A 57,671-nucleotide genomic window follows, 5' to 3' on the forward strand; every position below is an offset into this window, starting at 1 on the left:
TTTACAACATTCTTTACCGGGCAACCCATGTTAATGTCCAAGCCATCAAAACCATATTCTTCTGTAATTTCTTTGGCTACTTTATGAAACACCTCCGGCTTGTTACCCCAAATTTGAGCAACCAGTTTAATTCCTTTTTCCTGCAACAGTTTTCGTTCCGATTCGCTCACAATCAAACGCTCCGAAACACGTTCCTTCCCCACCGGATGGTTCATGCCATCCACTGCTGTAAATTCTGTAAACAGAATGTGCAGGCAGGCGGGATCGGAAATCCGCGTTACCAACTCACGAAAAGAGGTGTCGGTAACATCTTCCATGGGAGCAAGCGCCATGATCGGCGCTTTTATTTCGTTCCAAAAACTACTCATATCTTAAATCAAAGTGTTCTATCTTCTGGCTAAATCCTTTTCGAAAGGCTTTTCGGTTGCCAAACTTACGCTGAAATGCTTTAACATACAAATCGCGCTCTTCTTCAGGTGCGTGCAGAGCCGTTTTACATTCATCACCGCAACAACCATCGTACTGGGCGGCGCACTCCGGACACTGTATAAATAAAATGTGACAAAGGTTATTCGCACAGTTTGTATGCGTATCGCACTTGCGACCACACTGGTGGCAGTGAGAAATAACGTCGCCACTGATCGACTCTCCCAAACGATCATCGAAAACAAAGTTTTTACCGATGAACTTCGATTCCAAATTCAACTGTTTTATCTGGCGGGCATATTCAATAATACCACCGTGCAACTGATTAACATCCTGAAAACCGTGGTGCTTTAAATAAGCGCTCGCTTTCTCGCAACGAACACCGCCGGTACAGTAAAGCAAAATCTTGCGATCCTTTTCCTCCTGTAACTGATCCACCACCATTTCAATTTCTTCACGGAAAGTGTCAGCCTCCGGGCAAATAGCACCCTCAAAATGGCCAATCTCGCTCTCGTAGTGGTTACGCATATCGACGACTAAAACTTCGGGGTCTCCAATATGGGAATGAAACTCTTCAGCCGTCAAATGCTTACCAACATTGGTCACATCGAACGCCTGATCGTCCAAACCATCGGCTACAATTTTCGGGCGCACCTTAATTGTCAATTTATAAAACGATTTGCCATCATCCTCAACAGCATATTTGATCGGCATATTCACCAATTCCGGTCTGCCATCAAGCTTCTGCAGGAAATTATCCAGATAATGGCTGGGCACGCTCATTTGCGCATTAATTCCCTCACGAGCAACATAAATACGACCAAAACAGCTTAACTCAAACCACTCCTTATAAAGTTCGTCCCGAAAGGCCTGAGGATCATCGATCCGTACATAACGGTAGAATGAAATGGTAGTTCGCTCGAAATCCTCCGCGTGTAATCGCTGGATTAATTCTTCTTTGTTGTATTTATTATACAGTTGCATCTCGTGTTTTTTATTTTTTGGCAAAGATAACTTTTTCCCTTAAAGGATAATAAGACCCTTATGTCTGTTCTCAATAAAAAAATAGTCGTGATAAAAATTAACACAATGTAAATTCATATTATTTTGAAGCGAAATACCCGGAACAGACCGAATCAGAACACATATTCTACAACATAAACCATATTTTTAACATCTGTATAACAATTACTTACGACTCAAAAAAGCGAATGCCATTATCACTTATTAAGAAATTTTAAGGATTTTTTAACGCGGGTCGGAAATTGTTCTTATATTAGCAAGGCATTTGAGAAACAAATGTCTTATGAATAAAACTTTTATCTGATACCTTTTCTCTTTAAACCAATATCTATTTTCTGATCTAACTAAACTAAATTATGGACAACGGGTTATCATGACGATGATAGCCCGCCCTTTTTTTATATAGGTCTGTGGTATTAAAAATGCGATTTCAACAATCGTCTCAGACGGTAAGCAAACAAAGCTGCCGCAGAAGCCAAACCAACCAAAAACCCCATCCAGACCCCCATTGCACCAAAGCCAAGTACAAATGCGCACAAATAACTGATCGGCAAGCCGACCACTGAATAACTTAGAAAGGCCAAAAACATGGGCATTTTAACGTCTGATAGTCCTCTGAGGCAAGACAACAGCGCAACCTGAATCCCATCAAAAATCTGGAACAACGCCGCTATGATCAATAATCCGGCAGCAATACGAATAACTGCTGCATCGTTGGTAAACAAATGGGGCAATTGATGGCGGAAAATGACAAACAAAATCCCCATTGTCGACATAAATAATACAATCAGGTGCAACGCTGTAAACACAAAGCGGCGAATCAATTTAAAGTTATTGACACCGTATTCGTGGCTAACATGGATGGTCGTGGCCGCTCCTACTCCAAGGCTAATCATGTAAGTGAAAGAAGCCATACCGATTGCCACCTGGTGTGCGGCCAGCTGCTCCTTACCGATCCACCCCATCATAACAGCTCCCACACTAAAAGTGAGTACCTCTACAACAATCTGCGTCCCGATCGGGAATCCAATATTGAACAGCTCCCGTATTTTTGATTTTTCCAGCTTAGTGCTCCAGGCAATCCGTGATAAACGATGAAAGGATGTGTGATGCCACATAAACGCAAACAAGATAAACGGCATAATCAATCGGGAAATAAAAGTAGCAACACCTGCTCCTAAAAGCCCCATCTCAGGAAAACCGTATTTCCCGAAAATCAACAAGTAGTTCAAAACAATGTTAACTAGGTTTGATGATAGTGTAATAACCATCGCAACTTTGGTATTTCCCATGCCCTCCAAAAACTGTTTGCAGGAATAGAAGATTAATAGCGGAATGATTGACGCCACCAAAACCAAAAAATAAGAAAAAGCCATTTCTGAAACCTCTTCGGGCTGCCCCATTCGGCCGAGCAAAAAAGCCACCCCCGTCATCACAGCAACAATGAGAATCGCTGTGATCGCATGAAGAAATAAGCCATTTTTTAAATAGCTACCGACCTCTGTTTCATCTTTACGACTGAAATATTTTCCAACCAAGGGTGTCATGCCCATGGTCATGCCCATCCCCAGCAACATACCAATAATAAAAATGCTGTTGGAAAAAGAGGCTGCAGCCAGCTCGGTAGTACCGGAATGCCCGACCATCATGTTGTCAACCAGAGACACCGTAACCTGGCCCACCTGGGAAAAAATAACCGGAATTGCCAGCTTAAGATTCTTCTTGTAAAAAGGGATATATATTTTAAAATTCACAGGGAAATCATTTCAATAGGTAAATGCATCTTCTATCCCAAAGGGAAAAAGACACGACGATGCAAAAGTAATTCAGTTCTTTCGCTTACAACGAAAACCAGTAGGTAAATTTCAGCATGAAGACATTTTGCGATTCCGCCCCGAAGATATCGCCAAAAACATTGCCTATCGAAGGATCATATCCGCGTTGATAATCGGATACTGTTCTGTTCCACACAAAATAGAACGTTGATCCTGCTCGAAACTCCCAGCGCGCTACCAAATTCGAGTTAAACTCCTTAAAGTTGAAGTCAGGATTATACATTCGGTAAGAAGTACTTTCATCTTCAGTAAAGGTATAAATATCGTCCGCCAACACACCAGCGATCGGAATGTAGCGCTCGTCGAGATTCCGACTATCTCCAACATTAACCCGACGGAAATTTTCGTACTGCCCAATTGATGCATAGGGAGAAGCGTAGTATTGAATCGAAACTTCAGGCGTGATAAAATACTCCAGTCTCAAAGTCGACACCAGTGTTTTCTGATTCACCTGCCCAACAATGTAGCCAACCTCGCTGTCAGGCAACTTCACCTTGCCGGCATACTGATGATAATCTACATTGGTTTGATAAATTGTCTTTGACGAGATACTGAGATTCTTCCCCAATCGCCAAAGCAAATAGAATGTGTTGATACTTCTTTTTGAAATATGGTCATCCCCGGCGATATAGCGACTACCGAACCCGGTAAATAAATTCTTTGAACCGTTTGATTGAATGAAAATTTCCCCATCCCAGGTCGGTTCCTTATAAAGAATCGGCCCACCTCTCAATTCTCGCGTATCAAAAATATCGTAGTCGCGCTCCAGGTTCAGATGCACGTTCCATAGATTCTTGAAGCGGACATAAGCATGTGAACCAATTTCCTGTTTGGTCATCTCGCCACCATAGCTCCAGTCAGCCGTTTGTGTCAGTCGAAGCCAGTAATTTCGCATAATGCCTTTCGGTTTATTCACCAAATATTTCAGTTCAACCGATTCTTCCAGAAAATCGGCCTGGTACATATAACCGATATCATTTAGATCGATACCCGGTGAGCGCCAGCTGAAGGAGCCAATCGCCCGAAACTTCCCGCTTCTTTTTCCGCCTTTGATCGCACCACCATGCCCAGCCAAATTAGTTTTGGAGGCATCATATTCCAGGTGATCCGCATCCGGCCGCTGAAAGTAATGCTGCGATGCCAATTGCAAACTACTAATTGCATCTTCACTCCCCTTCACGTTGCTGGCGAAGGTTTTCATATCGACAAAATATTTCCGTTTCTTCCAGTTATGCACAAAATCAAGCCCACCCGTCAAAGAAGAGCTAGGCAGGAAATTCAATAAACTATCGTTAATATTCCGATTCACGGAGGTAATCATTCCTCCAAGAACCGTATTCCCTTTATTGAAGTCTTTCTTAATCCGCCCTACCAAATAGTTAGTGAGTGGCTCTGCCGCGTAATCCGTTTCACTATTCTCCCCATAAACAGTTGCCGTTTCATTAGCTGTTAAACTGTTCATGAAACCAATTGAAAGTCCTTTCTTGCTTTTACCGGTTAGTTTTATGGCCCCAAGAATTGACGTATTATCAGGCATCGAGAGTGTTTCGCCATCGTTTAAATCGGGCTCATAGCTCGGAGCATGCCCAATCCGGCGCGAATAAAACAGCAGATCGCGGCCGGTAGCATAATTTAGTACGTTGTTCCCTTCCAAAAAGAAAGGCCGCTTTTCATCGTAGAAAACTTCGTAAGTATTCAATGTTAAAATAGAAGGATCAGCCTCAACCTGCCCGAAGTCCGGGTTGATTGTAAAATCAACTGTAAAATCCGAAGTCAACCCGATCTTGCCGTCCAAACCAGCGCCGTATTTCCACTTTTCTTTTAACTCTGTATTGGGTGAATATTTGACATTTCCGTACGGCAGCAATTCTACTTTTCGCTTCGAATTGATGTCCTTGATTCCATTCAATTCTCCAAACAAATAAACGGTCGCTGGTGCATCAACCGGAATCAGCTTCCAATGGTCCTCCTCATCCAAGCGATCGATGTAGCGCCAAACATGCAATCCCCATACCTGTTCATCAGCCTTTGCAAACCGCAACTGACTGAAAGGAATGCGAAGCTCCGCCGTCCACAAACTGTCTTCGATACTGACATTCGTTTTTCCTTCCCAAATGGCATCCCAATTGTAATCTGCTTCTTGCGCTCCCAAATGCATTAAATCGATCTTCTGACCTGCTGCAGTAACATCGAACTCGAATGCTGTCCGATTATCAGCGTAAGAATCCAATGCAATTCCAACCATGTCACCACTATATTCATCCCTCCGACTCAAGATCGAGCGAATGTGTTCCGGATCGTTGTCGTAGCATTTCACGCCGACATACAAATATTCAGCATCGAATAAAATGGCGACTTTTGTGATTTGTGAAGGCTTTTCTGCTTGCAGGGGTTGTTGTTGAATGAAGCGATCATCCCAATTAGCTGTTATCCAACATGCATCATCCAGACTACCGTCGATTCGAGGGCGGTCCTGAACCTTCAGCGCAGAGTACGTCTTATTCTCACTCGCGAATTGATTCACCAATGAGCTACTTGACAGTTTGTAAGTTATAGTATCTTGGCTATAACATTCAATAAAAGACACAATAATAGCTATAAAAACCACTACAGATCGGCACAAGAACATAATTTTAGTTTAGCGAATACACAAATATAAACAATTTAACAAATCCATCAACTGTTCGATAAATTTATTTAATATCAGTTAGTTGATAACTGTATGGGGTCGCGATAAACATTTTCATAAGAATGTGGTTTAATGATGTACGATTAAAATACCATTATTATTTTTAATATCTAGATATTTATAGTATTAAAATCACATTATGAGGAAAATCAACAAAATCCTGGTTGCAAACCGGGGTGAAATAGCAGTCAGAATCATGCGCACCTGCCGTGAGATGGACATTGCTACTGTGGCTGTTTTTTCCGATGCTGATCGTACTTCAATGCATGTGCGCTATGCAGACGAAGCCTATTACATCGGACCAGCTCCATCAAAAGAAAGTTACCTGAGAGCGGACAAAATTATCGAGGTAGCTATTAAGTCGAAAGCCGACGCCATTCATCCCGGCTACGGCTTTTTATCTGAAAATTCGGAATTCGCTCGTCTTTGTTCCGAAAACAATTTGATTTTTATTGGCCCTTCACCTGAGGTTATTATTACAATGGGTGATAAAATTCAAGCCCGCAAGGCGATGATCGCGGCTGAAGTTCCGGTGGTTCCGGGAACAACCGAAGCAATTTCTTCAGAAGAAGAAGCGTTAAAAACGATCGCAGAAATCGGCCTTCCGGTGATGATTAAAGCATCAGCCGGTGGTGGTGGTAAAGGTATGCGTCTTGTAAAGGAAGAAAGTGAAATCGTTTCTTCCGTGCGGGCTGCTCGTTCCGAAGCGTTGGCTGCCTTCGGCGACGATGCTGTTTACATCGAAAAATATGTGAGTTCACCACACCATATCGAATTCCAGGTATTGGGCGACCAACATGGAAATGTGATCCACCTCTTTGAGCGTGAATGTTCGGTTCAACGTCGTCACCAGAAAATGGTTGAAGAAACACCTTCGCCATTGATGACGAAAGAACTCCGTGAAAAAATGGGACAGGATGCGGTTAACGCTGCAAAAGCCGTGAATTACTTTGGTGCGGGAACCATCGAATTCCTGGTGGATAACAACCTGAACTATTACTTCCTGGAGATGAATACGCGTCTTCAGGTTGAACACCCGATTACAGAACGTGTGACCGGTGTTGACCTGGTGAAACAACAAATCTATGTTGCCGAAGGCCGTGAACTCGAACTAAAACAGAAAGACCTTCAACAACGTGGCCACGCTATTGAATGCCGGATTTATGCGGAAGATTCGGATAACAATTTCATGCCGAGCGCCGGGCGTATCCACAACATTACGGAGCCACTCGGTTTGGGCGTAAGAACTGACGGCTACGTGTATGAAGGCTACGAAATTCCGATTCACTACGACCCGATGATTTCCAAATTAATTGTTTGGGCAAATAACCGGGACGAAGCAATTCAACGTATGCGCCGTGCTCTTTACGAGTATAAAATCACCGGTGTAAAAACCTCGATCAAGTTCCTCGAACGCATCATGGATTCGGAAGATTTCAGAAGCGGAAATTACGACACGCACTACATCGAGAAAAACAGGGATTTGCTTCTTCGGGAAGACAACAGCGACCTGGAACAACAGGACATGGTGATTATTGCCACCTACATCGACTACCTGAACCGGTTGAACAAAGTTATTCCAACCAAACAGTTGAACCCGATTGAAAATCGCTGGAAAAAATACAGTTACCAAAAGAATTTCGACAGACTTTAAAACAGAGCTATTATGCCAATAGATGTAAAACTGGATGATCGTGTTGCGAAAGTCAAAGTACTGCACCAAAACGAGAACCAACTTGAGATCATGGTCGACGACAAAATCTACCATGTCGACCTGATGCACAACGACGAAGGAACATTTTCTATTTTAGAAAATAACCGCTCTCACAACATTACACTGGTCCCTTCGGCCAAACAAAAGGCCTACACCGCTTACACGCTTTACAATACCTACAACCTGGAGGTTATTGATGCGGAAGCCCGCTACATCAGAAACCGCGGAGAAGGAACAATGGCACAAAGCGAGAAAAAAATAACCGCGCCAATGCCAGGTAAAATCGTGAAGGTCCTGGTTGAACCAGGCGAAGAAGTCAAAAAAGGTCAAACTGCGGTAATTATTTCAGCCATGAAAATGGAAAGCGAATACAAAGCAGCCGTTGACGGGATTGTCAAAAAAGTAAGCGTGAAAGCCGGCGACACGGTTGACTCCAACCAGGTACTGGTTGAAATCGACTAACGGCACTGTCCGGGAAATAACCAATTGTCCCAAACATTAGAATCGTAACAACAAATTGAATAGTTTCTGTAACTAATAAAAAGAACTATGGACTTACAAGCAAAATTTGAATACTTTGAAACAATAAATAAACAAGCGGAACTCGGCGGTGGCCAGGAACGCATCGAGAAACAACACGCCGGAGGCAAAAAAACAGCCCGTGAGCGTATTCTCGAATTGCTGGATCCAGGCACGTTCAACGAAATCGACAAGCTCGTTACACACCGGGCAACGGATTTCGGAATGGACAAAAATAAAATTCCCGGAGACGGTGTTATTACCGGCTACGGAAAAATCAACGGCCGCCTGGTTTATGTGTATGCGCAGGACTTCACCGTATTCGGTGGAAGTATGAGCCGTACCAACGCCGATAAAATTGTCAAAATTCAAGAATTAGCTGTTAAAATGGGCAAGCCGCTGATCGGCTTGAATGACTCGGGTGGTGCCCGTATCCAGGAAGGTGTGCAATCGCTGGCCGGTTATGCAGACATCTTCTACAACAATGTCCTGTCGAGCGGTGTGATTCCTCAAATCAGCGTGATCCTCGGACCTTGTGCCGGTGGTGCTGTTTACTCTCCAGCCCTCACCGATTTCATCTTTATGGTGAATGAAACCAGTCACATGTTCGTTACCGGACCTGAGGTAATTAAAACGGTAACGCACGAGGACGTTAGTAAAGAAGAATTAGGCGGTGCTTCAACACATAGCCACAAAAGTGGTGTGGCTCACTTTACAGGTGAAAATGAAGAGCAAACACTGATGATGGTTCGCGAACTGATGAGTTTCCTCCCGTTGAATAACATGGAAGAGCCAGTTGAGCTTCCTTGCACCGACCCGATCGACCGTGAAGAAGAAGAACTGAATACAATTGTTCCGGTTGATCCGAACAAACCTTACGACATGAAGGACATCATCTACAAAATCGTGGATGACGAGCACTTCTTCGAAGTTCAGCCGCATTACGCTTCAAACATCATTATTGGTTATGCACGTTTTGGTGGCCGTTCGGTGGGTATTGTGGCCAACCAACCAGCTAGTCTGGCGGGTGTTCTCGATATTAACTCATCGGCTAAAGCAGCACGTTTTGTACGTTTTTGCGATGCCTTCAACATTCCGATTGTAACCCTGGTAGACGTTCCTGGATTCCTTCCTGGAACTCAGCAGGAGTTTGGTGGAATCATCAAACACGGAGCGAAATTGCTTTACGCATTTGCTGAAGCTACCGTGCCTAAAATCACCCTGATTACCCGTAAAGCTTACGGTGGTGCCTACGATGTAATGTCGAGCAAGCACATTGGCGCCGACGTAAACTACGCCTACCCAACTGCCGAAATTGCCGTAATGGGGCCGGAAGGAGCCATCAACATTCTGCGCCGCGACATTAAGTCGGACGAGGAAAAAGCAAAAGCAGTTGAACTGTACCGCGACACATTCGCCAACCCTTACCGTGCTGCATCTCTCGGGTACATTGACGAGATCATCTATCCGAAGGATACACGTAAGAAGATTATCAGCGCACTGGATATGACACACAATAAACGGAAGTCAAATCTTCCGCGAAAACATGGTAACATTCCATTGTAAAAAGTTAAAGCCTCTTGAAAAAGAGGCTTTTTTTATGCCCTATTTGTCATCAATTCGATAGGCTCCTTTCGCACATTTTATTAATTTCGGAACCGCATTTTTTTTACCAAACTCTGAAATTACTAATCGATATACAATGAAAGGAAAGCATTTGAAATTGAAAGACAGTCTGTTGAAAACAATACTGCCTGTTGCGCTGATTTTATTAAGTTTTTACTCTTGTAAAAAGAAGACCGTTGATCCCCGGATTGTATTGGATCGGGACTACAAAAAAGAAATTTTAGCCGGAAGAGACGCCTTGCGCGTTTACCTCATCGGAAGCGAAACCGGAATTTCTGTTTCCGTCTCCGTTGATGGAAAAACGGTTTGGTCAGAAGGTTATGGCTTTGCCAACAAAGAATTAAAAGCGCCAGCCCGTCCTGAAACAAAATACCGGATTGGCCGCACATCTCAAATCTTCCCCGCGATGCTGATTGCCAAACTTCAGGAAGAAGGTAAAGTAGATGTGAACGAACCTTTTTCGAAGTATGTTCCGAACTACCCGGCCAAACAGTGGGATTTCACCCCTTACAACCTGGGAACTCACTCGGCAGGATTCCCGGAAACCGACTTCATCCTGGTGCAAAACAAGCAAGACTACAAAAGCCTGAAAGAATTCATTCAGGCAACCGAGAAAGACAGTTTGTTATTCAAACCGAACCAGTACTTCGCGGTTAGCGATTACGATCCTTGCTTACTGGGAATTTTGGCCGAAACGATTGGTCAAAAGAGCTATCCAAAACTGGTCAAAGAAATGTTGCTTGATACGCTTGGCCTGAACGAAACAGAACTGGATAGTCCCTCTCCCATCATCGACTACCGCTCTACCCCTTACCACCGCAATTTCATTGCACAAGTGGTGAATGCGCCGGAAATAGACTCCCGATTTGTTTCACCGGCGTACGGCTACCTGTCGACAGCAGACGATTTAAACAAACTGGGACAGTTGTTAATGAACAAGGAATTCTTTTCCGAAGAAAGCTACAAGCTTTTCTTCACGCCCAATACGCTTGACGGAGGTTTCCAGAGCAACTTAGGCTTCGGCTGGAACATTTATACCGATCGTCAGGGAAGAAAGGTTTACATACAGGAAGGCTCAACAATTGGCGGAAGTTCATTCCTGGCTATCTTTCCCGATCAAAAGTTAGTTGTCAGCATTTGTACCAACCTTGCCGACAATTCAGAAAGTGTCCCATCCGGGAAAATCGTACAACTTTTCCTCGATAAAATCAACCCGGTAAAACAAGAAGAGCCCGCTGCCCAAAAGGAAGAAAAAGCGGAGAAACCTGCGGAACAGTAATCAGAACACAACAATGATATTAATAGAAAAAGCCGGCCTCACGCCGGTTTTTTTGTGCAAAAAAAGAGGCACCGTTACCGATGCCTCTTTTGTATTTTATGAAGTGAAGATTACCAAGCGAACAATGGTAAATCTTTCATCATTTCGTTAACGCGTTTGCGAACTGAAGTGATTACCGCTTCGTCATCCGGATTTGAAAGAACTTCGTCAATCAAGTCAACAATAACCGGCATCGCATCTTCTTTCAATCCACGGGTTGTAACAGCTGGTGTACCTACACGCAAACCAGAAGTTGTAAACGGTGAACGGCTGTCGAACGGCACCATGTTTTTGTTGATCGTGATGTCAGCCAACACCAAGGTATTTTCAGCTTTCTTACCTGTCAGTTCAGGGAATTTGGTACGCAGGTCAATCAACATACTGTGATTGTCGGTACCACCTGAGATCACTTTATAACCTTTTGCAATGAACGCTTCAGCCATAACAGAAGCATTCTTTTTCACCTGAGCCTGGTAAACTTTGTATGAAGGATCCAACGCTTCGCCGAATGCGATTGCTTTCGATGCGATGACGTGTTCCAACGGTCCACCTTGTTGTCCCGGGAATACCGCGAAATCAAGCACTGCCGACATCATTTTGGTTTCACCTTTTGGTGTTTTGAAACCAAATGGGTTTTCAAAATCTTTCCCCATCAAGATGATACCACCACGAGGTCCACGCAGGGTTTTATGAGTCGTTGAAGTTACGATATGTGCATATTTAACCGGGTTTTCAAGCAAACCAGCAGCAATCAAACCAGCAGGGTGAGCCATGTCAACCATAAACATTGCACCAACTTCATCAGCGATTTGACGCATGCGGGCATAATCCCATTCACGAGAATAAGCCGAAGCACCACCGATAATCAGTTTTGGTTGGTGTTCTTTTGCCAAAGCTTCCATTTCGTCGTAGTCAACCATTCCGGTTTCTTCTTTCACGTGGTAAGCAATTGGTTGATACAATATACCTGAAGAGTTCACCGGAGAACCGTGAGACAAGTGACCGCCGTGAGCCAGATCAAGCCCCAGGAACTTGTCGCCAGGATTCAAAATGACACTAAGAACAGCTGCATTAGCCTGTGCACCAGAGTGAGGTTGAACGTTTGCATATTCAGCACCGAAAAGTTCTTTAATACGATCGATTGCCAATTGCTCGGTCATGTCAACAATCTGACATCCCCCGTAGTAACGTTTGCCCGGGTAACCTTCTGCGTATTTGTTTGTCATTACAGAACCCATTGCTTCCATAACCTGCTCGCTAACAAAGTTTTCAGAAGCAATCAATTCGATCCCACTAAGCTGACGCTTGCGTTCTTTTTCAATAATGTCGAATACTAATTGATCTCTTTTCATTTGGTATATATTCAAATTTCGATTATTCAAATTTAACACGATCCGCGAACGGATGAAGTTGTTGAAAACGAGTTTCAAATTGAGGGTCTAAAGGTAAGCTTTTTTACCTGTTGCTGAAAACAATAGAAATAAACAAAACGCAAAAATTTATGAACCTTTTCAATTCCTTTACACACCAAAAACAACCCTCAAAATTCGGATAGAAATATCGCTGGTGAAGATCCTCTAATCGCCGAATAAAGTAAAGAAATTCGTTAGAACCTACAGGCTCGAAAAACGAGAATGACAAAGTCAACCGCTTCCAAATTTTTTAAAACATCTATTTCACGGGCTTTGGGTCTAATCTTTTAGCTGAAATCCTCGTAAACCCGATTATCCTCTCCTTTTTATTTAGCACTGTCGAGTCATAGCTAAATACAATTTTGCGATGCGAAAAGCATCTTTTGTGTACAACTGAAAAAACGATAACATGCCACTGAAAAAATTGACAGATTTTCTCGACCGGAACAATATTGAATATATCACCATTCGTCACTCGCTGGCTTATAACGCCCAGCGGATTGCAGCGACCACGCACATTCCGGGAAAAGAAATTGCAAAAACAGTTATTGTAAAAATCGACGGCAGATTAGCCATGGCAGTTCTTCCTGCTTCGTATATGATTAACCTGCGCTTGCTGCGTGAAACAACCGGAGCAAGACTAATTGGGTTGGCCAGTGAAATGGAATTCAAAAACCGTTTCCCCGATTGTGAACTTGGCGCAATGCCTCCTTTCGGAAATTTGTACGACATGGAAGTTTACGTTGCTGAAAGCCTAATCGAAGATGAAGAAATTTGCTTCAATGCAGGAACCCATGTGGAACTGATCCGCATGGCTTATGCTGATTTTGAAAGGCTGGTTGAACCGGTAGTTTTGAGATTCTCAAAAGCTCTCACCGCCTGATCTGAATTGATGTAAATATTTAAGGGTAACAATTCTTTTGGGGAAGCCTCCGAAGCTATTTGGAGGTTTCTTTTTTTTGTGTGACTTTCGTAAGACAAAATCAGTTACTATGGATTCAGCCAAACGTCCCTTGCTTTTAACTTCTGCCCTTGCACTAAGTACTATCGGCAGCAGCCTAAGTACAGTTGCCTATCTCGGGACATTCCTGTTTTACGACAAAGCACTCCCTCAAATTGAAAAATTCACAAATGACCTGACAGCCGGAATGATCAGCCGCTATTACATCCTGGCCATGGGAATAATCAGCTTTGTGTCGCTCCTGGGGGTAATGAAAATGTGGAAGAACGAGCGGTCAGGTTTCTTCTTTTACCTTTTTGCCCAAGCCTGTTTATTTGTGCTCCCCCTCGTCAACATCGGCAAACATGCTTTTTCGAGCACGAATGCCATCTTCACCGTGTTGTTTTTATCCATCTACGCAGTCTTCCTGAAGCGCATGCAATAAAAAAGCCCATCGTACTGACGGGCTTCTTGTTGAAAATATTTAGTTCTATTTTTTTAATCGTGCGATAATGTGCGAACAAAATTCCGGTAATTCGAGAATACCCGAGCCCGGGAAATGAATCCGAGGTATTTGCCATTGTCCAGCACCGCCAGGTTGAAGCGAGCGCTACTCTCAAATTTTTCGGCAACCTTCAACATCGTGTCTCTTGGCGAAATGTAATGCTCGGGCATGTACATCAAATCCTTCACGTAAATTTTGTCATACAGTTCGTGGTTGAAAATGATCTCGCGGATGTCATCCATCTTAATCATTCCCTTCATCATTCCTTCATCGTCAACAACAGGGAACAAATTCCGTTTCGATTTCGCAATAATTTTCGTCAGGTCTCCCAAGGTCGCTTCGGGCGAAACAATGGCGAAATCCGTTTCAATAAGTTCGCGAACGGCCATGAAATGCAAAACCGCTTTATCCTTGTGGTGAGTTACCAACTCTCCTTTTTTCGCCAACGCTTTGGTGTAAATCGAATAGGGCTCAAAGGCCATAATCGTCACATACGAGGCGATAGCGGCAATAATTAACGGGAAAAACAACTGGTAACCGCCAGTGATCTCGGCCGTGAGGAAGATTCCCAGCAACGGCGCGTGCATCACACCTGCCATCATGGCTCCCATCCCTGCCAATGCAAAATTGTCGATCGGCAAATTCAACCCTAATACCAGGTTGAAAAAGCTGGCCACAAAATAACCACCGATCGCTCCAACAAACAAAGTTGGTGCGAAAATACCGCCGACTCCACCACTTGCCGTTGTGGCTGTCATGGCAATTACCTTGATGAACACAAGCAAAAGCAGGAAAATGACAATGAACCACTGCTGATCTTTAAAATTGAAGAACAACGAATTATCAAGCAAGTCGGGTCCAAGGCCATTAAAAATCTTGTCGATACTATGATAACCTTCCCCCCAAAGCGGCGGAAACAGGAAAATACAAAGGCCAAGAATCAAACCGCCAATCAAAATCTTATTGATGGGCTTCCGAATCAACTTAAACCTGCGCTCCAGGTACATCGTCATTCGCGTAAAATACAGCGAGATGAAACCGGAAAACACACCTAAAATCAGATAGAATGGAATATTACCGGCGTCAAACGAGTTCACCAACTCGAACTTGAAAAGTACCTCGTCGCCCATGAAATAATAGGCCAACACTGCTGCCGAAATACCGGAAATCAGCAAGGGCAGTAACGATGCCATTGTCAGGTCAAGCATTAAAACTTCGAGGGTAAAAACAATACCGGCTAAAGGCGCCTTGAAAATCCCGGCGATAGCTCCGGTCGCCCCGCAACCAAGCATCAACATCGTTTGCGCATGACTGAGGTTGAAGAAACGGGCCAGATTCGAACCGATAGCAGAACCAGTTAATACTACCGGGGCCTCTGCTCCAACCGATCCACCAAATCCGATGGTAAAACTACTGGTGATCATGCTTGAAAAAGTATGATGCCGCTTCAAATTTCCTTTATTCAAACTGATTGCTCCCAACACCTTCGAAACACCATGTCCCAAATCGTCTTTGATGAGCAGTTTAACAATCAACACTGTAATGGCTATCCCAATTAGCGGAAATGCCAAAAACAAATAGTTTTCATCCGATTCTTTAAGGTTACCAACCAAAGTTTCACCGATCAGATGAATCAAATTTTTCAACAGCAAAGCTGCCGTACCACACACAATACCAATCAACAAACTTAACCAATACACTTTTTTCGAATCGTTCATCCGATTGAAAAAGGCTAGCAACTTGGTCTTCAATTCCATCATAACATCAAAAGCTTATTCATATGAAAAATGACTCATTTTTTTCCGATAAGAAGAAAAAACCCGGGCCCGCGAAATAAAACCGATGTATCTTCCTTCGTCAATAACAGCGATGTTGTAGCGTCCTGTCACTTCAAATTTTTCAACAACCTGTTCCATCAAATCAGCAGTCGAAATAAAATGCTCGGGTAAATACATCAGTTCGCTCACCTTAACCGAGTCATATAGTTCCTGCTTAAATATTAAATGTCGGATGTCATCCATTTTGACCATGCCCTTGAGGTAACCTTCATCGTCGACCACCGGAAAAATATTCCGGTGTGCGGTGGAAATTGCCTCCGTTAAGTCACGGAGGGTGGCATCGGGGTGCAAAGTAACAAAATCTGTTTCAACTAATTTCTTGACCTCCATCATCTGCAGAATATTCTTGTCTTTGTCGTGTGTCATCAATTCCCGGCGTTGTGCCAGCTGAGCGTGATAAACCGACTTGGGCGCAAAGGCCTTAACTGTTAAAAATGAAAAGGTTGCCGTAATCATCAACGGTACAAATAACAGGTAGCCACCCGAGATATCGGCGATCAGGAAGATACCGGTCAGCGGTGCATGCAGTACTCCCGCAATCAATCCAGCCATGCCAATCAAGGCAAAGTTATTCTTATCAATCTGCTGATTACCAAATCGATCAACCAATACAGCGAACACCGCCCCAACATTCACACCTGTGAAAAGTGTGGGTGCAAAGATGCCTCCAACTCCCCCGCTTCCAAAGGCCAGCGAGGTTGCCACAACCTTCAACAAACTAATGGCTGCCAGCAAGATAACCATCAAAAAAAAGTGATCTTTCAGGTAAAAGAAAACCGAGTTATTGTATAAATAACTGTAATCGCCGGCCAGGCAAGCATTGATCGCCAGATATCCTTCACCATAGAGTGACGGGAACAAAAAGATCAGGAAACCAAGCAATAGCCCCCCGTAGAGCAATCGATTCCACAAGCCCGGAATCTTCTCAAAACGATTTGTTATATAAATGTTAATCTTTGTGAAATAAGCAGAAACAACTCCCGTCAGGATTCCCAACGCGATGTAATAAGGAAGATCGTTTACCACGAAGCTTGACTTGACATCAAACGGATAAAGCACATCATGTCCCATGAAAAAGTAGGAAGTCATGACCGCGGCTGAAGAAGAAAGCAGCAGCGGAACCAGCGAAAAAGTGGTCAGATCGATCATGATGACTTCAACTGCAAAAACGATTGCCGCAATCGGAGCTTTAAAAATGGCCGCCATTGCCGCTGCCGACGAGCAAGCCAGCATCAAAATAGTACTGCGGTAATCCAAATGGAAGAAACGCGAAAGCACCGAGCTATAGGCAGCACCTGAAACAACGGTTGGGCCCTCCAGTCCCACCGAGCCTCCGAAACTAACCGTGAGCGCACTGGATACCATCGAGCTGTAAAGGTTGTGACGGCTCAGATCGCCCTTGCGTCGCGAGATACTGTGCAAAACATTTGGAATACCCGGCCGGACGGGTTTTCGCACGATAAACCGAACAAACAGAACGGTCAGCAAAATGCCGACAATAGGCAAAATAAAATAGATGGAGTTTCCCTCGTTCTTTTCAATGACCAGGTTTACCAGATCCTGCAATTTCCAAACGAAGTTCTTCAGCAAGGTTGCCAGAATGCCAACAATGACGCCAATAACAACACTCAACAGAATGATGAATTTCCGTTCGCTCAGGTGTCGAAGTCTCCAGCGATGAAAGCGGGCTGCATAAGAGAGCTTGTTTGGCATCTTTTTCGAAATTAGTGCTTCGGAAAAGACTATAAGTTAAGAATCTATTTCTTCTTTTTAAAGATATCCTTGATCGATTCCCAAACTTTTTTCTTCTCTGTTTTATGCGTTTCCCCATCCGACTGATCTCTGTCCGACTGATCTTTCTTTTTAAAGATATTGCCAATCAAATCACCGATTGATCCGGCAGGCAAATCCTCCCGGTACGGCTCCACATCGAGCTTCGCCAGCAAACGGGGAGCTGGTTCGCGGAAAGAAGCGTATTGCAAGCGCTTGTAGCGCGTATCAGCATACAACTTGGTGTAAAACTTCCCGACAATCGGAAGCGCCATGTAACCGCCTTGGCCGTATGTGATGGTACGGAAGTGAATCGACGGATCATCAGCTCCAACCCAGCAACCGGTAACCAGTCCCGGATTCATCCCCACAAACCAACCATCGGTTTGATCCTGTGTTGTTCCGGTTTTACCCGCAAAATCGCCACCAACGTGGTAAGCTGTTCGAATCGGGCTACCGGTTCCATTCGAGATAACCGACTGCATCATGTGAACAAGCATACGGCAATTCTCCGGATCCAGCGACGTTTTGATCGGCTCAGGCTTGGCAAATTTGTCCAATACCTTGCCTTGTGCATCTTCAATTGAAACCAGGTAATGCGGCTCGATGTAAACACCGTCGTTCAGAATCGTGGCATAAGCCGAAACCATATCTTTCAAACTGATAGATGCTACTCCCAAAGCCAAAGAAGGAAATTCAGGAAGCTCGGCTGAAATACCCAGTTCGCGGGCTGTTTCAATCACCTCGTCAATGCCCGTTTCCATCAAAACCTCCACAGCAACCGTGTTGATCGATTTGGCCAGTGCTCCTTCCATCGAGTAATAGCCTTCATAATCCGGGTGTGAGTTTTGCGGCGACCAATCCTGGTAGTCGTGGTAAACTTTACGCTCATTTGAAAAATAATCGTCAGGTTCCAAACCATTCTGCAAGGCGGCCAGGTAAACAAATGGTTTAAAGGTTGAACCGACCTGTCGCTGCGAGTTCACATGGTCGTATTTGAAGTAGCGAAAATCGATTCCGCCAACCCAGGCTTTCACCTCACCGGTTGATGGCTCAAGTCCTAAAAATCCGGCGTTCAACAGGCTCAAATAATGCTTCACCGAGTCCAGTGGTGTTGCCACAACTTGCTTGTCGCCTGTCCAATCGAACAGCACCATATCACGTTTTTGGTTGAAAGCGGCTTTAATTTCAGCCTCTGATTTTCCGGCTGCCTTCATCTTCCGGTAGCGTTCCGATTGTTTCATAGCGCGCTCCAGCACCGAAGGTTTGCGCGACCAGGGAGTAGAACCTTTCCAATGGTTGTTGAATACGTTCTGCAAACTCTTCATGTATTCTTTCACCGATTGCTCGGCAAAATACTGGTAATCGTAGTTGACAGTTGTTTTCACTTTCAACCCGTCGTTGTATAAGTTGTACGGATCGCCGTTTTCCTTTTTATGACTCTTACACCACTCCAGCAATTCCGGCTTCAACATTTCCAGGAAGTACGGAGCCGGGCCTTCGTTGTACGAAATCCGACGATAACGCAAGGTCAGCGGCTTCTCCTGGAAGACTTTTCCTTGTGCCTCCGAGAGGTATTCATTTTTTACCATCTGCCCGATCACCACATTCCGGCGTTCTTTAGAGCGTTCAGGGTGTAATCGGGGGTTGTAATAATTATTGGCTTTCAACATTCCCACCAACACTGCTGCTTCATCAACTGTCAAATCTTTCGGCGACTTGTTAAAAAAACGCTCAGCGGCCACTTCAATACCATAGATATTTTCACCAAACGGAACGGTGTTCAGGTAAAGCGTCAGGATATCTTCTTTGGTATAAATGCGCTCCAGACGGTAGGCAATAATCGATTCGCGGAGTTTGTTGACCGGCATCGAAAAAACACCCAGACTATTGCGGGGGAAAAGGTTTTTTGCAATCTGCTGGCTCAAGGTACTTCCACCTCCGGCACTGTGATCCTGCAGGAGAATTGATTTCACAAAAACACGCATCAGCGCCACTTCATCAACCCCGCGGTGCTCGTAAAAGCGTGAATCCTCGGTTGCAACCAGGGCATGAATCACGTTAGGCGAAATCTCGTCGTAGCGAACATTACTCCTGTTTTCGGTATAATAACGCCCCAGCAATTTTCCTTCCTGCGAGAAGACTTCCGAGGCCTGTGGATTTTTGATATCGTGCAACTGCGAGGTGCTCGGAACATAGCCTAAAAATCCCAGGTAAACAGCTGTGAAGAAAAGTGCAAAAAGAATGATTCCCACCGCTGCTATCTTCAACATTAACATGAGAAAGCGCCGCCCAATCGACGACTTCTTGGAGGACTTTTTACGACGTCCGCTACTTGCTTTTTTACGTGGTTTTGCTTTTGCTGAAGACTTCGATGTAGATTTCCGAGGAGGCATATGATTTTGTTTATTTCCCTTTTTCGTATTGAGATACCGATATGAACTTATTCTTACAATCAATAATTGTACCGCTATCTTTCGAGCTCAAAACTATACAATAATGCCAAAACGACTCGACTATTTCTAAAGGAATCGACAAACTTTTCCCAAAAATAATTGTCATTATAGTTCCACCCGTTTATTGAAATAACTATGAAAGTTGGTATTACAGGAGCTTCAGGTTTTATTGGACAACAATTGATCGCTTCGCTTCAATTGAAAGGGCATACATGCGTGGCACTAAAACGAGATTTACTTTACAATCCGGAAAAAGGTTTGGCAGATCTCCTTACCGGATGCGATGCCGTGATTAATTTAGCAGGAGCACCAATTTTGCAACGCTGGACAGCCAACAACAAGCGGACCATCTACAGCAGCCGGGTCGATACCACATTGAATTTGACGGAAACCATTCGGAAGATTCCCGCAGCCCAACGTCCCAAAGTATTCATTTCCGCATCAGCAGTTGGTATTTACCAAACCGGGCTGGAGCACGATGAATCGAGCAAAGAGTTTGATCGCGGATTTACGGGAACAGTTGTTCTGGGCTGGGAAAAAGCGTCCGAGTCGATTCCTCCCTCAACGCGTCGAGTGATTTTCCGGATTGGTGTTGTGCTCGCAAAGGAATCACAAACGGTGAAGCAATTGCGACCTTTATTCAAAGCAGGGTTGGGCGGTAAAATCGGTTCGGGCCAACAGGCCTTTCCGTTTGTCCATATTGATGATTTGGTGTCGGCTTTCGAAACAGCCCTGACCGATGAGAACTACAGCGGCATTTACAACCTGGTCGCTCCAAAGTCGATCAATAACGCCGAATTTACGAAGTGCTTTGCTCAAACGCTAAATCGCCCCGCACTTGCGCCCGCTCCAGCATTTGCCATTCGTCTGGTGTTTGGGAAAGCTTCCGGACTACTGCTGGAAGGAGCGACTGTAAACCCCAAACGCCTGAAAGAAGCCGGCTTCACGTTCAGCTACCCGACGATTGAAAAAGCGCTCGATCAAATTCTAAAAAACTAAAAAAGCCCTGCCTTGGCAGAGCTATTCTATTGTAATACTTTCTTTTACTTAAAAATTCAACTTCCCCTGTTGATCCTGGGGTTGCGTTGCCTGGTACTCTTCAATAATCTGATCAATCGTCATCAGGCATTTGCCGCAGCTGGTTCCGGCGCGCGTAGCATATTGGATGTCTGTTGCATCCAACGCTCCTTTTTTCAACTCATTAATGATTTCCTGCTCCGAAACCATATTACAAATACAAACCAAACGGTTACTCATGTTCCAATCTACTTTTTCTGTTTTCGTTTCTTTCTTGCTTATTTCTCCGTCAGTCTGTTCTCGATATGCAGACGTATTTTCCGATAAGCGTCAATCACTTTATCACCCTTGGTCATGGTGTCGTAAATCTTCTTAATCAGCTGCCTGTCGGTTACCCAAACGAAACTGGCTTTAAAATTAAGATCATAAACCAAAGACATCAGAAAAAGTTTAAAATCGGCTAACGATTGAAGGTCCTTTTTCAGAACCGGTTTTTCAGCAATCAGGCTTTTTAATACAGCATCGCTGGCCAATCCCATTTTGGGCAGGTTGTAGCTGATGGTTGGCAGGCTGAATGTTCCGTCACGTTTCAGTAAGGAAACAGCCAGTTCCCAATTGTCCATTTTGTCGGCATCGCGAAGGATTTGAGCAAACAACATCACCTTTTTTTCTTTCGATGAAAAGCTGAATTTGTTGTGACCGGCAATCACTTCCGTTATCAATTTGCGCTCTTCCTCTTCCATTTTGAGAAAGAACTCCTGCTCCGAAATCAGTTGAATACTCAATTCAGCATGATCCTCGGATGTCGTATCATCGAAGTGTTTGTATTTTTCAAATTGAACGAAACGACCAACATCGTGCAGCAAACCAATTAATTCAATGATATGCTGATCCTCGGGCTCCAGTTCCAGAGCTTTGGCCAGGTAAAGACAATTGGCTGCCACCCGCAACGAGTGGTCTCTCTTCATTTGTAAATTCTCAGAAACAGAGAAGTCGGAGGCTTTTATAAACTTCTTCGCCAGTTCCCCGAAAAACTCTTTCCCTTCATCAAGCTTAGTATGACTCATAAATAACATTCGCAATTGAAGGCAAAAATAGATTATTTCGTTGGTTTATGACCGAAAGTGCAAACCATTTTATTAACAGTCACCCGCTTATTAATGGTGCTGAAGTTTTTTAAAAATTATACGGGGGAAAAGAATGTTTTACTATTTTTGCATCGCTTTCGGCCCCATAGTTCAATGGATAGAATATCAGATTCCGGTTCTGACGATATGAGTTCGAGTCTCGTTGGGGTCACAAAAAGCCGCGGTTTCCGCGGCTTTTGTTGTTTTAAAGCGAATAAAAATCTTCTAAATATTTCGCCAATTTAACCTTGCTATCAACTTCTGTATATCAAAAGAAGTTTCTTTTCAAAGTCGTTTGTATTTTTGAAAACTTACGATTTTGCTTCGATCAATACAAAGACAATTCGGAAGATATCTAGCTAATCAACAAATTCAAATATCGCTGTTTTCGTACTTTCTGAATTCAATCCAATCTCAACTCTGAATTCTCCGGCTTCCGCCTGGTACTCCAATTCCGAATTATAAAACATCAGATCGTCGACCGTAATTTTAAATCGAACAGTCTTTGTTTCACCCGGTTTCAGAAAAACCTTTTGAAAATGTTTTAACTCTTTTCGTGGTCGGGTAACCGAAGCCTCCAAATCCCGCAAGTAAAGTTGAACCGTTTCCTCGCCGGCCATTTCACCGGTGTTGGTCAGGTTAATCGTAGCCGTTAGCGTATCATTCTCTGCAAAAGCATTCTTGTCCAGCTGAATATCGCTCACATCAAACGAGGTATAACTTAAGCCAAATCCAAACGGATAAAGTGGCGTATTGGGAACGTCGAGGTAGCGACTCGTATATTTCACGCCTTCCCAAAACGGACGGCCAGTGGTTTTCATACTGTAGTACACCGGCACCTGCCCCACTTTACGCGGAAACGACATGGTTAATTTTCCGGAAGGGTTGAAATCGCCGTAAAGAATGTCTGCCACGGCATTGCCGGTTTGCGAACCTGCCGACCAACATTGCAGGATTGCGGCACAGTTTGCGTCTTCCCACTCCAGCGTGAGCGGCCGTCCGGTTAGCAAAACAAGCACCACCGGTTTTCCGGTTTCAACCAGCTTTTGCAACAGCTCTTTCTGCGAAGCCTGCAGGTTAATATCGGCCAAACTGGCTGCTTCACCGTTCATCACTGCAGATTCGCCCAAAACGGCGACGACCACATCAGCAAACGTAGCTACTTCGATGGCCTCTTCAATCAGCTCCTCACTGCTTTGCTCATCCATCGGGTAACCAATCAGCTTTGCCAACGCTTCGTCATCAGTTAAACGGGCGCCTTTGACATAGCTAACTGCTGTTCGCTTTCTCAGCCCTTCAAGCACCGTGATCACCTGCGAGGTATCACCATTCAACACCCAGGTTCCCATGGTTGCCTTTTTCGAATCGGCCAATGGACCAACCACCGCGATCTTCTGCCCTTTCGTCAATGGCAAAACCGAACTTTCATTTTTCAGTAATACCGCAGACTTACGGGCTGCCTCCAGCGCGAGATTCATAAATTCCTCATTCTGTCCTTCCTCTGCGATGTTGTCTTTCAATCTCAAAAACGGATCGTCAAACAAACCAAGCTGATATTTGGCTTCGAGAACGCGGCGGCAAGCCTGGTCGATTTCGTCCATGCTGACAGTGCCTTTTTCAAGCGAGTTTTTCAGTGTATTAACAAAGCCCTCGCTCACCATATCCATATCGATACCAGCGTCCAATGCCAATGCAGAGCAAGTTTCGAGATCGCCAATACCATGAGCTCCCATCTCGCGGATAGCCGTATAGTCGGTGGCGATAAAACCATCGAAGCCCCAGTCTTTCCGCAGCACATCGTCAATCAGCCATTTGTTGGAAGTTGCCGGAACTCCGTTGATGTCGTTAAAGGCAGTCATCACAGAACCGACTCCCGCATCCACAGCTGCCCGGTACGGAGGCAGGTAATCCTGAAACATCTTGATTTCGCTCATGTCCACCGTGTTGTAGTCGCGACCGCTTTCGCCAGCGCCGTAGAGCGCAAAATGTTTCACACAAGCCATCACCGCTCCGGGTTGAGCCATGTCTTCCCCCTGATAGCCTTTCACCATTGCCTTCGCGATTAACGAGCCCAGGTACGGATCCTCTCCGGCACCTTCAGCAACACGCCCCCAACGAGGATCACGTGACACGTCAACCATCGGCGAAAACACCCAGTCGATTCCGTCACTTGCCGCCTCTGTTGCTGCTGCGCGGGCGGTACGTTCAATCAATTCCGTATCCCAACTGCACGACAGCGCCAGCGGAATAGGAAAAACCGTACGGTGCCCGTGGATGACATCCTGCGCAAAAATGATCGGAATCCCCAAGCGCGATTGTTCAACTGCCAGCTTCTGAATCTCCATCCGAGTTGACTTCGATTCGATATTGAAAAGACCGCCAACAAGTCCGTTCTTCACTTTCTCGCTCACACCGGAGTTGGCAGCAGCTCCGGTTTGGAGGCTGCCATCCCAGGCAAGGAGATTTAGTTGGCCTAGTTTTTCATCCAATGTCATCTTCGACATCAGAGCATCAATAAATAGTTTTCGCTCTATCGATTTGTCAGCATTAACTCCTCCTGCCCAAAGGCAGATCGGGCAAAAAAAAGCCAATAAGATTAACGCTGACAATCGTTGACTACCAGTAAATTTCATGATCTGCTATTCGTTTAAAGTTCTTGCCTGTTTATTGCTGAAAGATTTCGGGGTATTTGCGGATAAAATAAACCGGCGTACAACTCCAGGCATGGCAATAACTGTTGATCGGGAAAAAGTTGTACGGTGACAGAAAATCGTTGTTTGGATCATAAACTTCCCAGAATGTATCCGCGCCTTTCTCAACCATTCCGCCCCAATAATTTACCAGCAACTCTTTGGCTTTGGCCTGCATGTTCGAATTAATTAGTGCCTGAATGAGATAGTGATACATGTAAGGGCCGCCCGGGGAAAGAGCTTCCGGCGTATTCATCACTGCCGTCAATACTTTCTGGCTTTGCTTCTCATTGAGCACGCCTCCGAGGATCATCCAAATTTGGGATGCGTACGAGATTTGCTGGTCGTCACCACAGGCAAACATCCCGGTCTTCGTGTTATACAAATTAGCCAGAGCGGCCTTTTTCATCTTTTTAATCAAAGCCGGAACTTCGGCGATTTCATCCGTTTTGCCCAAAGCTTCAGCCAAGTCGAAAGTTTCGCTTAAAGCGAAAATCATTAATCCCTGGATGGCCGCATTTTTATTCAGCCCATCTTTCCAATCGAAGAACAACCACCACTCTTTATTGGCCCGTTCATAGTCAACCAAACCGTCATCTCCCACATAGTTTTTAATGATATCCAACTGACGTTTGGCAACCGGCCACAATTCTTCAGCCGTGGCTTTATCATCAGTTGCAAGCAGGTAGTTTTTCAGGCTTACATTATACAGCAACGAATAGTCCATCAAACGTTGACCGGCTTGAGGATGTGGCTCCGGCTCTTCAAAAATAGTTCCCAAAACATAACCTTCGTCATCGCTTAACCCGGCCAAAATATAGAGACATCTTTTAGTCAGATTGTGATTTTCATAGGAGTAAACATTCGCAAGTGATTCCAAATACATATCGCCAACCCACAAGCGGCGATCGCGTTTGGGACCATCTTCGTAAACCGTCTGCATACATTCTTTCAGCGTCTTCAAACCGATTTCATCAATCTTTTTTACGATTGGAGAAGTCGAGGCGGCCAATGCCTCCGGCTGTTTAACTGCTGAGGTTAATGCCTTAAACTGAATGTCGCTGATTCCAAAATCAAAATAAGGCGAGGCTCCCAACAATTCAATTTTGATGTAGCGGCAAGAAACCCGCCGAGTCAAGGTGTTGGTTGAAGGAACATTCATAATTGTCATTTGCTCGTCCTGCAACCAGGCGCGGCTGATTGCTCCCGGGAAAGGGTCAAAAGGTGTTGCTAACTCGGCCGGAACTTCGCTAAAAGTAAACCGGAACCGAACAGGCGAATCAGCTGCACCCCAAATTGTCTTCAAGTTAAACGTGAAATAGCCCGTGTAATGGTCGCCAAGATCGACAACCACTTCTTTAATTTGCCGGATTGATTTGTTGTACAGCGAATCAATTGGTGCTATATTTTTCGCCTCCCAGCCTTGAAAAGCGTCCTCATTTTTGACTAACTCAACCAGAGTTGTTGGCTTAACAATCGTTTCCGTAAGTTTCGGTTTTAAAGCTTCAGCCTTTTCAACCCATTGTTTTCCGTTTGGGTAATAGTTTTGAGCCATTGCCCGACCGGATACGGCCAACAAAAGGACAAGGATAAAAATTTGGTAGTTTATTTTCTGCATGATGTAATATTTCTGAAGTTGATTATTGGTGGTTAAAAGATAACTTGTTTACCGAGCTCGATCGCTGTTCTCAGCCGAATATCTTGGGACGAAGCGCCAATGAGGACGTCGTAAGTACCGGGCTCCGCGCTCCAGGCTTTCTGACCGGGATCATATTCTGCCAAATCTTGCGCTGTGACCTCAAATTTCAGGGTTTCGGATTCTCCGGGTTTTAATAAGGCGGTTTTCGCAAAATGTTTCAGCTGAATCATTCTCGAGTCTTTTGATTTCAGGTAAAGCTGAACCACTTCCTTCCCGTTGTTTACCCCGGTATTCGTTACGCTCAGCTCGATCTGGAATTTATGATCCGGGAGCGAATCCACCGAAAGATTGTTGTACGTAAAGTCGTTGTACGACAGACCGAAACCAAATTCGTAAGAAGTGGCAACATCTGCTCCCCGATAGTACCGGTAACCAACCGCAGTTCCTTCCGTGTAATCAGTTTGCTGCGGATTAGTTGACGGATCAGGAAAAAAGTTTGAAGAAGGAACATCACCGTACTTCACAGGGAAAGTCATCGTCAATTTACCGGATGGGGTCACGTCACCGGAAAGGATTTGGGCAATCGCCGTTCCGGCTTCCTGCCCGGGTTGCCAAGCCAGCACAATCGCATCTGCCTCATTTTTCCAGGAAGCGGTTTCAATCACTCCACCAATATTCAAAACAACGACCAGTTTCTTTCCTTGTGCATGGAAGGCTTTTGAAAGCTTACGGATCATTTGTTGCTCAATATCGGTGAGCTGAAAATCATCCGCCACTTTACGATCGGCAAATTCTCCTGAAGTTCGGGAAATAGTAAACAAAGCCAGATCGCATTCAGCTGCAAACTGCTTCAGTTCCGCTTCGCTCCAATTCTTTTCCTGCAACATGATATCGGGATCGAAATACGACTTCTTCTCCCCAATCCGCTCCTTCTCGGCTTGAACATGCTCGGCATAGGCTTTTTCAAACTCAGCCGGAATCCCGTAGCCAGACTTTTCAAGTCCTTGCTTTATCGAGACGGTGTACGCACTGTTCACATTTCCACTGCCGGTACCTCGTGAAATCGTCTCAAAACTAGCGATACCGAATGCTGCAATTTTAGAAATCGCCTTACCCAGCGGAAGCGTATTCCGGTTGTTTTTAAGCAGCACCATCCCGTCGGTAGCTGCTTGTGCCGCAATTTTGGCGTGCGCCTTGAGATCAGGATTGTCGCTGTAATCATAGCCATTGAAACGGGGCGTTTGTTTGATAATATTGAGAATCCGATCAATATTCCGGTCTACAACGGCTTCATCCAAATCACCATTCTGAACAGCTTCTGCAATCTGTTCAGCAATATATTTGCTTCCCGGCATTTGCAGGTCGTTCCCAGCCTTCACTTGTTGAATCCGGTCTCGTCCGGCAAACCAGTCAGTCATCACAAAGCCGGTGAAGCCCCAATCCTTTCGCAAGATCGAATCCAGCAAAACAGGATTCTCGGAACAATAAACACCTTTAATTTTGTTGTAAGCCGACATCACCGTCCAGGGATTCGATTTCTTAACCGCAATCTCAAAACCTTTGAGATAAATTTCATGCAATGTTTTCTCGTCGATTTCTGCATTGATCGACATGCGGTTTGTCTCGTTGTTGTTGGCCGCAAAGTGTTTAATTGAAGTTCCTACGCCAACCGACTGAACACCATTGACCATGGCTGCAGCCATCTCTCCTGACACAACCGGATCTTCTGAATAATATTCAAAATTACGCCCACCGAGTGGATTGCGGTGAATATTTAATGCCGGCCCCAATAAGATGTCGACTCCATATTCTTTGGCTTCCGTTCCCATGCAAACTCCAACCTGGCGAACCAAATTGGTATCCCAACTACAAGCCAGCAACGACTCGATCGGGAATGCCGTCGCATAAAATGTTTTTGTGGTGTCAGGACGCATCGGATCGATACGCACACCTGCAGGACCATCAGCCAATACGATAGCCGGTATTCCCAAACGAGGAATAGCAAAGGTTGTTCCGGCAGCACCGGGCACTAATTTTTTGGTTTGTCCCACCACCGGCGGTTGCGAATCGAACAAGGTATCTGCACCACCAAAACCGGAGGGATAACCACGGGGAAAGCCGGGATCGTCGCCTACCAGAAGTTGGGCTTTTTCCTCCAAGGTCATCGCCGCAATCACTTCCTGGTTGGTTGATTTTCCTAAACGAATGTTTTGGCCCGAAGGCGAACAACTAACGAGCATTGCTGCAATTCCCGCAAGCCCGATCGTTCTCAATGTGTTAAGCTTATTCGTTATTTGTTTCATCTTGAATATTTATCTGGAGTATGATTTATTGGTTTGTAGTTACAAAACGACCAGCTTTTCCAGCAACTGTCCCATCTTTAAATAGTAGACTCCGGCATGTAGAAATGAAAGATCCACTGATCCGGTTCCGTTAACAAGCTGATCAAAAATCTTGACACCATTGGTGTTATAAATAGCTAATTCTGTTTCATCCAGGTTGTCTATGGTGTAGTTCAATGTGCGATCCTGGGATAAAGGATTGGGGAAAACGCTTGACGAACTTTTAATGTCGTTTACCGAAGTACTGATATCTTTCTTTCCCCAGTAATAAACTTCCCAACCGTCAATTCCGGTCCGGTTAGCATTAATCGGAATACTTCCCCCTTCCATTGAAACAAAGCCTCCTTTTCCAAGCAGGGCCATTTTCCCGCTGGCTAAATCAATCCAATAAAACTTTTCGTTTTCACCGATTTCATCTTTGTCGCAGGTCATCGAACTGGTCCCGTTGTTCGAACTCACGTATTTTCCGTTATTACCTTTCAAGGCAATCATCCCATCACCGGCATCAACAACCAAAAAATATTTGTCATCAGTCAAACTGGTCGAACTGCAGGTCATGGCCGAATTTCCGCTTTCGGAGCTGATGTATGTATAGTTATAAGCTTCAAAACTGATGTAATCACCAATACCGCGATAAGGAACACTCGTCGTATAGCTTCGGATTGTATCGATTAAACCGGCATTTCTACGAAACTTGGAAGTCACAAACTTGTCCCATTTCTGTTTGATCAGTTCTTCGCTATCCCAGTTTAAGTCGGGAGTTGTATTGGTATTTCCGAGATACAATCCCCAGTTCAGGGTTGAAGTAATGTTTTTGTAAGTCCAGTTCGACCAGGCGCCGTTAAAACAGTTCATGCCGTTCATCCATTTGCTCCACAAATCGAGGTTATTCCAGAAGTTGTACTCGCCCGCAAGAACCGGTGTGTTCCATTGCAATTGATGCCAGGCCATATCGCCCAAAGCCCAGTTGATAAATCCATTTTGGGAATCCCAGTTGTAGTAGTCGGTATTGTAATAATGTGCTTGATATAGCATATTCTCCCATCCGCGCTGGCTTGGCGAATCAATCATATCGAAGTTATAAAAGGCCTGTACCGAAATAATATGATCGGCATCGATGGCACGAACGGCCTTGTATATGAGATCATACATATCGCTCGTTGTGAACGATGAGTTGCTACTCACAGGTTCGTTCATCAGATCGTACGCACAAACTGCAGGTTCACCTTTGAAATGGGTGGCAACTGCTTTCCACAAATCAACCGTCATTTGCTGCGATTCCGGATCGTTCCACAATTCGTTGGTTGTCGCCTGTCCACTCGTGATATAGCCGTCCAAACCACCCGGAGCTCCGTGCAAATCGAGCATAACATAAATTTCCCGCTGGGAGCATTGCTCAACAACCCAATCCAACTGTTTAAACCCATTGGCTTTAATCGAGCCGTCGTTGTTCATCACTTCCATCCAATAAAACGGAACACGAACCATATTCATTCCCATCGCTTTAATACTGTCCAGATCAACCGTCGTGATCCACTGATCCTGATAATAATCCCAAAGTTCATCGGCTTTATCTACTCCAAAGCGATCATAGGTTGCATTCCGTACCGTGAAATCGTCATTCATGTAGAGGTAAAACTCGGCAATAGACCAGGTACTTGTTGAATTCCCTTTCTGCAATATTTTGATGTAACGGGCTTCCAGCGCGCCAAGATAAACATCAACCACGCTGGTGGTGGCGGATCCGGTAGCTACTTCAGTCCAACTGGTACCATCCGTTGAGATCGAGATACGATAGTAGGATGGTGATTCTTCCGCTACTCCGCCAGACTTCAACGAAATTTTGTCAAAAACGATATTCTTTTGACAATCGATTGTGATGCCTTGACCAGCCGTAGCGACCTGCGCGGTGCCCGAATTCCATTTGGTTGACTCGTCGCCATCCAGTATGTAGGCTAAATTATCACCGGAAACGGAGCTTGTGTTTGACGCTGTCCAGCTATCCCGGTTCAGCAACCCGTAGCCAAGTGGACCGATCCAATACTCCATGCTCAACCACGAGCCCAAGTTTGTTCCCCGCAGGGCAACCACATCTCCTTCTCCCGATTTATTTCGAACATAAGGGCCCGACGCTTTCAAAAAGTCTGACGAATCAAACTGTCCGTAACTTTTGTCAACAGCAGTAAAAAGGAGCAGGATTAGAATGGGAAGTAGAAAAATCGTTCTTGTTTTCATGATTCGTTCAGGTGTAAAGTGACCATTTTCAATGCCTCGGGCATGAATTCATATTGAATTTCTGAAAAGACGAGCTTTTCAAATTCGGGTACAGTAAGTTTTTAAGGAAAGCGATTATTGAGCCTTAGCCCAATAATCGCTTTTAAAAATTGAATTAATAACCAGGATTTTGCTCAATATTCGGATAGATATTGATTTCGCGTTCAGGTATTGGGAACAATAATCTGAAATCCTGAAAATTGTATGCTGTGCTTGCTAGTTCAACACCGGCTGGGTAATAGTAGTCTGTTGGGTTTGCTTTAATTTTTGCAAACTGAGCTGACATTACTTCGGCAGCATTTCCCCAGCGCACCAAATCAGGCCAGCGTTTATTTTCGAAGGCCAACTCAACGCGACGTTCAGTCATGATGGCCTCGCGCATGGCTGTTTGGTCAGAAATTGACAAAGCACTCAAACCGGTACGCGAATGTGCATGAACCATATTCAGGTAGGTCAAAGCTCCCGAAACGTCACCCTGTTCGTTCTTTGCTTCGGCTATCATCAATAGCACCTCAGCGTAGCGGTAAACCGGCCAGTCATCGTCGGTTACCTGATGTTGAACAGCTCCGTGCACATATTTTTTCACATAAGGAATATTGTCGTACCCTTCACCTGAATAGAACTGAATAGAAGCATCGAAACGCAGGTCTCCACTTTCATACGCAGCAATCATTTCAGGAGTCGGGGTATTCCATCCACCGTAACCGTTTGTGTTCCCGTTCGGAAAGCCACTGATAACGCCGGGATTCGACAAAATCGGTAAAAAGTTGTAAGCAAACATACTGTTCGCACTAGCCGACAAATCGTCGCTGTACTGAACCTCGAAAATCATCTCCGAATTATTCTTGTTACTCGGATCAAAAATCGCGGCGTAATCAGACTGCAACGAGTAACCTGAAACGTTGCTCAGGGCAGTTTCTGCATTCGCCCACTCTTCCAGCACTAGATAAGCATTTCCAAGCAAAGTATAAGCGGCACCATTTGCCACGTATCCTTTCTCCTGTTCTGAGAACGACGGGAGAATCTCTGCGGCTAATGTCGCATCTGCAATAATCTGAGTATATATCTCGGCAACAGTCGCACGCGTTTGCAACGTCTCTTCGTAACTGGTCGGGGGAGTCGTCACCAATGGTACGCCGCCAAAATATTGCACGAGGTCGAAATAGGCAAAAGCTCTCAGGAAGAGTGCCTGTCCCTTGTAGTTGTTCCTGGCATCATCCGAGATATCGGCATCATCAATATATTTCAAAATCTGGTTGGCACGACCGATAATGATAAAGTCGTTTTGATATTTGTTAGAAACAGGACCGCCGTTCGAATCATCAATGAACTGATCCACATATTCGCGATCGGCATAACCTCTGTTCGATGTATTGTAAATAAAGCCGGTATTATCCGAGCGCATTTCACCCATCGACCAGGCACCGTAATCGGCTGCACCTGTTCCGTATAAGTTTCGCAGCGGAACATAGTTCCCCACAATAGCCAGCTGAAAATCAGCCTCAGTCTCATAAAAGTCGCCGGCGGAAATCACCGTTTCCGGGTAAAGCGTCAGGAAATCGTCTGAGCAGGAAGTCAGGCCCAAACACACTCCCAATACCAGGTATATTAATTTCTTTGTATTCATATCAAGTCCGTTTAATTAGTTTTAGAAGTTTAGATTAAGACCAAAGGTGAAAGTTCTCGGAACAGGGTAAGTCGTTGCATCAGCGCCCGAATTGATTCCACCCGCAGCCGAAACTTCGGGGTTGTTACCCGGGTATTTTGTAAACACAAAAGCCTGTTGAATACTTCCGTAGACGCGCACACTTTTAATGTTATTGATACGCTTCAAGGGCAGGTTGTAACCTAAAGTGATGTTTTTGATGGTGAAGTAACTGGCATCGTAAAGCCATTGAGAACCGGCCCAGTCGCGTTCGTAACCGGTTGTTCCCGATTTTACTTTACCGTATTTACCATCTCCGGGATCATCAGCCGATCTCCAGCGACGATCAACCGCTTTGTACACATTGAAGTTACCATCGAGGTTTGCCGCAAAACGATCCATCAGGTTAAAGATCTTATGCCCGTATGCGCCTTGGCAAACAACTGCCAAATCGAAGTTTTTGTAATAGAATGTGTTGGTCAAACCATAAATCGCTTTGGGAGCGGCACTACCCAAAACTGTTTTATCACGGTCGTCGTTGTATACCCATCCATCGCCATCCTGATCCTTAAACTTGATGGTACCAACTTCAGCTCCCTGGCGTCCGACTGCGTCAACTTCTTCCTGGGTATAGTACAATCCGTCCCATTCCAGACCATAAAGTTGTCCCAGCGGCTGTCCGACTTCAGTAATTGTATAGTCGCCATAAATCGTTGCATTGGTTGTCCCCAACTCAAGAGCTTCGTTTCGGTTAAAGGCGATATTGAAATCGGTGTCCCACTTAAACTTACCGGTTAAGTTTTTGGTGTTAATGGTGACCTCGTGTCCCCACAACTTGATTTTTCCAACGTTGGTCGTAAAACTGTAGAAGCCAGAGGATATTGGAATGTCTACCGTGTAGAGCAAGTTGTCTGTAATTCTTCTGAAGTAGTCGTAGGTCACCGAAATTCGATTATCGAACAATCCCAGGTCAAGACCGAAGTCAACCTCCGTTGTATTTTCCCAGCCCAAATCTTCATTATTTAAACCTGCGAGACTTTTCCCGTTAGTGATCACGCCGTTTACCGGATTGTTGGTATCCACGATATTGGAATACTGCGTGTAGTTACCGATGTTGTTGTTACCGGTTACACCCCAGCTACCTCTCAGTTTCAGGAAAGAAATTTGAGGAACTGCCGACATAAATCCTTCTTCGGAGGCCACCCAACCAAGCGAACCTGATGGGAAATCACCCCAGCGATTTTGAGATCCAAAACGAGAAGAACCATCACGACGATAAGCCAATGAAACCAGGTATCGATTTTTATAGTTGTAATTGATGCGGCTAATCAAGGAAGCCAAAGCCCAATCCTGGATATCAGTATTTCCGGTGATTGTCGTTGCTGCATTCAGGGTTTGCACACGATCATCCGGGAAGCCGGTTCCGTAAAGATATCCGCTCTCACCATGGGCGCGCTGCGCTGTGTAACCAGCCAAAACTTCGAAGTTATGATCATTAATTTCCTTATTGTAGGTCAACGTATTTTCCCACAACCAGGAATAACCGTACGAGTTGCTGTGCGTGGCATAAATACGGGAAGCGTCGTCCGGATTACCGGGGTTGAAAATACTACCAGCTGCTGCAGGGTAAAAGAAGTCGTTCACATTGTTACCCAAATCAACACCAATCGATGACTTGTACTTTAAGCCGGTAATTGGCTCGTACTCTACAAAACCAGTTGCCAGCAAACCGATGTTTTTGGTTTTGTTCTTCACGATCTGCACCTGGTTGTACCAGTTTGGCCCGGGCGAAGTCCCGTAAGTTCCGGTTTCGCCAGTTGTGCCCGACCATGTTCCGGTATTCACAGGAATCGTTCCGTCCTCATTAATATACGGCGCCAAGGGTGACGTTAAAATTGCCGACTGAACAATACTTGGTGAGTTGTACCAAATACCATCACTCTGAGGAGTATTGTTGGTTGTTACCGTATTGGAAACGTTCACCCCAACTTTTACTTTATCGTTGAATTTATATTCAGAGTTCACGCGCAACGAAAAGCGTTTGTAATCTGAGTTCAACAGGATACCTTCCTGATCGAAATAACCTGCTACAACAGAGGACTTAAATTTGTCTTTACTTGTACTGTAGCTAACCGAATAATTTTGAATAACTGCTGCACGAGTAACGGCATCAAACCAATCGGTTCCTTCACCGTATTGATCCGGATTTTGGTACATCTCCGGAACACTCCAGCCGTTTTCCTCGAAGATTTCCTTCTTAAACTTGGCAAACTCCCGGGCATTCATCATATCCGGACGCCCTTTTTCAGGCACCATCTGAACACCAGCATAGGCGCTCACGCTCATACTGGACTTACCAAACTTTGCCTGCTTTGTTGTGATCAGCACAACACCGTTTGCCGCGCGAGATCCATACAATGCTGTTGACGAAGCATCTTTCAAAACAGAAATTGATTCAATTTCATCCGGGTTGATGTTGGCAATGTCGCCCGTCAACGGAAATCCATCAACGACGTAAAGCGGATCGTTTCCGGCGGAAATAGAAGCCTGACCGCGAATTCGAATTGACATTCCCTGTCCCGGAATACCGGTTGTTTGGTTGATTTGTACACCGGCTAACTTACCCTGCAATTTTTGAGTCAGCTGCGCTGTTGGAATACTTTCCAAATCTTCCGTTTCGATATTCTGAATCGCACCGGTAATATTTCGTTTGGATTGAGAACCGTATCCAATCGCAACAACTTCGTCCAAACCAACGGCGTCTTCCCGCATTACCACATTAATCTCAGGCGACTCCCCAACTGTAAATTCTTGGCTGCCCATACCGACGAATGAGAATAGCAAGACACTTTCGCTGGTCAATCCTCCGATTGTATAACGACCTTCAAAATCTGTAATCGTACCTGTTGTAGTCCCTTTCAAGACCACTGTCACTCCTGGCAGCGGGCTTCCGGCGGCATCAGTAACCAACCCAGTCACTTTTCCCGTTTGCTGCTGAACAGCTTGCCCGGAATTTTTACTGGTCGATGGCGTAATAATGATCAAATTTTTGTCGGTAATCGTGTATTTTACTTTTTGGTTGACGAAGACCTCCTCCAGGAGCGCTTCAATATTTGCCTGATCAACATTGACATTGACCTTTTCGTCAATATTCAGACGTTCATCCTGCAACAAAAACTTATATTGGGTTTGTTCTTCGACCTGCCGAAGCACTTCACGTATCGATACGTTTTTTAGGTTTAGTGAGAATTTTGATTGTTGTGAATAGACACTCGCAGACACCGTGAGCGAGAGCAATACAACAAAAACGAATGTTAGTTTCATAATTCGTAAAAGCATTTTGACATGAGGACTCAATAAGGACCTCACAATCCAGTTTTTTTTCATACTTTTGGTTGTTATTAGATTAGTAATTACCTACTGTTGGAGCAGTTAGGTGATAATTCATTCAAACCGCCATGTGTTGGAGCACTCGGCGGTTTTTCCTTTAGTTTCGTTTGATTAAATAATGATTCCCTTCTTTTTTATAATTTAACTCACTTGCAAGTGATATTGCATCTAAGATTTCTTCGACATTTTCAACGTCGAATACACCAGAGTAGTGGATTTCCTGAGCAATGCTTTCCGGGTAAAATTCAATGTCTACATTGAATTTTCGCTCCAGTTTCCGGGCCAGCGATCCCATGTCTTCTTCGTGCAGGTACATTTTGTTACTCGTCCACGAACTATACTCTCCGGGATTAACCTCGGCAAGTAAAAACTGCTTTTTCTTCTTTTGGAAAGTGGCCATTTGTCCGGGTTCGAGCTTTATCTCTTTCATCCCCGGTGAGTTGATCCCGATTGAGCCTTGCTGCAACACCGTTAGTACTTCAGGATCTTCCTTGTAAGCCGAAACATTGAATTTGGTTCCGTAAACCTTAATTTGAAAATCCTTGACGTCGACAACGAATGGAACATCGCTATGTGTTACTTCAAAAAACCCTTCGCCCGTTAATTTTACTTCTCTCGAATCTTTGCCGAACGTATTGGAGTACGACAGCTGAGAAAGCGAGTTTAGCCAAACTTTAGTACTATCGGGCAGGTAAACAAGGGTGCGGTTTCCTAATTCAGTTTGAACTGCAATCACCGCATTTTGGGGAGTATTGCCAAACTGAATCCAGGTGAATAGTCCGATCATCAATAGCACGCTTGCGGCTACGCTTATACCTGATGTCAGGAAGAATCGTTTCCGATCCCGCTTTTTCGCCTCAAGCTTCCGATTGAGTTCGGCAAAAGCACGTTTCTGATCTACTTTGTGATACCCCTGAAGATTCGAGGATTCGTTCCAGATGGCTTTTACTTTTTCAAAAAGAGCTTGATTTTCCGGCTGGGTCATTTCTTTCTGAAAAAGAGTTCTCTCTTCGTCAGAAGCGCTATCGGAAAGGATCGCGAGGAATAGTTCGTAAATGGCCTTCATTTGGTTTGCTTTTACCTCTGAGACATTTGTAAAAGCAAAAGGTCTTACTCCGACTTCGTATTTTTTTCAAATAAATTCAGGGTAGGCTGTTTCCAGACACTCCTTAACGTATTTTAAAGCCTTACCAATCTGAGCTTTAACCGTCTTTATCGAAATGTGATTTTTTTCTGCAATTTTTTCCTGTTTCTCGTCGTCAAACCGACTTTCTTTGAAAATTTCCTTGCAGCGGGGAGGAAGCTTCTCGATACAATCAAATAAATACTGACGAAATTCTTCAGATTCTATTTCGGACAAATTAACCGATAAATCCTCTTCAGTTTTCGCCATTTTATAATAGTCTATTCTGACGCTGGCCGACTTAATTTTATTCAAACACCTGTTTTTTACGGCTGTGTAGAGGTATGCTTTAATCGTAATTTTAACATTCAGTTGCTTTCGATTATTCCAAAGTTTCTCGAAAACATCCTGAACAACATCTTCTGCGACATAGATATCCGCAACAAAACGAACCGCATAATTACACAAAGGCTGGTAGTAATGGGAAAAAAGATGCTCAAAGGCTCCAAAGTCTCCTCCTTTCATCTTCGTAACAAACAAATATTCGTCAAACTCTTGCGGCATAAGGGAGCCTATTACTTCCGTTTAATTTGATTGTAATGATAACAATTTTCCATGGAACCTCTTCGATTCGTTCACCGCGATTAATGAGAAATAGAGTATTTTCCATACTTATTCATTCCAGGTAGCCTCCTCGCGCAAATTTGATTTGCATCATAACCGATACTCCCACGATCCTTTTTATGCCCAACCAAAATGATTGGGCATAAACATTCTAATAATCAGTCTGTTTTAATAACAAAGTCGTTAACCAAATCAAAAGCTGGAAGTGATGTGTTATTCTATCCGGACAAAAATAAAGAATCAGTTGGGGCGATTTGCCACCAGGAAGAACTACCAAAAAGGAGAGGCACAACCGCTCAACTTACAGGTTTCGGATCTTTATTATGCTTCAGGTTTTCAACATCCTAAAGTATTGATCTACACAAATACGGAGCCTTTTATCCCGCTTGAATCGACCTGGGGCTTATTACCCAGCTGGACCAAAGACATTTCGATTTGGAATAAAACGCTGAACGCGAGAGGCGAAAGTATTTTCGAAAAACCATCATTCCGGGAGTCTGCAAAAAATAAGCGATGCCTGATTTATGTTGATGGATTTTACGAATATCATCATTTCAAAAACAAAACATACCCGTACTACATCTTCAAAAAGGACGAATCACCAATGATATTCGCGGGACTTTGGAACGACTGGGCCAATAGTGAAACTGGAGAAATCATGAACACATTTTCGATTGTGACAACTACCGGAAATCCAATGATGTCGAAAATTCATAACAATCCGAAGTTAGAGGGGCCACGAATGCCAGTCATCCTGCCGGAAGAGTACGCAGACGAATGGCTTAAACCAATCAATTCGGACTCAGACAAAAAAACCATCAAGTCGCTGATTGTGCCTTACAATCAAGATAAAATGAATTCGTATACGGTTGGTCCGCTTAGCGGCAAAAACGCTTTGGGAAATGTACCGGAAGTAAACAAAAAGGTATTTTACCCTGAGCTGGAAGCTAACCAAGGAAATTTAAGTCTATTTTAATCACCTTGTCCGCTCCAACTGTAGCATGGCATGAGCTTATTCCCATTGGCTCTTGCTGAAACAAGAAAAGGCATCAAACACCTCCCTCCTATACCTGTTAATCAGCAATTTTACCAAACAAAAGCCCCCGCCATTTCGTAGTTCTGAGTACACAGTGAGGCTATGAAAAAAGATTATTTAAGTCCTCACTACAAGAGGATAATAAATAGCAAAAACGATGTCAATCTTCCGGAACAGCACCCGGAAGGCAAGGGAGAATTAAACTCTTCAAATCCTCAAACAGGGCATGCAATACAAGCACCCGCAATACAATCAAAAACTTCTAAAACGCAGGGTAAAGTGAGACTGAATTCGTTGAATTCGGCTCTACCTCTGCTTTCGCTCGCTGTTAAATTACGCTTCTTCACCTCAAGAACCAATGCACTAATCTTCGTTTCCGGAGATTCATTTTAACGACTTCAAAATCGTTATCACCTAATTAAAAAACATTTACAGTCATGAAAACAATTCTATTAATTACTGATTTTTCGGAACACGCCTTGTTTGCTTTAAAAGCAACCGCAAGCATCGCTCGGAAAATCAATGGCAAAATCAACCTGGTTCAGGTTTACCAACATCCTTCTTTGGGAGAGGAATACAGCTATCAATACACACGGGGATATTTCGAAGAAACCAATGCCAACGCAGAAAACGAGCTCAACGAGCTCGTTAAACAGAACTCGTTGGAAGACATTCAAATTGACCGGAGTATTCTTTCCAACACAACGCTGGAGCAAGTTATCAAAACCGAGAAATTTAAAAATCCGGACTTAATTGTCATGGGAGCGAATGGCCGAAGCGGCAATTTTAAGTCGTTTATCGGGGCAAGTGTTGAGAAAATAATTCGGCTATCAGACGCACCGGTACTCATTCTCAAAGATGAAATTGAAGATTTCACCATCAACAAAATGGTTTTTGCGTCGGATTTTCTGGATGAGTCTTACCAGGCATTCGAAAAGATTAAATTTTTTGCCGACCGGTACAATTCTCACATTTATTTGCTGAAAGTAATTACGCCCAAAGAATTTGAGACCAGTCCGAAAAGCCATAAAAAGCTGGTCCGGTTTGCCAAAACGTTCAAGCTGATGAACTACAGCATAAACGTTTACAATGACTTCACGATAGAAGAAGGCATTCTGAATTTCAGTAATGAAAAAAGTGTAGATTTGATTGCCATGGAAACGCATGGCCGGACCGGCTTCGCTCATTTCATGCTTGGAAGTCTTGCCGAATCGGTCGTCAAACATGAAAGCAAACCAATTCTAAGTGTAAAAATTCAGAAATCAACTGCACGAGCCCACTCAAAAGCCGCCCAGGAGTTAATTGATGAAATGTGGGGAGCTGAGTGATACTGACTCCGAATCAGTAACGGTATTCAATACCGTTCGATACGCAGGCGGAACGAAAAAGGTCAAAGTGAGAAAAAGCCTTTGCAATTCAACAAAAATGCCGGTCTGCAAAACGCAAACCGGCATAAACTGAGATCGAATAATATCTAAAAACTATACCTGATTTCAAGTCCAAACATACGAGGTGGTCCCGCAATGTAGGTCGGAATGCCAAAATTACGTCCCGTATTTCCGGCATCGATAATATATTTTTCATCCAATGCATTGGTCAAAAAGCCTTGAAACAACAGATTGGATTTTGGAAGTGAAACACCGCCACGGAAGTTTAACAAACCAAAACCATCTTGCATTACATCGTCTCCGTTGTCTTCTTCAAAATAAACTTTCGATTTATAGTTGTAGGTTGGAGTGACAAAAACAGCTACTGATTGACTCAACGGCACCGTACAGTTAAATCCGAATGAGAATGAGTGCGCTGGTGTTAAGCGGAACGTGTTACCAGCATACTCCTGCGCATTACCATCCGAATCAGTATCATCGAAACGGGCATGAATATAGGCGTAATTGCCAAACAATTGCCAGATTCTATTGATTTGCCATTTCAATGATGTTTCAACCCCGTAAGCAGTTGCATTACCCGCATCTTTAGTAACAAGCTGAAGGCTCTCATCAACCGTCTGTGTTTGGAAATTGCTGTAATCGTAATAGAATGCAGCGAAATCGTAGTACAAGTGTTGATTCTTACTCAGTCCCTTCAAGCCTGCTTCGTAGCTCCAAACTATTTCATCACTCAGTTTTTCGGGTTCGTAGGTGCTGGTATAAGTACCATCATTGGCTGGCACCATTTCAAACTGAATTACATTAGGGCGACGGCCACGAGATAGATTAAAATAAGACTCCAACTGATCGGTGACTTTAAAGTTGAGAGCCAAACGACCAACCATCGACGTGTAGTTGTCGCTCTCTGTTACTTTGTCCGTCGGCATATACAGATCGTTCAGCCCGGCACTGCGGGCAAAGCCCAGCGTACCGTTGTTACCATCCGGATCGGTTGCTGCCGAGAAAGATGATTCGATATCTTCGAATGTCAAACGCAAACCTCCTGTCAGGCTGAACCAGTCAGTCAGTTTATAGGTACCATCCACGAAAAACTCGTAAGCCTGGTTCTTTCCGTAGTTCGTATAGCTCTCGGTATGCGACTCGGCCACATCGCTTGTCAACATACTGTATACTGAAGGATAAGCTGAAGCGATATAAGCCAGGTATTGGCTGTTGGTAATTAATCCGGCTAGCGAAGTTACATAGTTCGGCACACCATCTGTAACCAACGGGACTGACTGCATCGTCATACCATCGGTAATGCCATAGCCGGCCAGAACCTGATTGATTGGTGTTAAAATCGATGCATTGACAGTTGGCGCAACCAAAGGCGACATCAAAACAGCCAGGCTTTGTTCGTTTGTCATCAAAGGTACATTGCTGCGACCATTTTCATAAAAGTAACTCGCACCGCCAAACCCTTCGAAACGATCGCTTATTTTGAAGTTAACCCGAAATTCCTGGCTAAATTGTTTTCCAAACGCATCTTCCGCAAGTAACAGAGCAGGAGCAGCTGTACCGTCGGCATCGAAAAGCTCATACGAATCAAATTCGCGGTAGGCTGTCGTCGAAGTCAAGTTGAAATTATCCGAGTAGTTATGTTTGCTAATCAAAGTTGTTCCCCACACGGTGCGATCTACTCCCAAATCCTCGCCGGCTTCGAGGTCGGCAAAAGTCCAAGGGTCAGTATCTCCACCTGCCGGAGCATAGGTTCCACTTTTGAAAGCTGTTCCGGGAGGCGTATCATGTTGATAATTGTAAATGAGGTCGAAGGTTGTTTTGTCGGACGGCATAAAGCGCAACGATGTGCGGAAGGCTTTGGTGTCCTTTCCGTTTAAATCGCCACCTGAAAGGTTCTCGATGTAACCATCCCTCTTTTTGTAGATCCCGGCCACGCGAACAAACAATTTATCTTTCACCAAAGGCGTGTTGAAGAATCCTTCGGCATGGGTGTAGTTGTAATCGCCATAACCTGCAGCAACCGACCCCGATGTATTGTTTTTCGCTTTATTTTGAATGAAATGTACGGCACCGATTTGTGCTCCGCGTCCAAACAAAGTACCTTGAGGGCCTTTCAATATTTCCACGCGTTCCATATCGTAGACTTCGACGACAGAACCGCGCGACTTACTGATGGAGACGCCATCCTGGAAAACCGACACACGAGGTTCGACGTTCGAACTACCATCGTCGCTGGTAATCCCACGGATCACAAATCCCGGATTGTTTGGGCTTTGCAACTGAACCTGCATACCCGGCACGTATTCCGATAAATCATCCAGCGTTGTAATCCCGTTGTTTTCCAAAAACTTGGCATCCAACGAGCTAATTGCAGTCGGAATATCTTTGATCGACTGTTCACGTTTCTGTGCGGTTACAACAAGACCATCCAAATAAACGGCTTTTTCATTCAGCGAAAAGTCGTGGACAATTTCGGCACTATTTACCACGATCTGCTGCGTTTCAGTTTCGAAACCAATAAAGGAGACAACAACTTGCTGGTTCCCATAAGGAAGTTCTGTGAATTCATATTTCCCTTTTGAATCGCTGACAGCCCCCTTTTCCAAACCGGGGAAATAGACTGTTGCACCAATTAGCACATTCCCATTACTGTCGGCAATGGTTCCGTGCATGTGCGCTGTTTGCGCTAAAACTGAGAAGTAAGCTCCCAACACCAGGAGCGAGAGTGAAAATAGCTTTTTCATTGAGTTTTTTTTGGAAGTATCTCCAAAATTAAGGTCAGACCATTGAGTTCCTGTTGAAATAGGAATAATTAGAATCAAATAAATATTAAAAAATATGATGTAAAATTTAATCTTTTAATCCAGTCATCAACAGCTATATTCGAATGAAATAACCAGCTGCTAAAAAAACCGACGTCATGAGAATAATCAAGATCCTGCTTGTCGCCCTTTGTGCATTCGTTGTTATCCTGACCACTATCTACTTTTGGGGCAAACAGTCTGCTCAAACGCCCAAAACCATCCTAACTCATGTATATAAAGAACACGAAATACGGGCTGACAGCACCATTTTCCTCATGACCTATAATATTGGCTATTTATCGGGCATGACGAACAACATGCCTACAAAACCGGAAGAGAAACTTTTCTCCGATAATTTAAACTTATTAAAACAGAAACTGAATGGGGAACTTCCCGACTTAATTTGTTTCCAGGAAATTGATTATGGTAGTCAACGTTCTTTTCGTGTAAACCAACACGATTCCATTGCCAATTTATTTTATCCATGGTCAGTCTGCGCCATCAATTGGAACAAACGTTTTGTGCCATTTCCCTACTGGCCCCCCAGCGTTTGGTTCGGGCAGGTTTTGTCGGGACAATCGATTATGAGCAAGTGGGAACTAGAACATCCGCAACGAATGGAACTCCCGAAAGTTAAAAGTAAACCATTCTTCTACAACGACTTTTACCTTGATCGATTATTGGTAACGAGTATGGTAAAACACCCGGTTCGTGATTTTATAATGATGAATCTGCATGCGGAAGCCTTCGATACGATTACCCGAAACCAACAACTGGAAATCGTCTATCAACACTTTAAAGCAGAAAGCTTGAAATACCCGGTAATTTTGGCCGGCGATTTCAATGCAACCCCGCAATCGGACGAGCCAGGCATTCATCTCTTCCTAAATGATTCGACAATTGGCTGCGCCGTGACTCCTCAAGTGGGGAAGCCGGCAACCTATCCCTCCGAAAATCCGGAAGAACGAATTGACTACATCTTTTTCAGTAAAAAAGATTTTATAGAGATTACAGGAAAAGTAGATACTTCGTATGGAACCATTTCAGATCATCTCCCGGTAACCACCCGACTGAAATATTTGAGATAGTAATCGGATACACTCAAATTCCCCTGATCATATCGCTCAATTTCAACGCTCTGCCTCCAACCTGTTTCGCCCAGGCACTATCCAACATCTCGACAGCAGCGGCTTGGTAATTCCGACTTTCCAGATAAGCCAGCGTATTTTTGAATTGCCGGAGTCTGCTGATTCCCATGTTAAAACACATGTCTGCCAGCACAATCTGGACAGTCTCCGGGGCCGACCGAAACCAATTGAAGTTATGAGCAAGCTCGTTAAGGACCATTTCAATATCGTTCTTCAGTAAGTACATTGCCTCATCCTCTGATATTCCGCGGTCTTCAATATTCCGGCCGACGCCAATGTTTAATTTACCGGCCGGGCAGGTATAAGGTTTCAGACGCAATCCCTCCTCTGCTTTCAACATTTCAATCAATTTGTCCTTCATCATCGCAATTTCTTTTTGGTAATCAACTAATTGTTTAATCGAAAAGAATACGGGAAGATTGGTCGGAAGTTCCGGATCAAAATGAAATCAAGCCAGTGGATTTACTATTCGCCTGAGCTTGTATCGTCTTCGGTAGGCAGAGCAGCTGTTACTCTCAGGTATTCAGTTTCCTGTAATTTGAAGTTTGTTTTGGCCTCCAACACTTCATTCGACGCCTTTGCCCATTCGGTTTGCGCAACCAGCAGATCGGATAATAATTCACGCCCAACTTCGTAGTTGTCGTTGCTCACCCGCAAATTTTCGGCAGCCTGCTGCAAACCATCTTCCGATATTTGCACGCGCAAAGCGGCGTCTCTCAGGTTGAACTTGGCTTTCTCGATCTCCAGTCGCATCAAATCTGTATTTTTTGCCAGTTCCTGCTCGCGGATTTCCTTTTGCATTTTACTGGCTTTTACCATTTGGCGCCCTTCCCCCCAATTGACCAAGGGGATTTTCAACTGGGCCATCACATTGAAGGTTCCCTGGTTGATTTTGTCATCGTTAAACTCCACATTCCCCAGGTAGTCGTAACCGGCGCTCACTCCCAAAGTTGGCATGTGGTCTGAACGCACATTGTCGATACGCTCTTCCTCTAATTCAACTTTCTTCTGCAACAAGCGATATTCCGGGCGAATGGTCACATCTTCATCACCCATTTCGACCAGCAAACTGTCATCGATCACAATCACCGAATCCGTTTGAATAGCCGTGTCAAAACTGAGTCCGGTTACCCGGCAAAGCGACATCCGCGAAAGTTCGAAACCGCTTTGTGCCTTCTGCATGTCGAGACGGGCTCTGTCATATTTCACCTGTACCTTCAGCACTTCGTTTTTGTCGAGCAAACCAACCTCGTAGCTATCACTCACCCTTTTCAGTAAAGCTGTCAGCATATCCAGATTTTCACGGGCCAGTTGCACTTTCGACTGCACCGAAACATACAACCAATACGCTTGATCGGCCTCAACAACCGTTTTCATCCGTTGCAGCCCAATGTTCTCGGTTGCCATCTCGATCCCAATTTCAGCCATCCGGTTACCGGCACTGATCTTTCCTCCCGTATAAATCGGCTGTTCTATTTTTACACCGGCTAGGTAGGCACCTTGCAAACTAAGCTCCACCGGCAGAAAAGCGTACATGTTGAACAGGGGATTTCCGTCGGCCCCAATCACTGTTTGCCCCGATTCATCGACAACCACATTCGGTTGCAGCGTGCCACTTGCATCCGGCGAGTAGGTTGGCAAATACATTTCAGTTTCCAGATTATTGAACATGTAAACGCCGGTTGCCGACGCCGAGATCGACGGAAAGTAATTCGTTTTGGCAGCATTCTTTTCGTGCTCGGATTTTGCCAAAGTAGCCTCCGCGATCTTCAGATCTTCACTTTTAGCCAATGCCATCCGCCGTGCATCTTTCAGAGTCATGTATTGTTGCGCTTCAACGCTTGTTAAGCTCAACAGCAATATCATTGTATAAACTAACTTCTTCTTCATTTTTCCGATTCTTCAAATTCTCGTCATCTACTCTTCCGAACTCTCATCCGACAAAAAAGCTTTGTCGTTGTAAGTCATGATTTTTAAATACAATACCGGGATCGTCAGCAAAGCCATGATCATACTCCAGACCACGCCAAAAGCAATCACGCTGGCCAGTGGCGCCCAAAGTGAGGATCCGGACACAATCATCGGCACAACCCCAAAAGCCGCGGCCATTGCCGTCAGGAAAATCGGGCGCAACCGGCGTTTTGCCGATTCTACAGCTGCTGTTCGAATATCGTAACCTTCGGCCAGCAATTCATTGGTATGCTCAATCAGAATAATGGCATTTCGCACCACAATTCCCGACAAGCTGATGATTCCCAGGAAAGCCGTGAAACCGAAATTGCTGTGGGTGATTGCCAAACCGGAAATGGCACCGAACAAACTCAAAGGGATCGTCAGCATCACCATGCCCACCTCTTTGATGTTCCGGAATTGCAGCAAAAGAACAAGGAAGATCAGCACCAAGCTGATTCCAAGGGCAGTCACCATTCCGCCCATGACTTCCGCTTTATTCGCATATTCACCACCGTACTCTATCCGAAAACCTGCGGGTAAATCAATTTCGGCAATTTTAGGTTGAATGGCGGCCAACAAGTCAGCAGGCAGAACATTGCCGGTAGTTTCACTGCCAACGGTCAGACAACGCATTCCGTTGCGATGTTTGATTCGGCCAGTTTGCCATTCGGGAACAATGCTCGCAATTTGCCGCAACGGCACGCTTTCGCCGGTGACCGGCGACTCGATATAAATATTCTCAAGCGACTCGATATCCTGCCGCTTATCGGCTTCCATACGCAAAACAATGTTAATCGCATTATCGCCTTCGTACATTTCGGACACCGACGAACCACTCGTACTCAAATACATGAGCTTCGCAATGCTTTCGGTCGTAAATCCCAACCGCGAAGCCTGGCTGTTCAATTCAATGTTCACCCCAAAATAATCTTCCTTAAAATCGTCGTGAACGAAATTACTCCCCTCAGCATCGCGAACAATATTCTTCACCTGGCTACCTATCGCTTTCAGGGTTTGCAGGTCATCACCAAAAATCCGCACTTCCACCGGCGATTCCAGCGGCTGTCCCTGTTGCATCAACTTGACCTGAACTGTACCTTCCGGCACAAGGTCTTCGACCTCCGTTGAAAGTTCCTCGGCTAATTCTTCGGTGGTTTTATCGCTGGTCGTGTTGATTAGCATTTGGGCGTAATTGCTCACCGGAAATTCAGGCGAAAAATTGTAATACACCCGTGGTGCACTCATGCCCGAGAAAGTTGCGTACGAAACAACCCGTTTATCGTCTTTAATTTGATTTTCAATTTTCAAGATCGATTCCAGCGTCTTTTCGACCTTCGTTCCGGTTGGCATCCAAAGCTCCACTACAAACTGGTTGCGCTCGGCTGCCGGGAAAAATTTCTGTCCAACGAAAAATTTAAAAATGAAACCGGCCAGCACAATCGTGAGCAAACTGCCGCCAATTGTGAGAATCGCATGTCGTGCACATTTATCGATGAGGCGGCTGTAGCCGTCCTGCATCAGGTCGAGCAATGAGCGTCTTTTCTTTTGCTGCTGTTCCTGCCCGTGATCGTGCAGACCTTTTTTAATAAACGCATAGCACAACATGGGGGTAAGCAACATCGCAACCACAAACGACGACGACAAAGCAACAGTAACCGTAATCGGAAGATCGTGGATAAATTCGCCGATCGCTCCTGTCAGGATGATCATTGGCATGAATGCCGCGATGATTGTGACCGTAGCTGTCAAAATAGGAACGACAAGCTCGTATGCACTTTTCCAGGCTGCCGTCCATCGTTTTTCGCCCTGATCCAAAAGCTCAACGTAATTATCCGCAACAACGATCGCGTCGTCAACCACCATACCCAACACGACAATCAAGGCAGCGAGCGACACCTGGTGCAACTCAATGCCAATGGCATTCAACACAGCAAATGTAACAGCCACCGTTATCGGAATAGCCGTTGCGGCAACCGCTGCAATCCGGAAAGGCAGCAACAAAATGATCACGATAATCACAGAAACAATGGCAATCAGAAACTCGCGCAAAAAGTGGCCAACATTCTGATTGACCAGCTCGGGTTGATTGGCCACCAGACTGATTTGCACATTCGAAGGAATCAGCTCCTTCACTTTCTCTATCGCCTGATCAACCTCTTCGCCGTACTGCACAATATTGTTTCCTTCATTCATCTGCACTGCAACGATCAGCGCTTTCTGCCCGTTGACACGTAAGTTATTCTCCGGTTCTTCGTACTCGCGTTTTATCGTGGCAATATCGCTCAGGCGAATGACTGCTCCTGCATCTGAAGTACCGATAATCTGGTTGGCCAACTCTGTTTCGGTATTGTAATAACCAAGTGTGTGGATGGCGACATTATCCTGATCCGTCTTGATCTCGCCACCCGAACTGATCTTATTTTGCGATTGAAGGATATTGACAACCTGTTGCAGGTTCACATGGTATTGCGACAGCTTATCGGGATTGAAATACACCGAAATCTGCTCCTTCTGCTCCCCGATTCGACGGAGCTTGGAGGTCGCCGGGATCGTCCGGATTTGGTCTTCCAGAAGCGTGGCATATTCTTTCAGCTGCGGATAAGTGGCTTCATCAGATTCCATACTGATCAACAAGGCTTCCGTATCGCCAAAATCCGAATTCACAATCGGACCTATCACGCCATTGGGTAATTCGAGCACCCGAGCCACAATGAGTTGGTGCCGCAACTTGCTCCAAAAAATCTCCGGCTCTTTAATTCCATCGTTCAACCAAACATGAATAACCACCTTGCCGTCGCTGGTCGTCGAATAGGTTTTTTCTTTTCTGACTTCCGGGAATTCGAACAAATACTCCTCCAGTTTGGTGGTTAGCTGCTTTTCAACCTGTACGGCTGAAGCGCCCGGATAATAGGCCACAACCAAGCCTAAAGGTGATGTGATTTTAGGATCCTCGCGCCGGGGCATGGTCAGCAGGGAGAAAATTCCAACCGCGAAGACCATCAGCAGCACGGTAATGGTAACCTGCCTGTATTTTAATGATGCTTTTACAAAATTCATTCAATACTATTTTATCGCGATTGAAGAACCACTGTTTAACTTTGATAAGCCTGTAGTCACCACCAAATCATGTGTTGACAGGCCACTGGTAATTTCAATTTCGTTTCCAATAATTTTCCCGACAGAGACCAGGCGTTTAAAAGCTTTCTGTTTCACGGTGTCGGCCACAAAAACGTAGGACGAATTATCGAGGTCTCTCAAAATGCTGCTGGCAGGAATTGCGATATGCTCGGACTCTTTTCCGGTTTCAATGCTGATCTCAGCTGTCATCCCGGGTCGAATCAGCAAATCCGGGTTATCCAGTTCTATTTTCACAGGGAATGTGCGGGTAGCCGCATCTGCCAGTGTTCCGATCTCGATTACTTTGCCGGTGAAAGTTGAATCGACCGACGCCACATAAACAGCAGCGTCGCTCCCCATCTCAATGTACCGTAATTCCATTTGAGGAACTGCGCCATTGACTTTTACTTTGCTGATATCGGAAACCGCAAAAAGCGGAAGTCCCTGGTCAATGATTTCCCCTTCTTCAACTTCTTTTTTCAACAGGATTCCGTCGATTGGCGAAAAAAGTTTTGAATCACGGAGATTCTTCGCCTGAAGCTGCTGTTGTGCTTTTGCCGCCCGCAAGGCCATCGTGATCTTCACCATATCACTTTCGGAAAGACTGTTTCGTTGGTACAACTCAGAAAGGCGGTCGTAGTCGTCTTGCGTTTGATCGACCTTGGCATCGGCCATCACCTTGGCAATCTGGTAGCTTTCCGGGTCGATACTGGCCAGCATATCACCGGCATGCACATGATCTCCTTCTTCAAAAGCAATCCGGTTAATTTTCCCGGCGACCATAAAACCTAGCCGTACCGTTGTATTTCCTTCAATATTGCCACTGAAATTGATGTCCCGCGTCACCCCAACCGGCGATACATGAAAAACCTCAACAACCTGGGAATTATCCTTTGCATCCTGATTCTTCCCTCCACTTTTACATCCGTAAAAAGCCAACACGGCAATTACCGGCAAGCAAAAAATTCCTTTCAAACTCATAATGTTTCTGATTTCAAAAAACAGTCAAACAGGCTTTATTTACCCCTCAAAAAGAGCTAAATAACAAGTTACCACTAAATCTTTAATTATTGGATGTAAAATTGAAACATCCTTCAGACATTGGCCTTGACACAGATCAAGAAATGCGATCGGGAACTATTTTTCCGTTCGGATCCGCGATAAGGTCTCGGGGGTGATCCCCAGGTACGATGCAATTTGAACCAAAGGAACCCTTTGAAAGATCCCGGGATTGTTCTCCATCAGAACTTCGTACTTTTCCCGAGCCGTCTGAAACTTCAGGTTATTCGTGAATTGAGCTAATTCCTGCGTTATTTCGTAAAGGGTGTAGAAAGCAAATTTTGCCATCATGTGATCCTTGTTCAACAGTTCCTCCAACTCATCGTACGAAATCCAATACACTACCGAATCTTCCACCAACTCACAGTTGTTAGTCGTCTCCTTCATCGGCAGGAAACTGTCGATCGCCGTAATAAACGAGTTCTCAGGCGTGAACCAGGCTGTGATGTCTTTGCCGTTTTTCAGGTAGTAATAGCCGCGGGCGAGTCCTTTCTCTACAAAAAACAACTTTTTGCAAATTTCGCCTTGACGAAAAAGAAAGTCGCCTTTGCGATATTCTTCCCGATGAAAGAAAGTCATCAACTCTTCTTCCCGCTGTGCTGTTAATTTTGAAAATTTATTGATCCGCGAACTAATATTCATACCGATGATTTCCGGCCGATTTTCTCTGGTGTCGTCAAATATAGCAAGATTGAACGGGGATTGTTCAAGCAACTGACAGAAGTTAAAATTTAATTCATCTAACAGCAACGTCCCACAACTTTGCCATTCGCGATTTTCCGTCGGGGCCTTCCACCCAAAGTACCACCAGGTATTTTCCGGCTTCAGCATATTCGTGAACCGGATTTTGCTCCTGAGAAGTTTGCCCGTCGCCAAAATCCCAATGCCAGGAAGTAACTTTCCCATACGACTGATCGGTAAAAGCAACTCTCCGTTGATCGGAATCAAGAACTTTGAAAGTCCATTCCGTCTCAATCGGCTTACGGAACCGTGCGTCCAGCGGCATTAATTGAAAAGGCAAAGCATAGGAAGCATTGCCGTACATTGTATGTTCTTTGCTCAAATTCCAAAAACCATTGTTTGAATCGCTGTCCACATCGTCGTAGTCAATAACTGCCCAGCAAAGCCCGACCGAATGATTCTCTTTTAAAATTGATTCGACAGCCCGCGAAGGATCATTCCCTGCATAATCAAAAGGCGTGATCCAGAATTCAAGCGTCAGCTTTCCGGCCCCACCCGGTTCAAAATCGTATTTATAGGCTGCGTTGGCGTAAGGCAGTTCTTTAATCCACGGTTGGCTACCCCAAACCAAGGTCCAATCCTTTCCCACCGCCGGCGTAAAAATGTGGTAGTTCTGTGCCTGCACGCCGTGAAATGAGAGGTAGCGATCCATTTCAGAAAGTGACTGATTGGGATGAAAGCGATCGATAAACGGGCCACCCGACTGATCACCGTCGACAATCAACTCAAAGGTATCGTTGTGCAAACCCGGCTTCGAAAAATCCCAATAGTTGTCGTATGCCTCATAAAGAAAGTAAAGACGATTCATCCCTTTAACCCATCCAACGGTTACGCTTAACTCGAGGTTGTTCGGATCTCTCAGCTCGTGCTTGCGACTGTCATCCCAAACTTCATCCATCCCCACCCGAAAACTATCGGGAACAATTTCCCAATCCGAATCATCGCCATTTATCACCGGGATTTTATCGGCCGGAAATTGAAAGATTTTAAACTGCCGGTTGTCCTGTGCCGTTGCAAATTGGATCAATGCAGAAAAAATAAAACAGGTTGACAGGGTTTGTATGAGAAGCTTTTTCATCGGTGTAGTTTTTCGAGTTGAGTAGTGAACTGATTGGTGAAGATACACATTCTGAAAAAGAAAAACCCGTTTGCTTCCCGGGCTTTTCGCACCGGCCAACAAACGGGTCCTTTCAAATTAAACCTTGAAAAAATCAACCCATCACAATACCAACGTTTGAATAGAATGCGCCGGGCTGTCAATCTCGACTGCCTTTCCAGCGATCCAGAGATGATAAGGCGTATCCTTTTCGCTTGCATTCATCACTACGACTACCAGACTACCATCCGGATTTTCAAAAGCTGTGCTTTCCAGAAAATCGCGGCTAGCAGAACAGCTGATGCGTTTGGCACCCGGCTGAATAAACTTCGAAAAATGCCCGATGTAATAGTAGCTGTTTGTATAAATCAACTCTCCGGTTTTGGTATCAGCATGAACAGGTGCAAAACAGAAATTGCCAACATGGTTCGGACCGCCGCGCTCGTCAAGCAAAATATTCCAATCGGTCCAGGCAACAGTTCCCGCGTTAAAATCGTGAATCATCGAGTGTCCGTAACGCTCACCCAATGCCCAATTGCTTACCCGCTCCGGATTGAAGCTCTCGGCACAACCTTCTGTAAAAATCAGGTTCACATCCGGGAAAGACTCTTTAACCCGCTTCAAATTATCGAACTGCATACCTCCACCGGTCCAGGTTTCGTACCAGTGAAACCCAACTCCCCAAACATATTGGGCAGCCTCGGGATCATTCAACATGGTTGAAGCCCGTTGGTATACAAGGTCGCGGTTATGATCCCAAACAATCAGTTTCTTATCGGCCATCCTTGCGCTTTTCAATGTTGGCCCCAGGTAATTTTTCACGAAATCACGTTCCTCAGTGTCAGTATAAACACAGGATTCCCAGATCTGAACGGCCATCGGTTCATTCTGTACGGATAGTCCCCAGAATGGAATGCCTTCCGCAGCATAAGCATCCATAAACTTGATGTAATGATTGGCCCAGGCTTGCTTATACTGATCAAGCAAATGTCCTCCGTGCAAACGATCATTATTGTCCTTCATCCAAGCTGGTGGGCTCCACGGGCTGGCAAACAGGTTCAACGATCCTCCGGCCGCTTCAATCGCCGCCTTGATAAACGGAATCCGGTACTCGCGATCATGCTCGATCGAAAAACTATTTAGCGTTGAATCGCCTTCGGTCACATAGTCGTAGCTGGCACTCGAAAAATCGCAACTGGCAATATTTGTACGACCAAAGTTGTAGCCGATGCCTTTATCCTTGTCGTAATATGACTCCAGGAACGCTTGCTGTTTATCCGCTGGAAGTTTAGCAAATACTTCTGCCGAAGCATCCGTCAACGCACCGCCAATACCGACGAAAGTTTGAAACTGATGACTGGGATCGACAAACACCGAAGGTTGGCGCTCCGTTGGCTGACCGAAATCCGCCAATCTCGTTTCTTTCACCATCGTCATCCGGTCTTCTGAATTTTCAGCTGTTTGGTAAACCCGAACCTTTTCCGGCACGCGTTCAATTTTCATGCTTTCAGCCTTTTGCTCCGGTTTCGGAGCCGGCGCCTGGCAAGCCACCAATGCCAGAAGTATGCTCCACGAGATATTTCCTATTCTTTTCATCGTTCCTGTTCGTTTTTGAATTGTTTTGAAAAAAGTACAGCCCTGCAAGTGCGAGGGCTGTACGTCAAATGCATCATGGATAAACCAAATCAACTGTATTAGTAGCCTGGATTTTGGTCGTCCAGACTAATTTCATTGTTCGCAATAATTTCGTTTTGCGGAATCGGGAACAATTCGTGTTTGCCAGTTTTGAAACCGAGATCACCCAGTTCATCTGCGGCCAATCCCCAGCGAACCAAATCCCAGAAACGACTACCTTCAAATGCAAGCTCCAATTGACGCTCTTTTACGATTGCATCAAACATATCATCCGAAGCTGTATAATCTGACAACTCTGCACGGTCGCGCACCTTATTGATTTCGATTAATGCTTTGCCATCGTCACCATCGAAGTGATAAGCTTCAGCAGCCATCAACAACACGTCGGCATAGCGAAGAATACGCCAGTTGGTTGAATAGTTCAGCTCGAGGATACCACCATCGGTTTCAGTTGCACGAGTCACATATTTCATCCGCATGTAGCCTTCGTAGTCGTGTGCATTCGGATCTTTAATCACACCGCCCGAAGCTTCAAAATCGGCGGCTGACATCACTGTTGCTGCACCGCGAACAACATCGTTCTCGGCTTCGAAAGCTTCACCTATTTTTGCAGATGGCATGTTGAAACCCCAGCCGTTGATAATTGGCAATGTAGAATTACTCAGGTCGAATAAATCCGAACGAGGGCCTTGCAATTGAACTTCAATGTTACTTTCGTTTCCACCACCCCATGGGAATGTTCCCCAGTCGTACAATTCTTGCGAAGTGTAGGAAATTTCGAACAGTGATTCAACCCCAAACTCGCTTTGCTTTGACCAAACATCGGCAAAATCAGGTTCCAGATCGTATTCACCACTGCTGATTACTGTGGCAAACTGGGCTGCTGCCTGGCTGTACTTTTCCTGATACAGGTAAGCTTTACCAAGGAAAGCCTGAGCTGTTCCTTTTGAGAAACGGTACTTATCAGCTGCGCTGTACTCGCTCTTCAACGGAAGAAGCGCGATTGCCTCAGTCAAATCGGTTTCAATTTGTGCGTAAATTTCCGCGGCTGTTGCTCTTGGTTTGTGATAGTCGGCTTCCGTTTCCGGGTTTACCGTCATCAATGGAACACCGCCAAACATGGTCACCAATTCGAGATAGGTGTAGGCACGGATTGCTTTTGCTTCCGCAATAATGGCTTCCTTCACATCTGTGTCCGCTTCAACACGCTCGATGATTGTGTTTGCGCGGTTGATGGTGCGATACGAATTCTGATACAGCAATTCCAGTTTTACGTTGTCGGTTTCAATTTTGAAATCGTCGATATTCTGGTAACCGGTTTGGTCACCTTCCGAAGAACCTGCCATGCAGTCGTCGCCCGGTAAGTTTTTGATAAAAAACACGCTTGCCCAGCTACCATTCGAGAAGTTGTGCTGCATGCTGTTGTAGACACCTACCAAGGCTGTCTTCACATCGTCGTCGGTCTTCAGGTAGGTTTCGCTCGTTAAGGCTCCTTTCGGGCTGACCTCCAAAAAGCTTTCGCTGCAGGACGTTAACGCCAGAATTGAAAGTCCTGCTAAAATTTTATATCGGTTTAATAGTTTCATTTTTCAGTAATTTTCGATTAAAAATTAAGTGAGAATCCAAATAAGACTTTGCCGGCGATCGGGTAAATACCGCGGTCAACGCCCTGGCGGTTGTCAGTCGAACTACCAGCTTCAGGATCCAATCCTTCGTACTTCGTGAAGGTGAAGTAGTCGTCCATTGAAACGAATACGCGGGCACGGTCAATTTTTGCCGCACTCAGCCATTCTTTCGGAAGTGTGTAGCCCAATTGGATTTGTTTGATACGCAGGTACGAGCCATCAGAAACCATCAAATCGCTTCTGTACACATAGTCGCTGGTGTTATTTGCTGCCGGACGGCTGGCATTTGTTTTGTCGGCAGTCCAACGATCTTCAAACATAAACAGCGGTTTATTTGAGAACGGACGATCGGAACGGAACCAGCCCATGAACACGTCGTTGCCATGCGTTCCCTGCAGGAATAAATTGAAGTCGAAGCCCTTGTAAGCACAGTTGAACGTTGCACCGTACAACAGGTCCGGATGCGGGTCGCCAATGTAAGTTTGGTCGGCAGCGGTGATTTCATCATCATCATTGGTATCTACAATAATCGGATCGCCTGTTGTCGGATCAATTCCATTGGTCTTGTAACCTTTGAAATACCAAACCGGATAGCCTTCTTCAAACCATGTTAAATTATAACCTCGCAGATTATCTCCTGAAACCGGAGCATCTACTTTCAAATAAGTTACTTCGTTGTCCAAAGTCGACAAGTTCAGGTTCACGCTGTAATCGAAATCACCTGCACTACCTTTGTAGCCCAATTCGAAATCGAGACCTTTGTTGGTTACATCACCACCATTCACATAAGGCCAGTCGTTACCAACCGATAATGGTCCTGAACCACTTACGATCAAGTCCTTCGTAACTTTCTTGTAATAGTCAACTGAGAAGTTCAATTTACCGGCAAAAGCGCGCAGGTCGATACCGATGTCTAGCTGTTGCGTACGTTCCCAGCGTAGGTCAGTATTGACCAATTTATCAATTTCGGCGCCACTTTGGTAAACATCATCAGCTCCCGGATACTGAATTCCAAACACCCAGAATTCTTTGTCCTCGTTACCCGGCAAGTTCGCTTTACTACCGTTTTCACCCCAGCTACCACGCAATTTCAGGTAGTCAACTGATGGGATGTTGTAGAAATTTTCTTCTGAAATTACCCAACCGGCAGAGAACGCAGGGAATACAGCAGCACGTTTGTTTGTTGGGAATACGCTGGCCGCATCACGACGAACAGATGCTTCAACCAGGTAACGTGATTTGTAATCGTATGAAAGACGACCGAAATACGAGTTCATGGTTTGATCGACAAAACCACCACCGGTGCGGTCATTTTCGTTGCTTGTTGTATAGCCTTGGTAAGCAAAATCATCACCTTCGGTAATCATCGGGCCTGAGTGCAAGGTCCAGTCCGGAGCTTGATATTCCTGGGCTGAATAGCCACCCAACAAAGTGAAGGAGTGATCGTTTACATCGAAACTGTACGATGCAAAGTTTTCCCACAACCAGGTGTACCATTTATTAATGGTATCGTCCACTGTTGTTTGAGCATTCTGGTTTTCGCTTGAGAAATAGTACTTCGGCGCCCAGCTGTGCTGAACCTGGTAAGTCAAATCCAAACCAATTCGCGAGGTGAATGAGAATCCTTTGAACGGTTTGATGGTGGCGTATGCTGTACCCAAAATTTTATCCTGATTGATGTAGTTGTGGTAAGTCTGCAACAAGGCGATCGGGTTGGCGATTTCACCAGTCACGTAGCTTGGCAAACCATAATAGTTCCCGTTCTCATCCTGCAAAACAGTGTTACCTGCATCCAGCAAGCTCTGAACATTACTTGGAGTGCCTGTGTAAGTTACCGGAGTCAGCGGATCGATCAGCAAGGTACTGTTTACCACACTGCGGTACTCGTCATCTTCACCTACATATTTCTTTTTCGAGTGCGAGAAGCTGATGTTGTTTCCAACTTCCAGCCAGTCATTCATGTTGCTTTTCACATTAACACGTGCAGTGTAGCGATCGTATTTGGCTTTGCTGCCACCTACAATACCATCTTGTGTGAAATAAGATCCAGACAACATGTAGCTTGATTTTTCAGTTCCAGCCGAATAGCTGACGTGATGCTTTTGCATGGGTGCGCTTTCAAAAACT

At 44.9% G+C, this 57,671-nt stretch carries 39 protein-coding genes and 1 tRNA gene (2 of these 40 cut by a window edge); 12 read left to right on the forward strand and 28 right to left on the reverse strand.

Features of this window, described 5'->3' with window-relative positions; genetic code table 11:
- The 4 genes from BC643_RS05100 to BC643_RS05115 form a co-directional block, all read right to left on the reverse strand.
- Window positions 1-368 carry the 5' end (the start) of a tRNA dihydrouridine synthase gene (locus BC643_RS05100; RefSeq protein ID WP_120272071.1) on the reverse strand. It extends 628 nt beyond the left edge of the window, so the window shows 368 of its 996 coding nt (coding positions 1-368); its start codon is at window positions 366-368; its stop codon lies beyond the left edge, outside the window.
- Window positions 361-1,410 (reverse strand): oxygen-dependent tRNA uridine(34) hydroxylase TrhO, encoded by a 1,050-nt coding sequence (trhO, locus tag BC643_RS05105; protein ID WP_120272072.1) that lies wholly within the window; start codon window positions 1,408-1,410, stop codon window positions 361-363. Before trhO ends, BC643_RS05100 begins: the two co-directional genes overlap by 8 nt.
- 455 nt (window positions 1,411-1,865) lie before the next feature.
- Window positions 1,866-3,203, reverse strand: coding sequence for an MATE family efflux transporter (locus tag BC643_RS05110; protein WP_120272073.1), 1,338 nt, complete (start codon window positions 3,201-3,203; stop codon window positions 1,866-1,868).
- Between the two features lie 85 nt (window positions 3,204-3,288).
- Window positions 3,289-5,808, reverse strand: a complete 2,520-nt coding sequence (locus BC643_RS05115; protein WP_170154457.1) for a DUF5916 domain-containing protein — start codon at window positions 5,806-5,808, stop codon at window positions 3,289-3,291.
- 304 nt (window positions 5,809-6,112) lie between these two features.
- On the opposite strand from BC643_RS05115, the gene accC reads away from it, so the two are divergent.
- The 4 genes from accC to BC643_RS05135 all read left to right on the forward strand — a co-directional run bounded on the left by accC (window position 6,113) and on the right by BC643_RS05135 (window position 11,111).
- Window positions 6,113-7,627, forward strand: a complete 1,515-nt coding sequence (gene accC, locus BC643_RS05120) for an acetyl-CoA carboxylase biotin carboxylase subunit (RefSeq protein WP_120272075.1) — start codon at window positions 6,113-6,115, stop codon at window positions 7,625-7,627.
- A 12-nt stretch (window positions 7,628-7,639) separates the two neighbouring features.
- Window positions 7,640-8,149, forward strand: coding sequence for an acetyl-CoA carboxylase biotin carboxyl carrier protein subunit (locus BC643_RS05125; protein ID WP_120272076.1), 510 nt, complete (start codon window positions 7,640-7,642; stop codon window positions 8,147-8,149).
- A gap of 87 nt (window positions 8,150-8,236) precedes the next feature.
- Window positions 8,237-9,772 (forward strand): acyl-CoA carboxylase subunit beta, encoded by a 1,536-nt coding sequence (locus BC643_RS05130; RefSeq protein ID WP_120272077.1) that lies wholly within the window; start codon window positions 8,237-8,239, stop codon window positions 9,770-9,772.
- Between the two features lie 136 nt (window positions 9,773-9,908).
- Window positions 9,909-11,111 (forward strand): serine hydrolase domain-containing protein, encoded by a 1,203-nt coding sequence (locus BC643_RS05135; protein WP_120272078.1) that lies wholly within the window; start codon window positions 9,909-9,911, stop codon window positions 11,109-11,111.
- Window positions 11,112-11,221: 110 nt separating this feature from the next.
- On the opposite strand, the gene glyA is transcribed toward BC643_RS05135, so the two are convergent.
- Window positions 11,222-12,502 (reverse strand): serine hydroxymethyltransferase, encoded by a 1,281-nt coding sequence (gene glyA, locus BC643_RS05140; protein WP_120272079.1) that lies wholly within the window; start codon window positions 12,500-12,502, stop codon window positions 11,222-11,224.
- Between the two features lie 469 nt (window positions 12,503-12,971).
- Between glyA and BC643_RS05145 the strand changes: the two genes are divergently transcribed.
- Both BC643_RS05145 and BC643_RS05150 read left to right on the forward strand, forming a co-directional pair.
- Complete coding sequence (locus tag BC643_RS05145; protein ID WP_120272080.1) at window positions 12,972-13,445, forward strand: aminoacyl-tRNA deacylase; 474 nt, start codon at window positions 12,972-12,974, stop codon at window positions 13,443-13,445.
- 109 nt (window positions 13,446-13,554) lie between these two features.
- The gene (locus tag BC643_RS05150; protein ID WP_120272081.1) at window positions 13,555-13,947 is read left to right on the forward strand and encodes a hypothetical protein; all 393 of its coding nucleotides are present in this window, start codon (window positions 13,555-13,557) and stop codon (window positions 13,945-13,947) included.
- Window positions 13,948-14,000: 53 nt separating this feature from the next.
- On the opposite strand, the gene BC643_RS05155 is transcribed toward BC643_RS05150, so the two are convergent.
- The 3 genes from BC643_RS05155 to BC643_RS05165 are packed head-to-tail and all read right to left on the reverse strand — an operon-like array spanning window position 14,001 to window position 20,011.
- Window positions 14,001-15,767 (reverse strand): chloride channel protein, encoded by a 1,767-nt coding sequence (locus BC643_RS05155; protein ID WP_120272082.1) that lies wholly within the window; start codon window positions 15,765-15,767, stop codon window positions 14,001-14,003.
- Window positions 15,768-15,779: 12 nt separating this feature from the next.
- Entirely contained in the window at window positions 15,780-17,558 is a 1,779-nt protein-coding gene (locus BC643_RS05160; RefSeq protein ID WP_120272083.1) for a chloride channel protein, read from the reverse strand.
- A 44-nt stretch (window positions 17,559-17,602) separates the two neighbouring features.
- The gene (locus tag BC643_RS05165; RefSeq protein WP_120272084.1) at window positions 17,603-20,011 is read right to left on the reverse strand and encodes a penicillin-binding protein 1A; all 2,409 of its coding nucleotides are present in this window, start codon (window positions 20,009-20,011) and stop codon (window positions 17,603-17,605) included.
- Window positions 20,012-20,206: 195 nt separating this feature from the next.
- On the opposite strand from BC643_RS05165, the gene BC643_RS05170 reads away from it, so the two are divergent.
- Complete coding sequence (locus tag BC643_RS05170; RefSeq protein WP_120272085.1) at window positions 20,207-21,070, forward strand: TIGR01777 family oxidoreductase; 864 nt, start codon at window positions 20,207-20,209, stop codon at window positions 21,068-21,070.
- A 48-nt stretch (window positions 21,071-21,118) separates the two neighbouring features.
- On the opposite strand, the gene BC643_RS05175 is transcribed toward BC643_RS05170, so the two are convergent.
- Together BC643_RS05175 and BC643_RS05180 are read right to left on the reverse strand one after the other, a co-directional pair.
- A complete protein-coding gene (locus BC643_RS05175) occupies window positions 21,119-21,328 on the reverse strand; it encodes a (2Fe-2S)-binding protein (RefSeq protein WP_120272086.1) in 210 nt (69 codons plus the stop codon).
- 38 nt (window positions 21,329-21,366) lie between these two features.
- Entirely contained in the window at window positions 21,367-22,155 is a 789-nt protein-coding gene (locus BC643_RS05180) for an HD domain-containing protein (protein WP_170154458.1), read from the reverse strand.
- 160 nt (window positions 22,156-22,315) lie between these two features.
- Here BC643_RS05180 and BC643_RS05185 point away from each other — a divergent pair.
- Window positions 22,316-22,387 (forward strand) — tRNA-Arg (locus BC643_RS05185).
- A 187-nt stretch (window positions 22,388-22,574) separates the two neighbouring features.
- Here BC643_RS05185 and bglX read toward each other — a convergent pair.
- From bglX to BC643_RS05225, 8 genes are all read right to left on the reverse strand, one after another.
- Window positions 22,575-24,848 carry a beta-glucosidase BglX gene (gene bglX, locus BC643_RS05190; protein WP_211337990.1) on the reverse strand — a complete coding sequence of 758 codons (2,274 nt, stop codon included), beginning with the start codon at window positions 24,846-24,848 and terminating at the stop codon, window positions 22,575-22,577.
- Window positions 24,849-24,879: 31 nt separating this feature from the next.
- The gene (locus BC643_RS05195) at window positions 24,880-26,523 is read right to left on the reverse strand and encodes an alpha-L-rhamnosidase-related protein (RefSeq protein WP_120272088.1); all 1,644 of its coding nucleotides are present in this window, start codon (window positions 26,521-26,523) and stop codon (window positions 24,880-24,882) included.
- Between the two features lie 32 nt (window positions 26,524-26,555).
- Window positions 26,556-28,847, reverse strand: a complete 2,292-nt coding sequence (locus tag BC643_RS05200; protein WP_120272089.1) for a beta-glucosidase — start codon at window positions 28,845-28,847, stop codon at window positions 26,556-26,558.
- A gap of 39 nt (window positions 28,848-28,886) precedes the next feature.
- On the reverse strand, window positions 28,887-31,121 hold the full coding sequence (locus tag BC643_RS05205) for a cellulase family glycosylhydrolase (RefSeq protein WP_120272090.1): 2,235 nt from the start codon (window positions 31,119-31,121) through the stop codon (window positions 28,887-28,889).
- A gap of 154 nt (window positions 31,122-31,275) precedes the next feature.
- Window positions 31,276-32,787 carry a RagB/SusD family nutrient uptake outer membrane protein gene (locus BC643_RS05210; protein ID WP_120272091.1) on the reverse strand — a complete coding sequence of 504 codons (1,512 nt, stop codon included), beginning with the start codon at window positions 32,785-32,787 and terminating at the stop codon, window positions 31,276-31,278.
- Between the two features lie 21 nt (window positions 32,788-32,808).
- Window positions 32,809-36,129 (reverse strand): SusC/RagA family TonB-linked outer membrane protein, encoded by a 3,321-nt coding sequence (locus BC643_RS05215; RefSeq protein ID WP_120272092.1) that lies wholly within the window; start codon window positions 36,127-36,129, stop codon window positions 32,809-32,811.
- A gap of 163 nt (window positions 36,130-36,292) precedes the next feature.
- Window positions 36,293-37,261: a FecR family protein gene (locus tag BC643_RS05220; RefSeq protein ID WP_120272093.1), complete on the reverse strand. Its 969-nt coding sequence runs from the start codon at window positions 37,259-37,261 to the stop codon at window positions 36,293-36,295.
- Between the two features lie 66 nt (window positions 37,262-37,327).
- Window positions 37,328-37,882: an RNA polymerase sigma-70 factor gene (locus tag BC643_RS05225; RefSeq protein ID WP_120272094.1), complete on the reverse strand. Its 555-nt coding sequence runs from the start codon at window positions 37,880-37,882 to the stop codon at window positions 37,328-37,330.
- Between the two features lie 268 nt (window positions 37,883-38,150).
- Between BC643_RS05225 and BC643_RS05230 the strand changes: the two genes are divergently transcribed.
- The 3 genes from BC643_RS05230 (at window position 38,151) to BC643_RS05240 (ending at window position 40,306) form a co-directional block, all read left to right on the forward strand.
- Window positions 38,151-38,918, forward strand: a complete 768-nt coding sequence (locus BC643_RS05230; RefSeq protein ID WP_120274154.1) for an SOS response-associated peptidase — start codon at window positions 38,151-38,153, stop codon at window positions 38,916-38,918.
- 162 nt (window positions 38,919-39,080) lie between these two features.
- Window positions 39,081-39,371: a hypothetical protein gene (locus tag BC643_RS05235; RefSeq protein WP_120272095.1), complete on the forward strand. Its 291-nt coding sequence runs from the start codon at window positions 39,081-39,083 to the stop codon at window positions 39,369-39,371.
- A gap of 44 nt (window positions 39,372-39,415) precedes the next feature.
- Window positions 39,416-40,306, forward strand: a complete 891-nt coding sequence (locus BC643_RS05240; protein WP_120272096.1) for a universal stress protein — start codon at window positions 39,416-39,418, stop codon at window positions 40,304-40,306.
- Window positions 40,307-40,452: 146 nt separating this feature from the next.
- On the opposite strand, the gene BC643_RS05245 is transcribed toward BC643_RS05240, so the two are convergent.
- Window positions 40,453-43,110 (reverse strand): TonB-dependent receptor, encoded by a 2,658-nt coding sequence (locus tag BC643_RS05245; RefSeq protein ID WP_120272097.1) that lies wholly within the window; start codon window positions 43,108-43,110, stop codon window positions 40,453-40,455.
- Between the two features lie 176 nt (window positions 43,111-43,286).
- On the opposite strand from BC643_RS05245, the gene BC643_RS05250 reads away from it, so the two are divergent.
- The gene (locus BC643_RS05250) at window positions 43,287-44,258 is read left to right on the forward strand and encodes an endonuclease/exonuclease/phosphatase family protein (protein WP_120272098.1); all 972 of its coding nucleotides are present in this window, start codon (window positions 43,287-43,289) and stop codon (window positions 44,256-44,258) included.
- Window positions 44,259-44,271: 13 nt separating this feature from the next.
- Here the strand turns inward: BC643_RS05250 and BC643_RS05255 are convergent, their stop codons facing one another.
- The 9 genes from BC643_RS05255 to BC643_RS05295 all read right to left on the reverse strand — a co-directional run.
- On the reverse strand, window positions 44,272-44,682 hold the full coding sequence (locus BC643_RS05255) for a glycoside hydrolase family protein (RefSeq protein WP_211337991.1): 411 nt from the start codon (window positions 44,680-44,682) through the stop codon (window positions 44,272-44,274).
- Between the two features lie 101 nt (window positions 44,683-44,783).
- A complete protein-coding gene (locus BC643_RS05260; RefSeq protein WP_120272100.1) occupies window positions 44,784-46,208 on the reverse strand; it encodes a TolC family protein in 1,425 nt (474 codons plus the stop codon).
- Between the two features lie 27 nt (window positions 46,209-46,235).
- The gene (locus BC643_RS05265) at window positions 46,236-49,328 is read right to left on the reverse strand and encodes an efflux RND transporter permease subunit (RefSeq protein WP_120272101.1); all 3,093 of its coding nucleotides are present in this window, start codon (window positions 49,326-49,328) and stop codon (window positions 46,236-46,238) included.
- Between the two features lie 6 nt (window positions 49,329-49,334).
- Window positions 49,335-50,369 carry an efflux RND transporter periplasmic adaptor subunit gene (locus BC643_RS05270; protein WP_120272102.1) on the reverse strand — a complete coding sequence of 345 codons (1,035 nt, stop codon included), beginning with the start codon at window positions 50,367-50,369 and terminating at the stop codon, window positions 49,335-49,337.
- Between the two features lie 156 nt (window positions 50,370-50,525).
- Window positions 50,526-51,089, reverse strand: a complete 564-nt coding sequence (locus BC643_RS05275; RefSeq protein WP_170154459.1) for a Crp/Fnr family transcriptional regulator — start codon at window positions 51,087-51,089, stop codon at window positions 50,526-50,528.
- A 94-nt stretch (window positions 51,090-51,183) separates the two neighbouring features.
- The gene (locus BC643_RS05280; protein ID WP_120274155.1) at window positions 51,184-52,266 is read right to left on the reverse strand and encodes a PKD domain-containing protein; all 1,083 of its coding nucleotides are present in this window, start codon (window positions 52,264-52,266) and stop codon (window positions 51,184-51,186) included.
- A gap of 141 nt (window positions 52,267-52,407) precedes the next feature.
- Window positions 52,408-53,880: a glycoside hydrolase family 30 protein gene (locus BC643_RS05285; protein WP_120274156.1), complete on the reverse strand. Its 1,473-nt coding sequence runs from the start codon at window positions 53,878-53,880 to the stop codon at window positions 52,408-52,410.
- A gap of 98 nt (window positions 53,881-53,978) precedes the next feature.
- Window positions 53,979-55,505, reverse strand: a complete 1,527-nt coding sequence (locus BC643_RS05290) for a RagB/SusD family nutrient uptake outer membrane protein (RefSeq protein ID WP_120272104.1) — start codon at window positions 55,503-55,505, stop codon at window positions 53,979-53,981.
- Between the two features lie 17 nt (window positions 55,506-55,522).
- A protein-coding gene (locus tag BC643_RS05295; protein WP_245994862.1) for a TonB-dependent receptor crosses the window boundary here: on the reverse strand, window positions 55,523-57,671 show its 3' portion. The gene runs 1,109 nt beyond the window's last position; the window shows 2,149 of its 3,258 coding nt (coding positions 1,110-3,258); its start codon lies off the right edge, out of view; it ends in the stop codon at window positions 55,523-55,525.

Origin of the sequence: Mangrovibacterium diazotrophicum, assembly GCF_003610535.1 — a bacterium.
Lineage (GTDB): Bacteria > Bacteroidota > Bacteroidia > Bacteroidales > Prolixibacteraceae > Mangrovibacterium > Mangrovibacterium diazotrophicum.

Excerpts from the sequence above, each read along its gene's own strand:
- trhO (WP_120272072.1), bottom strand. The coding sequence starts at position 1,410 with ATGCAACTGTATAATAAATACAACAAAGAAGAATTAATCCAGCGATTA.
- accC (WP_120272075.1), top strand. The coding sequence starts at position 6,113 with ATGAGGAAAATCAACAAAATCCTGGTTGCAAACCGGGGTGAAATAGCA.
- BC643_RS05125 (WP_120272076.1), top strand. The coding sequence starts at position 7,640 with ATGCCAATAGATGTAAAACTGGATGATCGTGTTGCGAAAGTCAAAGTA.
- BC643_RS05130 (WP_120272077.1), top strand. The coding sequence starts at position 8,237 with ATGGACTTACAAGCAAAATTTGAATACTTTGAAACAATAAATAAACAA.
- BC643_RS05135 (WP_120272078.1), top strand. The coding sequence starts at position 9,909 with ATGAAAGGAAAGCATTTGAAATTGAAAGACAGTCTGTTGAAAACAATA.
- glyA (WP_120272079.1), bottom strand. The coding sequence starts at position 12,502 with ATGAAAAGAGATCAATTAGTATTCGACATTATTGAAAAAGAACGCAAG.
- BC643_RS05145 (WP_120272080.1), top strand. The coding sequence starts at position 12,972 with ATGCCACTGAAAAAATTGACAGATTTTCTCGACCGGAACAATATTGAA.
- BC643_RS05150 (WP_120272081.1), top strand. The coding sequence starts at position 13,555 with ATGGATTCAGCCAAACGTCCCTTGCTTTTAACTTCTGCCCTTGCACTA.
- BC643_RS05155 (WP_120272082.1), bottom strand. The coding sequence starts at position 15,767 with ATGATGGAATTGAAGACCAAGTTGCTAGCCTTTTTCAATCGGATGAAC.
- BC643_RS05160 (WP_120272083.1), bottom strand. The coding sequence starts at position 17,558 with ATGCCAAACAAGCTCTCTTATGCAGCCCGCTTTCATCGCTGGAGACTT.
- BC643_RS05165 (WP_120272084.1), bottom strand. The coding sequence starts at position 20,011 with ATGCCTCCTCGGAAATCTACATCGAAGTCTTCAGCAAAAGCAAAACCA.
- BC643_RS05170 (WP_120272085.1), top strand. The coding sequence starts at position 20,207 with ATGAAAGTTGGTATTACAGGAGCTTCAGGTTTTATTGGACAACAATTG.
- BC643_RS05175 (WP_120272086.1), bottom strand. The coding sequence starts at position 21,328 with ATGAGTAACCGTTTGGTTTGTATTTGTAATATGGTTTCGGAGCAGGAA.
- BC643_RS05180 (WP_170154458.1), bottom strand. The coding sequence starts at position 22,155 with ATGAGTCATACTAAGCTTGATGAAGGGAAAGAGTTTTTCGGGGAACTG.
- bglX (WP_211337990.1), bottom strand. The coding sequence starts at position 24,848 with ATGAAATTTACTGGTAGTCAACGATTGTCAGCGTTAATCTTATTGGCT.
- BC643_RS05195 (WP_120272088.1), bottom strand. The coding sequence starts at position 26,523 with ATGCAGAAAATAAACTACCAAATTTTTATCCTTGTCCTTTTGTTGGCC.
- BC643_RS05200 (WP_120272089.1), bottom strand. The coding sequence starts at position 28,847 with ATGAAACAAATAACGAATAAGCTTAACACATTGAGAACGATCGGGCTT.
- BC643_RS05205 (WP_120272090.1), bottom strand. The coding sequence starts at position 31,121 with ATGAAAACAAGAACGATTTTTCTACTTCCCATTCTAATCCTGCTCCTT.
- BC643_RS05210 (WP_120272091.1), bottom strand. The coding sequence starts at position 32,787 with ATGAATACAAAGAAATTAATATACCTGGTATTGGGAGTGTGTTTGGGC.
- BC643_RS05215 (WP_120272092.1), bottom strand. The coding sequence starts at position 36,129 with ATGAAACTAACATTCGTTTTTGTTGTATTGCTCTCGCTCACGGTGTCT.
- BC643_RS05220 (WP_120272093.1), bottom strand. The coding sequence starts at position 37,261 with ATGAAGGCCATTTACGAACTATTCCTCGCGATCCTTTCCGATAGCGCT.
- BC643_RS05225 (WP_120272094.1), bottom strand. The coding sequence starts at position 37,882 with ATGCCGCAAGAGTTTGACGAATATTTGTTTGTTACGAAGATGAAAGGA.
- BC643_RS05230 (WP_120274154.1), top strand. The coding sequence starts at position 38,151 with ATGTGTTATTCTATCCGGACAAAAATAAAGAATCAGTTGGGGCGATTT.
- BC643_RS05235 (WP_120272095.1), top strand. The coding sequence starts at position 39,081 with ATGAAAAAAGATTATTTAAGTCCTCACTACAAGAGGATAATAAATAGC.
- BC643_RS05240 (WP_120272096.1), top strand. The coding sequence starts at position 39,416 with ATGAAAACAATTCTATTAATTACTGATTTTTCGGAACACGCCTTGTTT.
- BC643_RS05245 (WP_120272097.1), bottom strand. The coding sequence starts at position 43,110 with ATGAAAAAGCTATTTTCACTCTCGCTCCTGGTGTTGGGAGCTTACTTC.
- BC643_RS05250 (WP_120272098.1), top strand. The coding sequence starts at position 43,287 with ATGAGAATAATCAAGATCCTGCTTGTCGCCCTTTGTGCATTCGTTGTT.
- BC643_RS05255 (WP_211337991.1), bottom strand. The coding sequence starts at position 44,682 with ATGATGAAGGACAAATTGATTGAAATGTTGAAAGCAGAGGAGGGATTG.
- BC643_RS05260 (WP_120272100.1), bottom strand. The coding sequence starts at position 46,208 with ATGAAGAAGAAGTTAGTTTATACAATGATATTGCTGTTGAGCTTAACA.
- BC643_RS05265 (WP_120272101.1), bottom strand. The coding sequence starts at position 49,328 with ATGAATTTTGTAAAAGCATCATTAAAATACAGGCAGGTTACCATTACC.
- BC643_RS05270 (WP_120272102.1), bottom strand. The coding sequence starts at position 50,369 with ATGAGTTTGAAAGGAATTTTTTGCTTGCCGGTAATTGCCGTGTTGGCT.
- BC643_RS05275 (WP_170154459.1), bottom strand. The coding sequence starts at position 51,089 with ATGAATATTAGTTCGCGGATCAATAAATTTTCAAAATTAACAGCACAG.
- BC643_RS05280 (WP_120274155.1), bottom strand. The coding sequence starts at position 52,266 with ATGAAAAAGCTTCTCATACAAACCCTGTCAACCTGTTTTATTTTTTCT.
- BC643_RS05285 (WP_120274156.1), bottom strand. The coding sequence starts at position 53,880 with ATGAAAAGAATAGGAAATATCTCGTGGAGCATACTTCTGGCATTGGTG.
- BC643_RS05290 (WP_120272104.1), bottom strand. The coding sequence starts at position 55,505 with ATGAAACTATTAAACCGATATAAAATTTTAGCAGGACTTTCAATTCTG.